General features: G+C 64.0%; 61 protein-coding genes and 2 pseudogenes. 49 read left to right on the top strand and 14 right to left on the bottom strand.

Annotation, left to right across the window (positions count from 1 at the left end; all coding sequences use genetic code 11):
• Both ASG57_RS13065 and ASG57_RS37740 read left to right on the top strand, forming a co-directional pair.
• On the top strand, nt 1-870 hold an 870-nt coding region (locus tag ASG57_RS13065; RefSeq protein WP_244490929.1), incomplete at both ends, for a HoxN/HupN/NixA family nickel/cobalt transporter.
• 1 nt (nt 871) lies between these two features.
• Nucleotides 872-1,155 (top strand): annotated as a pseudogene (locus ASG57_RS37740) (HoxN/HupN/NixA family nickel/cobalt transporter); the annotation flags it as partial.
• A 9-nt stretch (nt 1,156-1,164) separates the two neighbouring features.
• Here ASG57_RS37740 and ASG57_RS13070 read toward each other — a convergent pair.
• The 7 genes and pseudogenes from ASG57_RS13070 to ASG57_RS13095 all read right to left on the bottom strand — a co-directional run bounded on the left by ASG57_RS13070 (nt 1,165) and on the right by ASG57_RS13095 (nt 9,259).
• The gene (locus ASG57_RS13070; RefSeq protein ID WP_057196483.1) at nt 1,165-2,679 is read right to left on the bottom strand and encodes a helicase HerA domain-containing protein; all 1,515 of its coding nucleotides are present in this window, start codon (nt 2,677-2,679) and stop codon (nt 1,165-1,167) included.
• Between the two features lie 104 nt (nt 2,680-2,783).
• Nucleotides 2,784-3,193 (bottom strand): annotated as a pseudogene (locus ASG57_RS39115) (YkgJ family cysteine cluster protein); the annotation flags it as partial.
• A 308-nt stretch (nt 3,194-3,501) separates the two neighbouring features.
• Nucleotides 3,502-4,566 (bottom strand): ketopantoate reductase family protein, encoded by a 1,065-nt coding sequence (locus ASG57_RS13075; RefSeq protein ID WP_024339315.1) that lies wholly within the window; start codon nt 4,564-4,566, stop codon nt 3,502-3,504.
• Nucleotides 4,567-4,911: 345 nt separating this feature from the next.
• The gene (locus ASG57_RS13080) at nt 4,912-5,547 is read right to left on the bottom strand and encodes a MarR family winged helix-turn-helix transcriptional regulator (RefSeq protein ID WP_024339316.1); all 636 of its coding nucleotides are present in this window, start codon (nt 5,545-5,547) and stop codon (nt 4,912-4,914) included.
• An 824-nt stretch (nt 5,548-6,371) separates the two neighbouring features.
• Nucleotides 6,372-7,697, bottom strand: a complete 1,326-nt coding sequence (gene fliI, locus ASG57_RS13085; RefSeq protein WP_024339317.1) for a flagellar protein export ATPase FliI — start codon at nt 7,695-7,697, stop codon at nt 6,372-6,374.
• Nucleotides 7,698-7,738: 41 nt separating this feature from the next.
• A complete protein-coding gene (gene flgF, locus ASG57_RS13090; RefSeq protein WP_024339318.1) occupies nt 7,739-8,467 on the bottom strand; it encodes a flagellar basal-body rod protein FlgF in 729 nt (242 codons plus the stop codon).
• A 3-nt stretch (nt 8,468-8,470) separates the two neighbouring features.
• A complete protein-coding gene (locus ASG57_RS13095; RefSeq protein ID WP_024339319.1) occupies nt 8,471-9,259 on the bottom strand; it encodes a DUF1217 domain-containing protein in 789 nt (262 codons plus the stop codon).
• Nucleotides 9,260-9,400: 141 nt separating this feature from the next.
• Between ASG57_RS13095 and motA the strand changes: the two genes are divergently transcribed.
• From motA to ASG57_RS13280, 38 genes are all read left to right on the top strand, one after another.
• The gene (gene motA, locus ASG57_RS13100) at nt 9,401-10,297 is read left to right on the top strand and encodes a flagellar motor stator protein MotA (protein WP_024339320.1); all 897 of its coding nucleotides are present in this window, start codon (nt 9,401-9,403) and stop codon (nt 10,295-10,297) included.
• A complete protein-coding gene (locus tag ASG57_RS13105) occupies nt 10,294-11,235 on the top strand; it encodes a flagellar motor switch protein FliM (protein WP_057196484.1) in 942 nt (313 codons plus the stop codon). Before motA ends, ASG57_RS13105 begins: the two co-directional genes overlap by 4 nt.
• A complete protein-coding gene (locus tag ASG57_RS13110; protein ID WP_024339322.1) occupies nt 11,216-11,530 on the top strand; it encodes a hypothetical protein in 315 nt (104 codons plus the stop codon). The genes ASG57_RS13105 and ASG57_RS13110 overlap by 20 nt, the downstream gene beginning before the upstream one ends.
• Nucleotides 11,531-11,604: 74 nt before the next feature.
• The gene (gene fliN, locus ASG57_RS13115; RefSeq protein ID WP_024339323.1) at nt 11,605-11,979 is read left to right on the top strand and encodes a flagellar motor switch protein FliN; all 375 of its coding nucleotides are present in this window, start codon (nt 11,605-11,607) and stop codon (nt 11,977-11,979) included.
• Nucleotides 11,980-11,981: 2 nt separating this feature from the next.
• Nucleotides 11,982-13,022 (top strand): flagellar motor switch protein FliG, encoded by a 1,041-nt coding sequence (locus tag ASG57_RS13120; RefSeq protein WP_024339324.1) that lies wholly within the window; start codon nt 11,982-11,984, stop codon nt 13,020-13,022.
• Between the two features lie 13 nt (nt 13,023-13,035).
• On the top strand, nt 13,036-14,121 hold the full coding sequence (gene flhB, locus ASG57_RS13125) for a flagellar biosynthesis protein FlhB (protein ID WP_024339325.1): 1,086 nt from the start codon (nt 13,036-13,038) through the stop codon (nt 14,119-14,121).
• A 62-nt stretch (nt 14,122-14,183) separates the two neighbouring features.
• Nucleotides 14,184-14,585, top strand: coding sequence for a flagellar basal body rod protein FlgB (flgB, locus tag ASG57_RS13130; RefSeq protein ID WP_029674070.1), 402 nt, complete (start codon nt 14,184-14,186; stop codon nt 14,583-14,585).
• 11 nt (nt 14,586-14,596) lie between these two features.
• The gene (flgC, locus tag ASG57_RS13135; protein ID WP_024339327.1) at nt 14,597-15,013 is read left to right on the top strand and encodes a flagellar basal body rod protein FlgC; all 417 of its coding nucleotides are present in this window, start codon (nt 14,597-14,599) and stop codon (nt 15,011-15,013) included.
• 2 nt (nt 15,014-15,015) lie between these two features.
• The gene (fliE, locus tag ASG57_RS13140) at nt 15,016-15,345 is read left to right on the top strand and encodes a flagellar hook-basal body complex protein FliE (protein ID WP_024339328.1); all 330 of its coding nucleotides are present in this window, start codon (nt 15,016-15,018) and stop codon (nt 15,343-15,345) included.
• A gap of 18 nt (nt 15,346-15,363) precedes the next feature.
• Nucleotides 15,364-16,152: a flagellar basal-body rod protein FlgG gene (gene flgG / locus ASG57_RS13145; RefSeq protein WP_024339329.1), complete on the top strand. Its 789-nt coding sequence runs from the start codon at nt 15,364-15,366 to the stop codon at nt 16,150-16,152.
• A 13-nt stretch (nt 16,153-16,165) separates the two neighbouring features.
• Entirely contained in the window at nt 16,166-16,642 is a 477-nt protein-coding gene (gene flgA / locus ASG57_RS13150; protein WP_080654878.1) for a flagellar basal body P-ring formation chaperone FlgA, read from the top strand.
• Nucleotides 16,639-17,769 (top strand): flagellar basal body P-ring protein FlgI, encoded by a 1,131-nt coding sequence (gene flgI / locus ASG57_RS13155; RefSeq protein WP_024339331.1) that lies wholly within the window; start codon nt 16,639-16,641, stop codon nt 17,767-17,769. The genes flgA and flgI overlap by 4 nt, the downstream gene beginning before the upstream one ends.
• Before the next feature lie 67 nt (nt 17,770-17,836).
• On the top strand, nt 17,837-18,601 hold the full coding sequence (locus ASG57_RS13160; protein WP_057196485.1) for a MotE family protein: 765 nt from the start codon (nt 17,837-17,839) through the stop codon (nt 18,599-18,601).
• Nucleotides 18,602-19,309, top strand: coding sequence for a flagellar basal body L-ring protein FlgH (gene flgH / locus ASG57_RS13165; protein WP_057196486.1), 708 nt, complete (start codon nt 18,602-18,604; stop codon nt 19,307-19,309).
• A gap of 42 nt (nt 19,310-19,351) precedes the next feature.
• Complete coding sequence (locus ASG57_RS13170; RefSeq protein ID WP_024339334.1) at nt 19,352-19,798, top strand: flagellar basal body-associated FliL family protein; 447 nt, start codon at nt 19,352-19,354, stop codon at nt 19,796-19,798.
• On the top strand, nt 19,795-20,535 hold the full coding sequence (fliP, locus tag ASG57_RS13175; RefSeq protein WP_024339335.1) for a flagellar type III secretion system pore protein FliP: 741 nt from the start codon (nt 19,795-19,797) through the stop codon (nt 20,533-20,535). The genes ASG57_RS13170 and fliP overlap by 4 nt, the downstream gene beginning before the upstream one ends.
• Before the next feature lie 268 nt (nt 20,536-20,803).
• Complete coding sequence (locus tag ASG57_RS13180) at nt 20,804-21,712, top strand: flagellin N-terminal helical domain-containing protein (protein WP_024339336.1); 909 nt, start codon at nt 20,804-20,806, stop codon at nt 21,710-21,712.
• Nucleotides 21,713-21,985: 273 nt separating this feature from the next.
• Entirely contained in the window at nt 21,986-22,900 is a 915-nt protein-coding gene (locus ASG57_RS13185) for a flagellin N-terminal helical domain-containing protein (RefSeq protein WP_024339337.1), read from the top strand.
• A 51-nt stretch (nt 22,901-22,951) separates the two neighbouring features.
• On the top strand, nt 22,952-23,086 hold the full coding sequence (locus ASG57_RS39640; RefSeq protein WP_283805272.1) for a hypothetical protein: 135 nt from the start codon (nt 22,952-22,954) through the stop codon (nt 23,084-23,086).
• Nucleotides 23,087-23,198: 112 nt separating this feature from the next.
• A complete protein-coding gene (gene fliF, locus ASG57_RS13190; protein ID WP_024339338.1) occupies nt 23,199-24,824 on the top strand; it encodes a flagellar basal-body MS-ring/collar protein FliF in 1,626 nt (541 codons plus the stop codon).
• On the top strand, nt 24,821-25,519 hold the full coding sequence (locus ASG57_RS13195; RefSeq protein WP_057196487.1) for a hypothetical protein: 699 nt from the start codon (nt 24,821-24,823) through the stop codon (nt 25,517-25,519). The genes fliF and ASG57_RS13195 overlap by 4 nt, the downstream gene beginning before the upstream one ends.
• A gap of 6 nt (nt 25,520-25,525) precedes the next feature.
• Nucleotides 25,526-26,839, top strand: a complete 1,314-nt coding sequence (locus tag ASG57_RS13200; protein ID WP_024339340.1) for a MotB family protein — start codon at nt 25,526-25,528, stop codon at nt 26,837-26,839.
• Nucleotides 26,836-28,011, top strand: a complete 1,176-nt coding sequence (locus ASG57_RS13205; RefSeq protein ID WP_024339341.1) for a chemotaxis protein — start codon at nt 26,836-26,838, stop codon at nt 28,009-28,011. The genes ASG57_RS13200 and ASG57_RS13205 overlap by 4 nt, the downstream gene beginning before the upstream one ends.
• A complete protein-coding gene (gene fliK / locus ASG57_RS13210; RefSeq protein ID WP_057196488.1) occupies nt 28,008-29,354 on the top strand; it encodes a flagellar hook-length control protein FliK in 1,347 nt (448 codons plus the stop codon). Before ASG57_RS13205 ends, fliK begins: the two co-directional genes overlap by 4 nt.
• Nucleotides 29,305-29,886 (top strand): transglycosylase SLT domain-containing protein, encoded by a 582-nt coding sequence (locus ASG57_RS13215; protein WP_028145897.1) that lies wholly within the window; start codon nt 29,305-29,307, stop codon nt 29,884-29,886. Before fliK ends, ASG57_RS13215 begins: the two co-directional genes overlap by 50 nt.
• 90 nt (nt 29,887-29,976) lie before the next feature.
• The gene (locus ASG57_RS13220; RefSeq protein ID WP_057196489.1) at nt 29,977-31,209 is read left to right on the top strand and encodes a flagellar hook protein FlgE; all 1,233 of its coding nucleotides are present in this window, start codon (nt 29,977-29,979) and stop codon (nt 31,207-31,209) included.
• A gap of 32 nt (nt 31,210-31,241) precedes the next feature.
• Nucleotides 31,242-32,717 carry a flagellar hook-associated protein FlgK gene (gene flgK / locus ASG57_RS13225; RefSeq protein ID WP_024339345.1) on the top strand — a complete coding sequence of 492 codons (1,476 nt, stop codon included), beginning with the start codon at nt 31,242-31,244 and terminating at the stop codon, nt 32,715-32,717.
• A gap of 3 nt (nt 32,718-32,720) precedes the next feature.
• Nucleotides 32,721-33,767, top strand: coding sequence for a flagellar hook-associated family protein (locus tag ASG57_RS13230; protein ID WP_024339346.1), 1,047 nt, complete (start codon nt 32,721-32,723; stop codon nt 33,765-33,767).
• Between the two features lie 68 nt (nt 33,768-33,835).
• Nucleotides 33,836-34,180 (top strand): flagellar biosynthesis regulator FlaF, encoded by a 345-nt coding sequence (gene flaF, locus ASG57_RS13235; protein WP_024339347.1) that lies wholly within the window; start codon nt 33,836-33,838, stop codon nt 34,178-34,180.
• A complete protein-coding gene (gene flbT / locus ASG57_RS13240) occupies nt 34,180-34,590 on the top strand; it encodes a flagellar biosynthesis repressor FlbT (RefSeq protein ID WP_024339348.1) in 411 nt (136 codons plus the stop codon). Before flaF ends, flbT begins: the two co-directional genes overlap by 1 nt.
• Before the next feature lie 15 nt (nt 34,591-34,605).
• The gene (gene flgD, locus ASG57_RS13245) at nt 34,606-35,019 is read left to right on the top strand and encodes a flagellar hook assembly protein FlgD (RefSeq protein ID WP_024339349.1); all 414 of its coding nucleotides are present in this window, start codon (nt 34,606-34,608) and stop codon (nt 35,017-35,019) included.
• Nucleotides 35,016-35,282 carry a flagellar biosynthesis protein FliQ gene (gene fliQ / locus ASG57_RS13250; protein WP_024339350.1) on the top strand — a complete coding sequence of 89 codons (267 nt, stop codon included), beginning with the start codon at nt 35,016-35,018 and terminating at the stop codon, nt 35,280-35,282. Before flgD ends, fliQ begins: the two co-directional genes overlap by 4 nt.
• Before the next feature lie 77 nt (nt 35,283-35,359).
• Entirely contained in the window at nt 35,360-37,441 is a 2,082-nt protein-coding gene (gene flhA, locus ASG57_RS13255; RefSeq protein WP_024339351.1) for a flagellar biosynthesis protein FlhA, read from the top strand.
• The gene (gene fliR, locus ASG57_RS13260) at nt 37,438-38,190 is read left to right on the top strand and encodes a flagellar biosynthesis protein FliR (protein ID WP_024339352.1); all 753 of its coding nucleotides are present in this window, start codon (nt 37,438-37,440) and stop codon (nt 38,188-38,190) included. The genes flhA and fliR overlap by 4 nt, the downstream gene beginning before the upstream one ends.
• 7 nt (nt 38,191-38,197) lie before the next feature.
• Nucleotides 38,198-38,617 (top strand): hypothetical protein, encoded by a 420-nt coding sequence (locus tag ASG57_RS13265; RefSeq protein WP_024339353.1) that lies wholly within the window; start codon nt 38,198-38,200, stop codon nt 38,615-38,617.
• Nucleotides 38,614-39,096 carry a rod-binding protein gene (locus ASG57_RS13270; protein WP_057196490.1) on the top strand — a complete coding sequence of 161 codons (483 nt, stop codon included), beginning with the start codon at nt 38,614-38,616 and terminating at the stop codon, nt 39,094-39,096. The genes ASG57_RS13265 and ASG57_RS13270 overlap by 4 nt, the downstream gene beginning before the upstream one ends.
• A 39-nt stretch (nt 39,097-39,135) precedes the next feature.
• Entirely contained in the window at nt 39,136-39,648 is a 513-nt protein-coding gene (locus ASG57_RS13275) for a flagellar biosynthesis protein FlgN (RefSeq protein WP_156402665.1), read from the top strand.
• A complete protein-coding gene (locus ASG57_RS13280; protein ID WP_057196491.1) occupies nt 39,645-40,103 on the top strand; it encodes a hypothetical protein in 459 nt (152 codons plus the stop codon). The genes ASG57_RS13275 and ASG57_RS13280 overlap by 4 nt, the downstream gene beginning before the upstream one ends.
• A gap of 201 nt (nt 40,104-40,304) precedes the next feature.
• Here the strand turns inward: ASG57_RS13280 and ASG57_RS13285 are convergent, their stop codons facing one another.
• On the bottom strand, nt 40,305-41,075 hold the full coding sequence (locus tag ASG57_RS13285) for a response regulator transcription factor (RefSeq protein WP_024339357.1): 771 nt from the start codon (nt 41,073-41,075) through the stop codon (nt 40,305-40,307).
• A gap of 806 nt (nt 41,076-41,881) precedes the next feature.
• Between ASG57_RS13285 and ASG57_RS13290 the strand changes: the two genes are divergently transcribed.
• Nucleotides 41,882-42,823 carry a hypothetical protein gene (locus tag ASG57_RS13290; RefSeq protein ID WP_057196492.1) on the top strand — a complete coding sequence of 314 codons (942 nt, stop codon included), beginning with the start codon at nt 41,882-41,884 and terminating at the stop codon, nt 42,821-42,823.
• 14 nt (nt 42,824-42,837) lie between these two features.
• On the opposite strand, the gene ASG57_RS13295 is transcribed toward ASG57_RS13290, so the two are convergent.
• Nucleotides 42,838-43,416, bottom strand: coding sequence for a MarR family winged helix-turn-helix transcriptional regulator (locus tag ASG57_RS13295; RefSeq protein ID WP_057196493.1), 579 nt, complete (start codon nt 43,414-43,416; stop codon nt 42,838-42,840).
• 701 nt (nt 43,417-44,117) lie between these two features.
• Between ASG57_RS13295 and ASG57_RS13300 the strand changes: the two genes are divergently transcribed.
• A complete protein-coding gene (locus ASG57_RS13300) occupies nt 44,118-45,005 on the top strand; it encodes a dienelactone hydrolase family protein (RefSeq protein ID WP_024339360.1) in 888 nt (295 codons plus the stop codon).
• A 158-nt stretch (nt 45,006-45,163) separates the two neighbouring features.
• On the opposite strand, the gene ASG57_RS13305 is transcribed toward ASG57_RS13300, so the two are convergent.
• On the bottom strand, nt 45,164-46,012 hold the full coding sequence (locus ASG57_RS13305) for an SDR family oxidoreductase (protein ID WP_057196494.1): 849 nt from the start codon (nt 46,010-46,012) through the stop codon (nt 45,164-45,166).
• A gap of 169 nt (nt 46,013-46,181) precedes the next feature.
• Between ASG57_RS13305 and ASG57_RS13310 the strand changes: the two genes are divergently transcribed.
• On the top strand, nt 46,182-46,973 hold the full coding sequence (locus tag ASG57_RS13310; RefSeq protein WP_156402693.1) for an HAD family hydrolase: 792 nt from the start codon (nt 46,182-46,184) through the stop codon (nt 46,971-46,973).
• Here ASG57_RS13310 and ASG57_RS13315 read toward each other — a convergent pair.
• The 3 genes from ASG57_RS13315 to ASG57_RS13325 all read right to left on the bottom strand — a co-directional run bounded on the left by ASG57_RS13315 (nt 46,958) and on the right by ASG57_RS13325 (nt 48,613).
• On the bottom strand, nt 46,958-47,365 hold the full coding sequence (locus ASG57_RS13315) for a nuclear transport factor 2 family protein (protein ID WP_057196495.1): 408 nt from the start codon (nt 47,363-47,365) through the stop codon (nt 46,958-46,960). The two genes, ASG57_RS13310 and ASG57_RS13315, sit on opposite strands and share 16 nt — an antisense overlap.
• A 71-nt stretch (nt 47,366-47,436) precedes the next feature.
• Nucleotides 47,437-47,643: a hypothetical protein gene (locus ASG57_RS39120; RefSeq protein WP_230646542.1), complete on the bottom strand. Its 207-nt coding sequence runs from the start codon at nt 47,641-47,643 to the stop codon at nt 47,437-47,439.
• Between the two features lie 31 nt (nt 47,644-47,674).
• The gene (locus ASG57_RS13325) at nt 47,675-48,613 is read right to left on the bottom strand and encodes a LysR family transcriptional regulator (protein WP_057196497.1); all 939 of its coding nucleotides are present in this window, start codon (nt 48,611-48,613) and stop codon (nt 47,675-47,677) included.
• A gap of 210 nt (nt 48,614-48,823) precedes the next feature.
• On the opposite strand from ASG57_RS13325, the gene ASG57_RS13330 reads away from it, so the two are divergent.
• From ASG57_RS13330 to ASG57_RS13355, 6 genes are all read left to right on the top strand, one after another.
• Nucleotides 48,824-49,903 (top strand): ABC transporter ATP-binding protein, encoded by a 1,080-nt coding sequence (locus tag ASG57_RS13330; RefSeq protein ID WP_057196498.1) that lies wholly within the window; start codon nt 48,824-48,826, stop codon nt 49,901-49,903.
• Nucleotides 49,904-49,938: 35 nt separating this feature from the next.
• Nucleotides 49,939-50,655 carry an HAD family hydrolase gene (locus tag ASG57_RS13335; RefSeq protein ID WP_057196499.1) on the top strand — a complete coding sequence of 239 codons (717 nt, stop codon included), beginning with the start codon at nt 49,939-49,941 and terminating at the stop codon, nt 50,653-50,655.
• Nucleotides 50,656-50,671: 16 nt separating this feature from the next.
• Nucleotides 50,672-51,979 (top strand): NAD(P)/FAD-dependent oxidoreductase, encoded by a 1,308-nt coding sequence (locus ASG57_RS13340; protein ID WP_057196500.1) that lies wholly within the window; start codon nt 50,672-50,674, stop codon nt 51,977-51,979.
• Between the two features lie 28 nt (nt 51,980-52,007).
• The gene (locus tag ASG57_RS13345) at nt 52,008-53,066 is read left to right on the top strand and encodes an ABC transporter substrate-binding protein (protein ID WP_057196660.1); all 1,059 of its coding nucleotides are present in this window, start codon (nt 52,008-52,010) and stop codon (nt 53,064-53,066) included.
• Between the two features lie 72 nt (nt 53,067-53,138).
• Nucleotides 53,139-53,951: an ABC transporter permease gene (locus ASG57_RS13350; protein ID WP_035698158.1), complete on the top strand. Its 813-nt coding sequence runs from the start codon at nt 53,139-53,141 to the stop codon at nt 53,949-53,951.
• A complete protein-coding gene (locus ASG57_RS13355) occupies nt 53,948-54,733 on the top strand; it encodes an ABC transporter permease (RefSeq protein WP_024339371.1) in 786 nt (261 codons plus the stop codon). Before ASG57_RS13350 ends, ASG57_RS13355 begins: the two co-directional genes overlap by 4 nt.
• Nucleotides 54,734-54,795: 62 nt before the next feature.
• Here ASG57_RS13355 and ASG57_RS13360 read toward each other — a convergent pair whose 3' ends face one another.
• Entirely contained in the window at nt 54,796-55,485 is a 690-nt protein-coding gene (locus ASG57_RS13360) for an aspartate/glutamate racemase family protein (protein WP_024339372.1), read from the bottom strand.
• Between the last annotated feature and the right edge of the window lie 14 nt (nt 55,486-55,499).

Genomic DNA, 55,499 nt, shown 5'->3' on the forward strand with positions numbered 1-55,499 from the left:
TCGCGGCGTTCGGCGACCGGCCGACCATCATGGCGACCGCGCTGCTGGCCTGGGTGTTCGGCCTTCGCCACGCCGTCGATGCCGATCACATCGCCGCCATCGACAACGTCGTGCGCAAGCTGATGCAGGCRGGTGAGACGCCGCGCAGCGTCGGCCTCTATTTCGCCCTCGGCCATTCCACCGTCGTCGTCGTCGCGACCATGCTGCTGGCATTCGGCGTCGTCAGCCTTGGCGGCGACAGCCTGCTCAAGGAGATCGGSGGCCTGATCGGGACATCGGTGTCGGCGCTGTTCCTGCTCGTAATCGCAGCCATCAATCTCGCCATCTTCGCCGGCCTGTGGCGGACGTTTCGCACGGCGCGCGAGCAGGGCCTTCACGATGCCGCAGGTCTCGACAGGCTGCTCGCCCATCGCGGCCTTCTCGCGCGCTTGCTCGGCCYGATGTTCCGCCTGGTGACCAAGCCTTGGCACATGTATCCGCTCGGCTTCCTGTTCGGCCTCGGCTTCGACACAGCGACCGAGATCGGCCTGCTCAGCATCTCCGCCAGCGAAGCTGCGCGCGGTGCTTCGCTTGCCGATATCCTCGTCTTCCCGGCGCTGTTCGCATCAGGCATGGCGCTGGTCGACACTGCCGATTCCGCGTTGATGGTCAGCGCCTATCGCTGGGCCTTCGTCGATCCGATGCGCAAGCTCTGGTACAACCTCACGATCACCGGGGCCTCCGTCGCAGTGGCGCTGTTCATCGGCGGGGTCGAGGCGTTTGGGCTGATCAGCGACCGCCTCGGCCTCTCCGGCGGCATGTGGATGCTGTTCTTGCTGGCCTCCGCGGTCGTGTCATTGGACTTGGCCAAGGCAGCGCAACCGACCGACANCGATCACCGGGGCCTCCGTCGCAGTGGCGCTGTTCATCGGCGGGGTCGAGGCGTTTGGGCTGATCAGCGACCGCCTCGGCCTCTCCGGCGGCATGTGGACGCTGGTCGAGAGCCTCAACGAGTCGCTTGCCGATGTCGGCTTCGTGGTCATCGCGCTGTTCGCGGCCGCCTGGCTCGTCTCGGTCGTGCTCCATCGCCGCATGTTCGCGGATGACCGGCGCGCTTCGCCCGAAGCTGGAGCAGGCTTTGATGCGACCGAGGCGGTTGTGATGAGGCGTACCTGACGCCGCAGCTCAGAGCGAAGCCGCGCTCTGTACCTCTTCCACCGGCAGATCGTCGCCGTTGGGATCGCCCGGTGCCGTCGCCCAGGCCAGTTCCACCAGCGTCACGATCCGGCGTCCGCCCCCGTCGAGCTGGACGACGATCAGGCCCTGCTCCTCCATGTAGCCGAGCAGCCGCTGCGCGCGACGTAGCGAATGCGAGCCGTAGGCACGGGCGATCGCCGCGTCGCCGGGACAGGGCCAGCCTTCCTTCGCCGCACGCGCGATCATCATGAACACGCCCTGCATGTCGTCAGGCAGGATCGAGGCGCGCAGCGACACATCCTGCCAGGCGTCGTCCTCGGCAAGCTCGGTGCCGAGCCCGGCGCGCGCATGCGTCAGCATGCGGCGAAACTCGTTGAGATCGGGCACCGCCGCGCCGAGGCCCTCGATACGGCAGCGGACCACGAATTCCTGATAGAGCACGCCGATGGCGCGGAACCCGGCGTCAGGCTCGGCCAGCACGGCACGCAGAGTCCGATCCACGCGCTCGCGCCGCTGCGCGAACTCCTCGGCGCTGACCGGCACCTCGACCACCTCGGGCCTGATCTCCGCTGTCGCGGCCGTCCTTGCGGCACGCAGCTGCTCGAGCAGATCGGGAGCGGGCCTGCGCTGCGGGCGGCTGGCATCGGGCGGCGGCGCGGCGAGGATCACGGCGCGCGCATCCTCCAACGTTGCTTCCGGCAGCGGCATCAGCCGCGGCGTGGAATTGCGCGGGCTGGTCTCGGTCGGGCCGATGTTCAGACGCAGCGGCCGGCGCGACAGCGCAGGTCCCAGCGCCATGAACTGTCCACGCTCGAGATCGCGAAAGGCTTCGGCCTGCCGTCGTTCCATGCCGAGCAGGTCGGCCGCGCGCGCCATGTCAATGTCGAGGAAGGTCCGACCCATCAGGAAGTTGGAGGCTTCCGCGGCAACGTTCTTGGCGAGCTTGGCCAGCCGCTGGGTCGCGATGATACCGGCAAGCCCGCGCTTGCGGCCGCGGCACATCAGATTGGTCATCGCGCCAAGCGACAGCTTCCGCGCCTCGTCCGAGACTTCGCCGGCGACCGCAGGGGCGAACAGCTGCGCCTCGTCGACGACGACGAGCATCGGATACCAATGGTCACGGTCGACGTCGAACAGGCCGCCGAGGAACGCCGCGGCACGGCGCATCTGGTTCTCGGCATCCAGCCCTTCGAGGTTGAGCACGGTGGAGACGCGATGCAGCCGCGCGCGCTCGCCGGCGACCTGAAGGCCGCGCTCGGTGTGATCCTCGGCCTCGATCACGAGATGGCCGAAGCGCTCCGCCAGCGTGACGAAGTCTCCCTCGGGATCGATGATGGCCTGCTGCACCCACGGCGCGCTCTGCTCCAGGAGCCGCCGCAGCAGGTGCGATTTGCCCGAGCCCGAATTACCTTGCACCAGGAGGCGGGTCGCCAGCAGTTCCTCGAGGTCCATGGCGGCCGCGGCGCCTGCCGTGGTCTGCCCCATCTCGATTGCAACTGTCATAACGTCGACTCAAGTCCTGTCATCTGCGGACAGCGGCTTACCAACCGCGCCGGGGCGCGTCGAGCGTTACGGCGCTAATCAGGCCGCGTTGCCCACGGCGGAGTTCAGGCGCGATGCAACAACCGTAAGAGTGCGGGCCGATACGGCGCTTGGGGATCGTCATCCTGGTTCTCTGGGATCGCAGGAGCCGAATTCCTGCCTGATCCGTTCGATCTCGGCGATGCGCTCGTGCAGCTGCCGCAGGTGTTCTGGCGATGTCGCCCGCCGGAACCGGAAAGTATCGGCAGTCAGCGGCAGGAACGCTGTTCCGAACGGCGTAGGCTCGATAATGATGGTGCTTCCAAGCAGCAGGAAACGGTCTGCGCTGAAACGACAAGAGTTGCATAGGGACACTCGTCGTCAACAGTGACATCGACAGCGTCCTGGCTGAAATGCACGACGAGGCCGGCCTTCTCGGGAACCAGCCGTCTTCGAGATGGCCTTGCAGTCAGGCGCAGGTGAACGAGCGGCAGATGACGGCAAGACACAGGACGTAGACGTAGATTTGTCACGGCGATGCGGAGCACGGCCGCCGCAATCGGGATCTCGCTGACGCGGGACCGATCGCCAGCCGCAACACCAGTCGCGAGCAGATAACCGCAAGCTCCGCCGCAAGCAGAAGCAAGGAGCGCGCCATGCTCTGGCGCGACCGGGGCGCCCGCTGCCTCAGGCGTCCGGACCTAGTCACGCCCAACCGCGCGGTCAGGCTCGTCGCCGTGACAGGCCTGATCTGGCTTCAATCATTCCTGATCGCCTGATCGCCCGCATCCGGAAGCCACCCTATTACTGCGCGCCGGATCCGCCCTGCACGATCTTCTCATTCAGCTTCTGGTCTACCGTCTCGACCGTGCGGTCGATCTCGGCGTTGGGCATGCCGAGCTGATGCGAGATCAGCTTCACGAGGAGGTCGACGCGCTCAATGAAGGGTGCGCCGCTCGCGACTGCGCGCGCGGCCGACGACGGCTTGAGCAGGCTCTCGGCCGCCTTGGCATATTTCGCGAACGGCACCTGATCCTGCGGATCGGCGCCGAGCCGACGGGCAATCGCGTCGACGTGATCGTAAATCGTCTGCGAACGCTTGAGATCGCCGTGCACGGCATCGCGGATCGACTGCGGCTCGTTCGGTGTGATGCAGCGGTAATTGCCGGTGAGCAGCATCGACCATTTTGCCAGCGGTACGAATAGCGAGTCGAACACCTTTAGCTTCACGGGCACGTCATGGCCGTCGAGCGTCACCGCGTCGATATCGGCCTCCAATTCGCGCAGCAGCTTGTTGTGCTTCTCGTCGGCAAAGATCGATGCCTTGAAGTTGGTGGGTAGCCCGACATGAAGCACGTTCGCGGCTTCTTCCGGCGGACGGAATGCCTGGGGGTCGGGCGAGCACAACGTTACCAGGCCCGGCTCGAACCGCTCCCACACCTGCGCATTGGTGTAGGCCTCTTCGAGATCCATGCCGGCGAGCGCCGGAATTCGCTTCAGATAGGGCAGCGGCGGCATGTTCATGATCGACAGGCACGGCAGTTTGGCCGCCGCAATCTTGACCATGAGAACGCGCACCGTGTGGTTGGTGTATTGCGGCTCCTGCATCGCAAGGGCCACCAGGTCGTAACGTGACAGATCGACATTGGCCGGCGTGACCGCATCAAGCTTGCCGGGCAAATCCCGTGAGAGGATCGCACGGTGCACCGCCTCGTCCCGCAGCTTGATGCGCACCTCGGTACCGTCGCGATTGATCAGCTCCGCTGTCTTGGCGCGGCAGACAAGGGTCACGTTGTGCCCGGCCATGAGCAGCTTCGTGCCCAGCAGGGAGCCGTAAGAAGCTCCCAGAATCAATATGTTGCGCGCCATGCTCCGTCCCTTTGACGATTTGTGCGGTTCTTGAGCCCGGGCTGTCATCCGCGGGCGAGTTGCCGGCATGTAAAGCGAAGTCCGCGGCGATGGCAACTGGGATAATGCATACAAGGCCGCGCTGGGCCGCCGGGGACAGAACACGGACAGGGTATTCCCGAGAGATCGCAACCGCGCGCCGATGAATGGCGCCGAAAGGCGCGTCTCGTTCATTCCGCGACGCGTGGGTATCTGTGCCGAACTTGCGAGCCGCGCGTGGGCAAGGCCGTGGTCCGGGCCGCCTTCGCTAAACGTGATCGCTGGCCAAGGCCAAGGCCTGTTGCTCCACCGTTGCGAGCGCCCGCCTCAGCCTTGGCCCGCCACGCGCGCGCGGTCGAGATGCTGCTCGATCTTGGGGCGGTCGCGCGTGCGCTCGAAACTCGTGCAGAGCAGTTCAGTCTCCTCGAGCGAGATCGGAGCACGATAGAGCCGACACATGAACTCGGCGGTCGTTCGTCCCTTGCCGGTGCTTGGGCTGCGCTCGGCGAGAAACATGCAGTCCCGGCAGATGCTGGCGTCGAGACGCTGATGGGCCGCATCGAGGTGATTGAGGATTTCGCGCAGCGAGTCGCGCAGCCTGATACATTCGTCGGTCCCGAGTGCCGCGACGGCATTCACCACATGATTGATCGGGTCGTGCTGGCTCAGGCATTTCTCGCCCTGGGAGGTGACGTGCAGGACGACGGAACGCTTGTCCTCATGCGACGGCTTCCGCACCAGAAAGGACTTGCTCTCCAGAGTCTTCACGATCTGCGATGCAGTCGCCCGGGTGGCGCCGATGAAGCCGGCAAGCGCGGACGGTGTGCGCGAAAACCTGTTGGCGCGGCCAAGAAAGCGCAGCGCCATCCACTCCCGGTCGCGCAATCCATGCTGATTGCCTTCGAAATACCAAGCCCTCGCCGCCTGAACCAGCAGCTCGACGGCTTCTCGCGCCAATGGCATGAAATCTACCCCGCCCCCGGAACTTCGTCCACGGCGTGCCGAAGCCGCTTTGTGCCCTGCGTGTTCGACGAGCCTGTCGTGTCGTGCTCTTGTTCGAAGGCATGGACCGCGCCGCGGCCGATCTCGGCTGATAGGCGTCGCCTCGCTGGGAGCGCGAGGCCGTGTTGCCGATAGTATGCCGACGGCGTGTTCGTCGCGCGGGAGCCGAGATTGCCGTCGCCGGCAGACGGTGGATCGGAGTAGTTCAACCGAAGCCCCCAAAGCTCAAGTCATAAGCAGACGTTTCTTGTATTCCGTCGAAACGATGAATGAGCTTCTCAACAAAATCAAGTCGAGACACTCGCGCAGACTGGATGTCACCGCAGGCGAATGTAACGTTCAAGACAATCTCGCTCTTCCGGACACATGATAGTGAACGCAATCGCTGCGCATCCAGTAACGTGCGCTCAACGCTACGACCGTTTGACTACACGGCATGTTGCTGTCTTTCATCGACGCAAACTGATTGAAGCTTGTGCATGACGACGATGTGCGTCCGTACTTCATCCACAACTTGTGCGCTTCTGCCGGAAAATCGACGGGGAATTCGGAGGAATTGCACGTATCGGTTGTTGTTGCCCGGTCTCACAGAATCGTCCACCGAGTGCGTGCGCCCGGTCACGCGTTGATCTGATCCGAATGGTGGGTGCGCTCATGACGGAAATTTGTGATGAATGCCCGCGCGCATGCGCCGGGGGCGTAGCGACATGCGCAATCTCCTGTCGAAAACTCGTGCAAGACGGACGGCAGGCGGCTCCTGGGCGTGGCCCCGTCCTCCTTACCTGCTACTCGCCCTTGAGGGTATCCCGCAGCTCGCGGAACGGATCGGCGCTCGGCGGAGCCGACGCGCCCTGCCGCATCGCGTCGTAGATTCGCGGGACCATGTCGACGGCCTGGTCGAGGCCCGAATCGCGCCCCGATTGATATCCACCCATCAGGCGAAGGTCGCGCGTGTCCTCGTATTTCGCGATCATGGCGCGCAGCTTGCTCACGAGCTCCCGCTCCTCGGGATCCCAGACGTTATGAGCGAGGCGCGACACCGAGGCCAGAACGTCGACGGCCGGATAGCGCGCCTGATCGGCGATGTGCCTGGAGAGCACGATGTGCCCATCGAGTGTGCTGCGGATGGTGTCCGCGATCGGCTCGTTGTGATCGTCGCCATCGACCAGCACGGAGAAGATCCCGGTGATGGTGCCGGCTCCCTCCTCGCCGGGGCCGGCGCGTTCAAGCAGGCGCGGCAGATCGGTGAACACCGTCGGCGCGTAGCCGCGTGCGACCGCAGGCTCCCCGGCTGCCAGCGCGACCTCGCGGGCGGCATGGGCGAAACGGGTGATCGAATCGACCATGAGCAGGACCGATTCGCCCCGGTCGCGGAAGTATTCGGCGACTGCCATCGCAGTCTTCGGCGCCAGCCGCCGCATCATCGGGCTTTCGTCGCCTGTCGACACGATGGTGACGGCACGGTGGCGGTCGGGGCCCAGCACGTCCTCGATGAACTCGCGCACCTCGCGGCCGCGCTCGCCGACCAGTGCCAGCACGACGGTGTCGAAGCCCTGGCTGCGGGCGAGCATCGCGAGCAACGTCGATTTACCGACGCCCGATCCGGCAAAGATGCCGACGCGCTGGCCGGCGCAGATTGGTGCGAACAGATCGATCACGCGCACGCCGGTGCGCAGCGGTTTGTGCACGCGTGCGCGCTTCATCGCTGAGGGCGCCTCCGCCTCTGCCGAGACCGCCTGCGATCCCTGGGTGAGGGGTCCCAATCCGTCCAGCGGTGCGCCGACGGCGTTGATCACGCGGCCTTTCCAACTCGGATCGGGCGCGAACGACAGGGGGGGCATCCGGTAAGCGACCGAGCCGAGTCCGCCGCCAAACTGCCGGTCGAATGGCTTGGCAACGATGCCGTCATTGTCGATCCGTACCACCTCGCCGATCTGGCGCTTGCCGGCGGAGTTGACGCCGATGAGCTCGCCGAGCTTGACGAAGCGCGAGAGGCCGGAGACGCGGAAATGCGTCGGCGCGATCTCGGAGATTGCGCCGCTGACGCTTGCCAGCGGAGTGCTCTGCTGCAGCTCGAGCAGCGCCCATTCGAGTTGCCGAAGAGCGTTCAAGGAAACCGTCCACTTCAATCTCAATGCGCACGAGGCGCGATCTATTTGCCGGGTTCGCCGAGCGCCCGGATGGCGTTCTGGAGCGAGCTCTCGGTGCCCTCGATCATCGAATTGGTGCCGTCGAAGGCGCGCGAGGCCGCGATCAGCCGCGTCAGTTCGAGCATCGGATTGGCCCCGGAGCCCTCGACATAGCCTTGCTTGAAGCCGTCCCGGGAGAAATCTGCAATGGCCGTCGCGGGCCGGTCGGGCGTCACGCCGGAATTGCCGTAGCGCTCGAGGTTGGCGTCGGCCGGAATGTTGAACAGGCCGATGGTGCCGATCTCGTTGTTGTCCTGGGTGATGGCGCCGCTGCGCGCGATCGAGATCGGTCCGCCGTTCGGGTCGAGCGTGATCTGCGCGCCGCCGGAATCGACGACCGGAAAGCCGCTCACGGTCTGGAGATCGCCGTTGGGGGCGATCTGGAGACGGCCGTCACGCGTGTAGACCGTGCCGTTCGGACCGGCGAAGGCGATCCAGCCCTGTCCGACCACGGCGACATCGAGCGGGTTTCCGCTTTCGGTGATGTTGCCCATCTCGCGCGAGATGACGTTGTCGCCCGGCGAAGAGAACGCCACCGCAGTAGGGCCTGCCTTGGACAGCACGGTTTCGAACTTCACCACGTCGGTGCGGAACGCCGCCGTGTTGACGTTGGCGACGTTGTTGGCGATCGTCTGGAGCCGCTTCTCGAGTGCAACTTGCGCCGACAGACCCACGTAGAGAGCCGATTGCATCGCTTACCTGTTGAATTTGATGTTCTGAAGGGTCGTCAGCACGTTGGTGTCCATGCTGATCGACGTCGCGGCGCCGGCGATCAGGACCAGGGCGGGGTTGGTTGAGCTGTCGTTCCGGGCCTGGGTCGCATCCCACATCGCCGCAAAGCGCTGCACGAATTTGGTGATCTTGGCCGGATCCTGGAAGTCGGTGAGCTCGATCTTGCTCGCGATCATCTTGGCCTGGGCGTCGATGTCGGCCGAACTGATCGTCGCCGGCAGGCCGAGTGCGGTCTGAACGACCTGCGTCAGCGCCTTGTCCGCGAGGATCTGATAGGCGGTCGTGATCGTGGAAGCCTTGCGGGTGAAGTACAGCGCCAATCGCAGGCCTTCGTTCTGATCGCCGGCCTTCTCCTCCATGGTCTGCGTGACGTACTGGGTCGCCGTTCCGGTCGTGGCCGCGGCGGTCTGGGTCGCCTTGTCGCCGAGGGCGGCGAAATTGAAGGCGGTGGCGAATTGCCGGTAGCGGGTGTCGGTCAGCTTGTTGGCGAAGGCGTCCTTGCTCGTTACCCCCTCGGTCAGCACCTTGCGCATGAACGCCTTGGCATAGGTCATGTCGCTGAGGCCATAAGCCTTCATCGCATAGGAATACAGACGATAGTCCTTCAGGAAATCGTCAATACTCTTCACGTTGCCGATATGGCTGAGGAAATAGTCGGTCTCGCGGCTGACATCCGGCTGCTTCGCCACCTGCGTCAGCGACTTGCCCATGTCCTTGGTCAGCCTGGTGTAGTCCGCGATGGTGGATAGCATGACACGAGTCCTCTGGCCGCTGCTGCGGCATCGTCTCAAGCTGCCCCGAATTGCTTGCGCGGGGCTGGCGATACCGAAGCCAGCTTCGCGCAAGCGTCGCCAACTAGATATTCCCGGTGGGATCGGCGATGGAGCGGCGCGTTGGGCAGTTTCGTGGGGATTTTCATCACGGTAGCGGCGCTGCTCGGCGGCTTTGCCGCCATGGGCGGGCATCTGGCCGTGCTGATGCAGCCGTGGGAGTTCGTAATCATCATAGGCACCGCCGTCGGCACCTTCATCCTTGCCAATCCGTGGAAAACGGTCGTCGACAGCGGGGTTGCCTGCATTCAGGCCATCACCAATGCGGTGCCGGGGCAGCGCTATTACCTCGATCTGCTGGGAGCACTGCATGCGCTGATGCGCGAGCTGCGAGGCAAGGGCCGTAACGAGGTGGAGGCTCATATCGACGATCCCTCCTCGTCCGAGATCTTCAAGGCATTCCCCAGCGTGCTCGGCGACCCGTCACTGCTTCAGTTCATCTGCGACTATGTTCGCCTCATCATCATGGGCAATGCGCGCACGCACGAGATCGAAGCGCTGATGGACGAGGAGATCCACACCATCGTAAAGGGCAAGCTCGCACCTTATCATGCATTGGTGACGGTCTCGGAGGCGTTGCCTGCGCTCGGCATCGTCGCCGCGGTGCTGGGCGTCATCAAGGCAATGGGCGCGCTGGATCAGTCGCCGAAGCTGTTGGGCGGCTTTATCGGTGCCGCCCTGGTCGGCACCTTTGCCGGCATCTTCCTGTCTTACGGCATCATCTCGCCCTTCGCGGTGAAGATCAAGATGATGCGCGAGAAGAAGTGTCGGCCCTACATCATCGTCAAGCAGACGCTGCTGGCATTCATGAACGGTGCCATGCCGCAGATCGCCGTCGAGCACGGACGGAAGATGATCGCGAGCAGCGAGCGGCCCTCGATCGACGTTGTCGAGAATGAGACCATCGCAGGTCCCAAGCCGGTCGCGACCGATGCCGAACCCAAGGCTGCGCGCGCATGATGATGGAAGACGCCGAAGTCGATCAGCGCAAGCAGCTGCCGAACTACCTACTGGACGCTGCCGGCATATCGATCGATCGTATGCCGATGCTCAATGTGATCTTCGATCGCATGGCGGCATCGTGCACCGACAGCCTGCAGCCGATGGCCGGCACGCCTTGCTATTTCTCGGTCAACGGCATCACCAACGATCGTGTCGGCGATATCATCAAGGACTACGAGGCCAATGCCGTCGCGGCGGTGCTCTATGCCGAGCAGTGGGACTCCCGAATCATCATCATGCTCGATCGTGATTTCGTGTTCACGATGGTCGAGGCGATGTTCGGTTCCGACGGCGCCGAACCGCCGCTCGATGTCGAGCGTTCCTTCTCGAATATTGAGCTTCGGCTCGTACAAACGTTGTTTGAAAAGTTCGCCAAGGCGCTGCAATCCGCCTTCGCCGGCACCTCGAACGTCACCTTTCGCGTGGAGCGGGTCGAGACGGCCATGGCTTCGCTGGCGATCGGGCGGAGCGGAAACATGTCGATCTGCGCGAACATCATGCTGCAGGCGCTCTACCGTGGCGGCCAGATGTTCCTCATCATTCCGCACTCCGCGCTCAATCCGCTCCGCCAGAAGCTCGCTCACGTCGTCGTCAGCGACGGTCGAGCGGCCGACCCACGCTGGCGCGAGCAGATGGAAAGCGAGGTCCAGCGGACAGTGGTGACGCTCAGCGCCGTGCTCGACGAGAAAATGGTGACGCTCGAGGATGTTGTGAAGTTCAAGGTCGGGCAGGTGCTCGAGCTGGAGGCCACGCCACGCACGCTGGCTCGTCTCGAAAGCAACAACCAGGTGCTGTTCTGGTGTCAGATCGGCCAGCTCGATGGCTATTACGCCATGCAGGTGGCGGATCCCATCGATCAGAAGCGGGAGTTCGTTGATGATATCCTATCTCGTTGATGTGGTGCTGCTGATTGCGCTCGCCTTCACCAGCATGCGGGTGACCAGGATGCACCGCGAGCTGGCGCGGTTGCGCAGCTATCAGGGCGAATTCTCCACCATCGTGCATGAGACGGCGGGTGCCTTCGATACAGTGATCACCGCGGCGCAAGATTCCACGGCAAATCTCGGACGGCTCGCCAACGTGCTGAGTACGAAGATCGATCAGGCCCACGATGTCATCGCGGCGCTCGATGCGCGGAGCGGGCCCGCCTCCGCCGCGCCCGCAGGCGGGGCCGACTTGGACAAGCATTGAGCCCCAGCCGGCGAACGAACACGATCGGAACGCCAGGGCGTTCCGGGAGCAGAACGACCAAGAGGCGATACCAGATGGCGCAATCCTTCGACTATGAGTCTGCACCTGCATCGGCAGAGTCCGAGACGTCTCCGCTGGAGCGGCTGGCGGAGATCGCCCAGCGCACGGCCGAGGAGACCGGCAAGTTCGCCAATGTCGATGCCATCCTGCGCATTCCCGTCACCATGCAGGTGGTGCTCGGCTCCGCGACCATTCCCGTGGCAAACCTGATGAAGCTCGGACGCGGCGCGGTGGTTCCGCTCGATCATCGGGTCGGAGAGCCCGTCGACGTCGTCGTCAACGGCCGCATCGTGGCCCGCGGCGAAGTGGTCGTCGTCGAGGAAGACAATTCCCGCTTCGGCGTCTCGCTCACGGAGATCGTCGGACCGCTGGGGCAGGGTGATACCTGACCATGGCGGCACCGGTCGGCATCGCTCCCGTCAAGCAGCGAGGCGTTACCACGCTGGGCGGCACGGAAAAGGTCGCCGCGCTCCTGCTGGCGATGGGCCGGCAGGCGGCGGCGAGCGTGCTGCAGCAGTTCGAGCCGCAGGAGATCCGCATCGTCACCAAGGCCGCGGCGGAGCTGCGGCCGATCACCGCGCAGGAACTCGAGGGAATCGTCGAGGAGTTCGCCCAGCAGTTCTCGATGGGCGCCAATATTCTCGGCACCCTTGGCGGCCTGGAGGCCGTGCTTGGCGACGTCCTTCCGGCCGACCAGGTTTCGCAGATCATGTCGGATCTGCTCGGCAATTCGAGCCGGTCGGTGTGGGACCGCGTCTCGTCGGTGTCCGAGAACTCGCTGGCGAGCTACCTGTCCAAGGAGCATCCCCAGACCGCGGCGCTGATCCTGTCGAAAGTCAAGCCGGCCTGTGCCGCCAAGGTCATGAGCCAGCTGCCCGCGAGCCTGCGCAACGAATTGATGCGGCGCGTTCTGAGCCTCAAGCCGATCGTCGACGATGCCATGCGCATCATCGAGAAGACGCTGCACGAGGATCTGACGCTGAACTTCGCCCGCAACCTCGGCGCCGACACCTACGCCCGCGTCGCCGATATCATCAACAAGATGGAACGCGGCCACATCGAGGACATGCTGAAGAGCCTGTCGGAGAAGCGGCCAAAATCGGCCGAGGTGCTCAAGGAGCTGCTGTTCACTTTCGACGACGTGATCAACCTGACGCCGAAGGCGCGCACCATGATCTTCGATCAGGTGCCGACCGACCGCATTGTCGTTGCGCTGAAGGGCACCGACAAGCATTTCCGCGAACTGATCCTGTCCTCGGTCGCCTCGCGCGTCCGCCGCGTCGTCGAGCACGAGCTTGCCATCGGCGAGCCGTCGAACCAGCGCGACGTGCTGGAGGCCCGACGCGTGATCACCGATCTTGCACTCGACCTGGCGGAGAAAGGTGAGATCGAGCTCAATCCGGAGCAGGAGGATGAGCTGGTCTTCCGCTGACCGCTGAACGGGCATGGCAGAAAAATCCGATCAGGAGAGCAAGACAGAAGAGCCGACCGAGAAGAAAGTCCGTGATGCGCTCGAGCAGGGCAAGATTCCGGTCTCTCGGGAGGCGTCCATTTTCGCCTCGATGGCCGCGCTGATGGTGATCCAGGCATTCCTGATCGGCCAGGGCGTGCAGCGATTGACGCCGACGCTGAAGAGCCTTCTCGACGATCCCGAGGGCTTTCCCCTCTCTACCGGGGCGGATGCGCAGAACCTGCTTACCGTGGTCGGTCTCCAGGCGCTGCGTTTCCTGGTGCCGCTGGTCGTCATCCTGGCGGTGTTCGGGCTCGCGGCGTCGTTGCTGCAGAACACGCCCCGTCTGGTGCTCGATCGCATCAAGCCGGATTTGGCCCGAATCTCTCCGGTCAGCGGCTGGGGCCGATTGTTCGGAACGCAGGGCATGATCGAGTTCGCCAAGTCGCTGTTCAAGCTCGCCGCGGTTACGGCCGTCGTCGCCTTCGTGCTACGCTCGTCGGAAGCGAAGGCGTTCGAGGCGATGTACACCGATCCGGTCGCGCTGCCGGAGATGATCCTCAGTATCGCGATGCGAATCGTCTCAGCGATCTGCATTGCGACGATCGTGCTGGTGGCGATCGATCTCGCTTGGGCGCGCTTCCACTGGCGGCGCGAGCTGCGCATGACCAAGCAGGAGATCAAGGACGAGCACAAGCAGGCGGAGGGCGATCCGCTGATCAAGGCGCGCCTGCGCTCGCTGGCGCGTGACCGCTCGCGCCAGCGCATGATCGCCTCGGCCTCGCGTGCGACGCTGGTCATTGCAAATCCGACACACTTCGCGATTGCGCTGCGTTACAAGCGCGAGGAGAACGCAGCGCCGCTCGTCGTCGCCAAGGGCATGGACGTGATCGCGCTGAAGATCCGTGAAGTTGCCGAGCAAAACCGTATCCCCGTCATCGAAAACAAGGCGCTGGCGCGCGCGCTCTACGAGGCGGTTCAGGTCGACCAGGCGATCCCGACGGAATTCTTCCGGCCCGTGGCCGAGATCATCTACTTCCTGCAGTCGAAGCAGGCGCCGCGGACCGAGAAGGTCCAGTAGGTCTTCTGATGGCGGTCCGGCCATCAGCTTGACGAAAGCTTAACGGCCTAGGCTGCTCCCGAATGAATCAGAATGGGGCTGTCGTGGGACCGCTTTATCTCTTCGAACTCGCATCGTCGCAGGCGCGCTACCTCGAGCTCCGCCAGTCGACCATTGCCACCAACGTCGCCAACGCAAACACGCCTGGCTTTCGGGCTCGCGACGTCGAGCCCTTCAACAAGGTGCTCGACGGCATGCCGGTGAGGCTTGCGACGACATCGCCGTCGCACATGCAGCTATCCGCAACCGAGACCGACACGCGGAAGACTGCGAAGAGGGACAGCTGGGAAGTGGTTCACTCCGGCAACTCCGTCAGCCTCGAGCAGGAGATGATCAAGGGCAGCGACGTCAGCCGCGACTATTCGATGAACTCGGCGATCGTGCGGTCGTTTCACCGCATGGTCCTGTCGAGTGCAAAAGCCTGAGGTGAACTGACATGCTGGACTCCCTGCAAGCGTCATTGACGGTCGCATCCTCAGGGCTCGAAGCGCAGTCGACGCGCATGCGCATCGTCTCGGAGAATCTTGCGAACGCCACCTCGACGGGGCGCACCGCCGGTGCTGATCCGTATCAGCGCAAGACCATCACCTTCGACGCCGCCATGGACCGAGCTTCGGGCGCGCAGCTCGCGAAGGTCAAGGAGATCGGGGTCGATACCACGCCGTACCGCGTGGAGTACGATCCAGGACATCCTGCTGCCGACAAGGCCGGCTATGTCAAGCTGCCGAACGTGAACATGATGATCGAGATGGCTGACATGCGGGAAGTCAACCGATCCTATGAGGCCAATCTCCAGGTCGTGAAACAGGTGCGATCCATGCTCGGCATGACCATCGACCTCCTGAGGAGCTGACAATGCTTGAGGCGATCTCATCCACTGCGATTTCCGCCGGGCAGGCGGCGTCCCGCGCCACCGAGACGCAGGTCGCCGCGCCCGCGGCGACCACTGCAATCCAGACCGGTGACGAGGTTGGCTTCGAATCTGTGATGAAGCAGGTGACGAACGACGCGATCGGGACGCTGAAGGCGGGCGAAGCAGCCTCGATCTCGGCGATGCAGGGCAAGGAATCGACGCGTCGCGTCGTGGAAGCGCTGATGTCGGCCGAGCAAGCGCTGCAGACGGCGGTCGCGGTTCGCGACAAGGTGGTGCAGGCCTATCAAGAAGTGGTTCGGATGTCGATCTGACCTGAAGGAATGAATTAAGTGAAATCGCTCGCCATTGCGGCCACGGGCATGAACGCCCAGCAGACCAACATCGAAGTCATCGCGAACAATATCGCCAACATCAACTCGACCTCATACAAGCGGGCGCGGGCGGAGTTCACCGATCTGTTCTACCAGATGGACCGCATGCAGGGCGTCGCGAACGTCAACGGCTCTTCGCCGATCCCGGAAGGATCCAATCTCGGTCTCGGCGTCAAGTCCGCGGCGATCCGCAAGCTGCACATCCAGGGCGCGCTGACGCAAACCGGCAACCCCTACGACCTTGCGATCAACGGTCGCGGCTGGTTTCAGGTGCTCGGCCCCAACAACGAGGTGCAATACACCCGCGCCGGCTCGTTCAACACCAATGCCAACGCCCAGCTCGTCACGATCGACGGCTATCTCCTCGATCCCACGATCACGGTGCCGCAGGGAACGGTGGAAGTCACGGTCAACGCCACCGGCCAAGTGTTTGCCAAGCTGGACACGGAAATCAACCCGCGGCAGATCGGCCAGCTCAACCTCGCCAATTTCGCCAACGAGGCCGGCCTGGAGCCGCTGGGCGGAAATCTCTATCGCGAGACCACGGCGTCCGGCACACCGGTCGTCGGGCTGCCCGGCGATGCCGGCTACGGCAAGATCAATCAGAAATACCTCGAAGCGTCGAACGTCGACCCAGTCAAGGAGATCACCGAACTGATCTCGGCACAGCGTGCCTACGAAATGAATGCCAAGGTCATCCAGGCCTCGGATGAAATGGCCCAGACGGTCTCGAAGGGCATGCGCTAGTCCCGGTGTTTTGATGTTGAACAGGGTGGGCCTGATCATGCGCGGGTTGGCCGCCGTGCTGCTGGTTCTCGGCGCGACGCGGGCCGCTGCGGCCGAGGAGAAGCGGCTTCCCGTGCCCGCCGTCTCGATCCGCGCCGGCGAACTGATCCGGGAGGAGATGATCACCGAGCGCGCCTTCGCGCCGACCCTGCTCGGGGTCGCCATGTTCATCGAGGGGCGTCAGGTCCTGATCGGCCGCATGGCGCGACGCGCGCTGTTGCCGGGCCAACCGATCCCGACCAATGCGGTGGAGGATCCCTGGACAGTCGCCCGCGGCGCCACGGTCAAGGTCGTGGTCGAAGACAGCGGATTGTCCATCGTCACTTATGGCTCGGCGATGCAGTCAGGTGCCGCCGGTGCGCTCATTCCGGTACGCAATACCGACACCGGCGTGATCATCAGGGGCGTCGTCCAGCCGGACGGCACCGTCAAGGTCGTGGACGGCTCATGACCCGGCTCCTGCTTGCGCTCGTCCTGCTCGTGTCGGCCGCCAGCGCCCAAGCTGCGGTCCGCATCAAAGACATCGCGGACATCAAAGGCCTGCGCGAAAACCAGATCGTCGGCTATGGCCTGGTCATCGGCCTGAACGGCACGGGCGACACGCTTCGCAATGCTCCCTTCACGGAACAGTCCCTGCAATCGATGCTCGAGAACATGGGCATCAATGTCAGGAACGAGGCCACGAGCACCAATGCCCCCCTGCGTCCGACCACGCTGCGCACGCGCAATGTCGCTGCGGTCATGGTGACGGCGGACTTGCCGCCCTCGATTGGGCCTGGAGAGCGCATGGACGTTACCGTCTCGTCGCTCGGCGATGCGACTTCGCTGCTCGGCGGCACGCTGGTCATGACATCGCTGCGCGCGGCGGATGGCGCCGTCTACGCGGTGGCGCAGGGCGCGATCACGGTCGCCGGCTACAGCGTCGGGGGGCAGGCGCAGAACGTCAGCCAGGGCACGCCGACCGCGGGCCGTATCCCGAACGGTGCGCTGGTCGAACGCGAGGTGCCGGGAAGCCTCCACGAGATGGAGTTCCTGGTGTTGCAGCTGAAGAACCCCGATTTCGTCACCGCAACGCGCATCCTCGACGCCATCAACCGCTACGCCGGCGGACGCTACCGTGCGCAGATCGCGTTCGAGCGCGACTACCGCACCATCGTGCTCTCGAAGCCGCGTCACATCGGCCCCGTCCGCTTCCTCGCTGAGATCGGCGAGCTGGCGGTGGAGCCGGACACGCCGGCGCGGGTCGTGATCAATGAACGCACCGGCACGGTCGTGATCGGGCGCGACGTGCGGATCTCGACCGTTGCCGTGACTCACGGCAATCTGACGGTTCGCGTCACGGAGATGCCTGTCGTGTCGCAGCCGGCGCCATTCTCGCGCGGGCAGACGGTGGTCGTCCCGCAGACCATGGTCGAGGCAAACGAGGCCGGAGCGCAAGTGGCGATCCTGAGTGGGGTCGATCTCCAGCGCCTCGTGCGCGGTCTGAACCAGATCGGCCTGAAGCCGTCGGGGATCATCGCGATCCTCCAGGCTATCAAGACCGCAGGCGCACTCCAGGCCGACGTCATCGTGCAATGATGCACAAGCGTCGTGCAAGCTTGGTCGCTCAATGCTCGGGTCTGAAGCGAGAATCGCACGCGCCCCGATGCTGAAGCTGGATCACAAAGCCAAACTCCTCCTGATGGCCGCGGCCTCAGTTCTCGCGAGCGCATCGCCCGTGCTGGCGCTGGAGGAGGCAAAGCCGACCAAGCCGCTCAACCTGCTCTCTTTCGCGCGTGCCCGCGTGGTCCGATCGCAGAAGCCGCAGCTGCCGGCCAGCACGATCACAAGCGACAATGCGTCTGTCCGGGCGACGGCGTGGGCAGCCGAAGAGTTAGGACCCGCGGTCACCGGTGCGGTGCCGGAGACGCCGGCAGCCGCGCCTGCTCCCGCACCGGTGCGTCCGGCGAAGCCCGGCAGCGTCACGGCGCCGCCGAAGCCGGCGGCGGCGCAGGCCGCGCCGGCCCCTGACAACGACATTGCCCTGTTCTGCAGCAACGTCGCCGATCCCGCCGTCGATGCAAGGCTGGCCTGGCAGCTCAAGGAGCTGGAGAAGGCCGAGAACCTGCTCCGCGAACGGATCGCCGAAGTCGAGGCCAAGCGGGCCGAATACGAGAAGTGGATGGCGCTGCGCGACGACTTCCTGAAGAAGGCCGAAGCGAGTGTGATCGAGATCTATTCGCGCATGAAGCCCGAGGCTGCGGCGACGCAGATCGCGGGCATGAGCGACGAGACCGCCGCCGCCGTGCTGGCCAAGCTCAGCCCGCGGAACTCAAGCGCGATCTTCAACGAGATGGACACGGCGCGCGCGGCGCACCTCGCCGACCTGCTGGGCGGGATGCGTCGGGTAGATGACGGAAAGCCCAAATAGATGAACAAGCCGGTCCTCATCCTCTTGCACCTGCTGGCGTCCGTCGTCTTGGCCGGATGCTTCCATGATCCAGCCGAAGTCCTGATCGGCCCGCAAATGTCGCCTGTCGGCAGCGGCCTGAGGACGCCGGCGGATCCGATCCCGGTGACGCCGCGCATGCGCACGCCCGTCAGCTATCGCTCGACCTGGGACGACGGCACCGATCTCTTCCGGGATCCCCGCGCCCGGCGCACCGGCGACGTGGTGACGGTGATCATCTCCATGCAGGACAAGGCCAAGCTCGACAACAAGACCGGCCGCTCCCGCGATTCCCAGGTCAAGTTCGGGCTCGACTGGCTGATGGACGTCGCCGGATGGAACGACACGGGTTCAGCCAATGCCAATCTCAGCACCAACACCCAGATCAAGGGCAATGGCCAAATCGACCGCACCGAGGACATCAAGTTGTCGATCGCGGCGATCGTTACTGACGTGCTGCCGAACGGCAACATGATGATCAGCGGCTCGCAGGAATTTCGCGTCAACACGGAAATGCGCGTGCTCAACGTCGGCGGTATCGTGCGCCCGCGCGATATCTCGCGGGCAAACACGATCACGTATGATAAGATCGCCGAGGCGCGCGTGTCCTATGGCGGGCGCGGAAATCTGTCGGACGTACAGCAGCCTGGATGGGGACATCGGATCTATGACGCCGTGGCACCATTCTGAGGCTCGGCCCGGTCGGTTCGCGACGCGACGGCAGGAGACACCATGCGCCTGATCGCCTCCATCCTCGTGCTGACACTGATCGCGATCGGCGCAGGCGCCGTTGCCGGCCTGCATCTGATCGCGACCGCCGAGCGCGTCGCCGCTGACGCGAAGAAGAGCGCTGCGCCCCCGCCGATCGCGTCGAGCTACGCCGGCAGCGCGCGGCTGAGGAAATTGTCACCGATCGTGACCAATCTCGCCGCGCCGGCAAACAACTGGGCGCGAATTGAAGCCTCCATGGTGACCGACAGCATGAGCGACGAGGACGCGGGCATTCTGGCCGCCCACATCAGTGAGGACATCGTGACCTATCTGCGGTCGACGACGGTTGCGCAGTTCGAGGGATCGCGCGGACTCCAGCATCTGCGCGATGATCTGACCGAGCGCGCCAACATCCGCTCGGCCGGCAAGGTGCGCGAATTGATCATCGAGACGCTGGTGATTCAGTGAGAGTGAAAATCCTGCTGCTGGCGTTGATACTGGTGGTGCTGCCCGAAGCGGCGTCGGCACAGATTCCGGACCTGAATTCCTTGTTGCCTCCGGGAAACGGCTCGACCAGCGGTCGGATCATCCAGCTGATGGCGCTCATCACCGTGCTGTCGGTGGCGCCGGGACTGCTCATCATGGTGACGAGCTTCACGCGATTTGCGGTGGCGTTGTCCTTCCTGCGTGCAGGTCTCGGCCTCCAGACCACGCCTGCCAACCTGGTGCTGATCAGCCTCGCGCTGTTCATGACTTTCTACGTGATGGCGCCGACCTTCGACAAAGCGTGGGAGTCCGGCGTCCAGCCACTGATGAAGAACGAGATATCCGAAGAGCAAGCCTATCTGAAGATCACCGATCCGTTCCGCGAGTTCATGCTGGCCCATGTTCGGGACAAGGATCTTCAGACCTTCGAAGCACTCGCCGCGGAGAGCTTCCGCAAGAAGTTCGACGACAAGCGGGTCGATCTGCGCGTGATCATTCCGGCGTTCATGATTTCCGAGCTCAGGCGCTCGTTCGAGATAGGCTTTCTCATCATCCTGCCGTTCCTGGTGATCGACATGATCGTGGCGACGCTGACCATGTCGATGGGCATGATGATGATGCCGCCGACGATCCTGGCGCTGCCGTTCAAGATGCTGTTCTTCGTGCTGATCGACGGCTGGAACCTGCTGGCCTCCGGACTGGTGCGTTCATTCAATTGAGAGCCGCGATGGCGGTCCGACCGGCTGGATATGGTTAAGCGAGACGAGCCGGCTATGGTTAGCGGTTGGTAATCTTAACCATATGATATCATTGCGAAATTCGCGCAGATCTTAATCCGGGAGCAAGATTCGGCGTGCTAGCGATGCAGCACGGCGGGTTGGACCCCACCCACATCAGTCCAAAGGCATGATGCCGCCCTTCCGTACCGGTGAAAGCCCGGTATGTCCCCTCGTGAAAATGTAACGCGTACATAAAGGGACATTCGCAATGTCAAGCCTGCTTACGAACTCGACTGCCATGACCGCACTCCAGACCCTGCGGTCTGTGAGTTCGCAACTCTCCACCACGCAGAACCGGATTTCGACCGGCCAGCGCGTGGCCACCGCTTCGGACAATGCCGCCTACTGGTCGATCGCGACGTCGATGCGCGCAGACAACGCCGCGCTGTCGGCAGTCTCGGACTCGCTCGGCCTATCGGCCGCGACCGTCGACACCGAATACACCGCTCTGACCTCGGTGATCGGCGACAAGGACTCGGGTCTGACCAAGCTCCAGGCGCTGCTGGTCCAATCCAAGACTGCAGGTATCGACCGCACCAAGATCCAGGCGGACATCACTCAGATCCAGCAGGACATGAAGCTGAAGGCCGACTCCGCCACCTTCAACGGCATCAACTGGCTGAGCACGACGACCGGCACCACGCCGACGAGCTTCAGCCTTGTCTCGTCGTACTCACGTGTCGGCGGCACGCCCACGATCGGTTCCATCACCGTGACGACCGCCAACTACACGCTCTATTCGACCACGCAGACCGGCATTCTGGACACGGTGAGCGGCAGTGCTTCCGTCGACACGATCAACATCTCCGCACTGACCGACTCGGCCGCCGACCAGGCCACGCTCGATGGCTACATCGCGCAGGTCACTACTGCGATCAACTCGGTGAGCTCCGCCGCCGCCAATCTTGGTGCCGTCAAGAACCGTATCTCGACCAACACCAACTTCGTGAAGTCGCTGATGGACTCGGTCGACCGCGGTGTCGGTCAGCTCGTCGACGCGGACATGAATGCGGAATCCACCCGCCTCGCCGCCCTTCAGGTCCAGCAGCAGCTCGGCGTTCAGGCGCTCTCGATCGCCAATAACAGCAGCCAGAGCATCCTGTCGCTGTTCCGATAAGACCTCGTTCATGGAGGGAGGGCCGCGCTTCTCGCGAAGCGCGGCCTTTCATTTGACGTGACGCCGCGCGCGCCCAGATTTCGGCTGCCTGTTGCAGTTCGAGCACGGAGCCACAAGCCTCGCACAAGCCTCGCCCGCTAACCTCTCCGCTACGGCAGGTTGGGCCGCGAACCCGCGTTTGCGGGAGCCCAAAGGCATGACGCCGCTCTGCCGTACCGGTGCAAGCCCGGTATGTCCCCCAAAACTCAATTCAATCTCCAAAGGGACATCAAAATGGGTTCTAGTCTTCTCACCAATTCCTCCGCCATGACCGCGCTCCAGACCCTGCGGTCTGTCAGCGCGCAACTCGCCACCACGCAGAACCGCATCTCAACCGGTCAGCGCGTGGCCACCGCCTCGGACAATGCCGCCTACTGGTCGATCGCGACGTCGATGCGCTCCGACAACGCCGCGCTCTCCGCGGTCTCCGATTCGCTCGGCCTGTCGGCCGCGACCGTCGATACCGAATACACCGCTCTGACCTCGGTGATCGGCGACAAGGAATCAGGCTTGACCAAGCTCCAGGCGCTCCTGGTGGAAGCCAAGACCGCGGGTATCGACCGTACCAAGATCCAGGCGGACATCACGCAGATCCAGCAGGACATGAAGCTGAAGGCCAGTTCGGCCACCTTCAACGGCATCAACTGGCTGAGCACGACGACCGGCACCACGCCGACGAGCTTCAACCTGGTGTCGTCGTATTCGCGGGTTGGCGGCACGCCCACCATCGGCTCCATCACGGTGACGACCGCCAACTACACGCTGTACTCGACCACGCAGACCGGCATTCTGGACACCGTGAGCGGCAGTGCGTCGGTCGACACGATCAATATCTCCGCCCTGACCGACTCGGCCGCTGACCAGACCACGCTCGATGCCTATATCGCGCAGGTCACCGCCGCGATCAACTCGGTAAGCTCGGCCGCTGCCGATCTCGGCGCGGTCAAGAACCGCATCTCGACCAACTCGGAATTCGTCAAGACCCTGATGGATTCCGTGGACCGCGGTGTCGGTCAGCTCGTCGACGCCGACATGAACGCGGAATCGACCCGCCTCCAGGCCCTGCAGACCCAGCAGCAGCTCGGCGTTCAGGCGCTCTCGATCGCTAACCAGAACAGCCAGAGCATCCTGTCGCTGTTCCGCGGCTAAGCAGCGCTTTCGACGACGGCCGTGCTCCCTCGGAGGGAGCACGGTCCCGCCATGATCGGCGGACGCAGCACGGGACGAGCCAGCAATCAGCCTCCGCTGCGCGAATTCATGCACTACACCGCGGCCGAGCGCGTCATGCGCCCGAGCGCCGCTTTTGGCTGCGAGACCTATTGCGTCGCGCAATAGTCTTGTAAAATTGCAACGCCTCGCGAGCGAACTGACACATTCCCGGCCCGCGCAACCTTCAGACAAGGTTGGCAGCTGAGTGTCCTCACCATTAGCATTGGTACGAGGTCATATGCTCAGTCGTGCGCAGGTACAGCAACTGCTCAACAATCTGCTGGAGCTTGGGCCGCGCCGCCTGATGGCCTTGGGGTTGATCGGCTTTGCGGTTCTCGTCACCGTAGTTGGCGGAACCTACTATCTCAGCCGCCCCGAATTCGAAACGCTCTACACAGGCCTCACCCGAGAAGACGTGACGCGCATCGGCGCAGCGCTGCGCGAGCAGAACATCGCCTTCGATGTCAACGCCGCCGGCGATGCGGTTTCGGTCCGCCCGAGCCAGACCATGCAGGCGCGAATGCTGCTCGCCGAGAAGGGGCTGCCGACCAGCGCCAATTCCGGCTACGAGCTGTTCGACAAGATCGGCTCGCTCGGCCTGACCTCGTTCATGCAGGAGGTCACCAAGCTCAGGGCACTGGAAGGCGAGATCGCCCGCACGGTGCAATTAATGAAAGGCGTGAAGGCGGCGCGCGTACATATCGTGCTGCCGGTGCGCGGCTCGTTTCGCGCAACGCAGCAGCCGCCGTCGGCGTCCGTCGTGCTCCGCACGGACAGTGCGATCGAGGCGCGCACGGCTCAGTCGATCCGTCATCTCGTCGCCGCTGCCGTCCCCGGCATGAGCCGCGACAAGGTGACTGTGCTGGACGCTGACGGATCCATGTTGCTCGCAGAAGAGGATGAGGCGAGCGCCGCGCCGAGCAAGATGGCGAGCCTGCAGAAGACTGTCAGCGGAATGGTGCAGGAGAACATCCGCAAGGCGCTGACGCCGTATCTCGGCCTCGACAATTTCGAGGTGAGCGTCGCTCCGCAGTTGTCCACCGACAAGCGGCAGATCAACGAGACCGTCTATGATCCCGAGAACCGCGCCGAGCGCTCGGTACGGGCCGTGCGCGAGAAGGAATCCTCGCAGAACGCGGACCGATCGACGCCGACCACGGTGCAGCAAAATCTTCCCGACCAGCAGGTGAATGCCGGCGGCGGCAAGAACTCCAGCGAGGACAAGACCCGCCGCGAGGACGTCACCAATTTCGAGGTCTCGTCCAAGACGACGACGACGGTGAGCGACGGCTATTCCGTCAAGAAGCTGTTCATTGCCGTCCTTGTCAACCGAGCGCGGCTGGTCGCGGATCTCGGCGACAAGAGCAACCAGGCGATTGTCGACAGCAAGCTCGCAGAGATAAGCCAGCTCGCGGCGACGGCGGGCGGGCTGGACAAGACGCGCGGCGACCAGATCCAGGTGACGGCCGTCGACTTTATCGAGGGTTCGCGTGAGCTGGCCCCAGTGCCGCCGATCAGCTTCGTCGAGATGATCAACAAGCAGCTCGGCAGCGTCATCAACGCGGTGACGATTCTGGCCGTCGCTTCGATGCTGGTGTGGTTCGGGCTGCGGCCGGCGGTCAACGGGATACTGACCCATCGCGCGGAGCAGGAGCAGGTCGAGGCGGCTGAGGTCGCCCAACTCGAGGCTGCGGCAGCGAGTGCTTTACCCGAGGGCGAGGAGACGGAGCTCAACCTCGTCGAAGACCTCGAAGGCAAGATGCAGCGTACGCCGCAGAAGCGGCTCGAGCAGATCGTCCGACTCGACCAGATGCAGGCGGCAGCGATCCTAAAGGACTGGATGCGGCGTGAGGAGGCGGCATGAACGCGGCAATCGGAAAACTCCTGACGCAGTTCGATGCGAATGGCCGCGTCAAGTCGCCGCCGCCTCCGCCGCCGAAAATCCAGGACGTGCTGACCAGGCAGAAGGAAGCCCGGCGCGAGCCGCCGCCTCGATCGCATGCTCAGGCTGAGCCGCAGCCACAACCGCAGGCGTCCCCAGCGCCGCCCGCGACGGAGGCTCCGTCGGTCAATCTCCTGGACGATGCCTATCGGCGCGGCCATGCGGCCGGCGTCGCAGAGAGCGACGCCAAGCTGGCCGAGGAACGCGTGCGCAGCGCAATCCGACTGGGCGAGGAGCGGGCGAAATGGTCCGACCAGCAGGCTGTCGCAATCGTCAGCGGATTCGAGGCAGCCTGCCGTGAGATCGAGACCAACATCGCAAGCTCCGTTGCGCGGATATTGCTGCCGTTCCTCACGGACGCGGTGCGCGACAAGGCGATCGGATCGCTGGTCGAGCAAATCGCGGCGCTAACCGGCAACTCTTCGGTGCCGGCCTTCAAGGTCACGGGCCGAAGCGATCTGCTCGATCTCGTCAAGACGCAACTCGAGGCGTCCAGACGAACCGGCATTGTGTATGAGGCGGCCGAGACTCTCGAGGTCCGCGTCGTCGCTGACCAAACCGTGATCGAGACGCAGATCTCCGCATGGAGTGAACGCCTTAAGGAGGCGCGCCGGTAGTCCGCCATGGAAGAGGTCAAGCATGAGATCGTGATCGTCCGCCGGCGCAGCGCCTTCGCCGAGGAGGCACATCACGGCGGCGTCTGGAAGATCGCCTATGCGGACTTCATGACCGCGATGATGGCTTTCTTCCTGGTCATGTGGCTGCTCAATGCGCTCAACCAGGACCAGAAGCAGGTGGTCGCGAGCTATTTCAACCCGATCAAGCTCGCGGAGAACGCACCCGCCCCAAAGGGGCTCAAGGACCTCTCAAAGAAGGAGCCGTCATCGTTCGAAGGCCAGGATGGCAAGCGCCAGCCGGCCGGACCGAATGAAGAACGCCGCGGCGACTCCCCAACTGCCGAGAAGCCGGCCTCCTACGAGGAAAAGGTTCTGTTCCGCGATCCCTATGCGACTCTTGCCGAAATCGCCAGCAGCGCGAACCAGTCTTCGGGCCAGCGGCGTGCCGGCGCTCTGACATCTGCCGAAGAGGAGGGCCTCAAAGGTGGCGATGCCTACCGTGATCCCTTCGATCCCGGCTATTGGAGGCTGGCGCCGCAAGCGTCCAAGGATGCGGATCGCTTCATCGAGAGCGAGCCCAGGCCGAATGCTTCCGCGCGCGATGTCTCCGTAGCCGCTCAGAGTGAGCCGCCGGCGCATCGTGCCAAGGTGGACGAGACCGGCGGAAGCATGGCGCCAAACGCGGATATCCCGTCCGCGAGCCTGTCGCCTCTGCTGCCGCCGGGGCCTGCGCCGACGCAATCCTCACGGGAGGGCAGCGCTGCTCAAGCTGGCGTCCAGGCCAATACCGCCGCGCAGGCGCGATCCAACGACACCGCGAAAGAGTCCGAACCGCATGATGCAGCGCAAGCGCAGCAGCCGACCCTCAAGCACCTTCAGTCCGCAATCGCGGACGCGCTGTCGGATATCAAGGCGGGCGCGGGGCCAGCGGCCGAGGTGCGTCAGGTTGAGGAGGGTCTGCTGATCAGCCTGACCGACGATGCGAGCTTCGGCATGTTCGCGGTCGGCTCGGCCGAGCCGCGGCCCGAACTGATCCGCGTGATCGACAAGATCGGCCCGCTGCTGACGAAGCGGCAGGGCATGGTCATCGTGCGCGGCCATACCGACAATCGGCCGTATCGCTCGGAAACCTATGACAATTGGCGGCTGTCGACCGCTCGTGCGCAGATGGCCTATTACATGCTGGTTCGTTCCGGGGTGGACGCGCGGAGGATCGAGCATATCGAAGGTTATGCCGACCGGCGGCCGAAGCTTCCGAATGATCCGGCGGCTGCACAGAACCGGCGGATCGAAATCCTGATCCGGGAGAAACGCCCTTGATCAGGCTGCTGCGCCACGCCGCCCTGCTGCTGCTCTTTACGGCGGCGAATGCGTTTGCTCAATCTGTGCCCCGGCTCGATGAACCCTATGAGCTCGTGCGCGCGCTACAGGCGGTACAGGACGGTATCTCCAACGGTGACACCGCCGCACATAACAGCCACATCGCGCTGATTCGGCAGATCGGCGACAAATTTCTCGCTGCCGATCCCGGCGTATGGAGCAATCCACAGAACGGACAGGCCGTCGTCATCTACCTGCTCAGCGGCGGAGCGCCGCAATTGGTTCGCAAGCTGCCGCGCGACAAGATGAAGGTCGACGAGCGGCTGCTCAATGGTGCGCTTGCCTATGTCGAGGGACGTCAGGAGGAAGCGCGGGAGCTGCTCAAGGACATCAAGCCGAGAACGATTCCCTCGGGCCTCGGCGGACAGGTCGCGCTGGTCCAGGGCGCACTGTTCGCGCGTGCAGAGGCATCGTTCGCGATCGAGCGTCTGGACGAGGCGCGCCTGCTGTTGCCCGGCACGTTGGTCGAGGAGGCGGCGCTGCGGCGCGAGATCCTGTTGGTGGGGCAAGCGGAGGATTTCGAGAAGTTTGAGTTCCTGACGCTGGCTTACATCCGCCATTACCGCAACTCGATCTATGCAGGCGATTTCTGGCAGCGCTTCTCCACCGGGCTGACGCAATCGAACCTGGCGCTGGACGAGCGCCGATTTGCGCGGATCGCCGCGCTGCTGGAGCAGATCGATCGCGCAAGCCGCCTCACGCTGTATCTGGTGATCGCGCGCGCGGCCATGGTGCGTGGTCGGCTGCCCGTGACCCGGCTTGCCGGCGAGCGGGCCCTCACGCTCAGCGCCGACGCATCAGTGGAACGCGAGCGCGCCCATTTCTTCCGCGGCGCTTCGCGAGTGCTCACAGACGAATATGACGGCGGTCTCGCCGAGCTGAAGGCGCTCGACCGCGCGAAGCTGCCCGAGCGCGACGTTCCTCTCCTGAATGCCACGGTGCAGCTCGCGCTCGACGTGCGGAAGCCGTTCGCAAGCGGATCCGCCGCGGCGGCCGACAAACCTCCGGCAACGCCGGCGCGACTCGATCTGGCCTCGTCGACCGGGATGCTCGCGCGCGCGCAGAAGCAGCTGGGCGAGCTCGAACTCCTCACCAGGGACCGCCGTCCATGACCAAACTCAGTGGAACCTCCGGACAGCTCTTCTCGGCGCTTGCCGAGAGCCTCAATGTGCGCGAGACGTCGCGTTCGGCAAAAGGCTCCGGGGTCAAGTCGCAGGCAAGTTCGTCGTTCAACGATCTGCTCCACACCGTCTCGAATCTCGCCAAACAAGCCCTGGGCGATGATGGCGGCGATACCACCGCGAGCGCCGGAGCGCTGCGCACGCATCTGGCCCATCCGGCCGAGCAGGCGAAGAAGGCTACGGCGCTGCACGAACGCATCGCAGCGTCCGAGCGGCCAGAGTCTCCAGAGGATTCCTCCGAGAAGAAGGCCGACGGGTCGTCCGAGAGGCCACTTCCGGTGGATCATGCCACCGGGACAGATATCCAGGGTCAGTCGAGCACCGTTGCGGTGCTCGGGCAGGAGGTCGCCGCCGCGCCCGCTGTGAAAACGCAGATGGCGTTGCAGTCCACCGACAAGGATGCCCCCGCGCGCGACGAGCGCTCCGGGGCGGCTAAGCGCGACCCGCTCACCACGGGTGCGGCGAAGACGGCGCCGTCCGATAGCACTCCGCCCAGCACCGCAGCAACCGCCGCGCGCTCGCAGGCTGCCGTCTCGCAAACGATGGCGCCGCAGCCCGCGTCGACACAAGGTGGGGAGTCTTCGAGCACAATGCCGGCTTCACCCGGCTTCGAGGCGGTTACGGCAAACGTTGAGCGGGCCGCCAAAACCTCGGCGCGCGCCGCGCTCCCTGAGACGACCAAGCTCACCGTGGTCCAGCAGGAGACCCATCTGCCTCCGGCCCAGTTCAACGCTCCGCAACAGGTCGCCAATGCGGCCGTCACCGAGCTGAAAGAGTCCTCGGGACCGACCATGGCCGCGGCGCCTGATCTCGCAGCATCCCAGACCAATGCGCCGGATCAGCCGCTCAAGATACTGACCGTCAATCTCGAGCCACCCGCGCTCGGCAATGTCACCTTGCGCCTGCGCCTCGTCGGCACTGAAGTGTCCGTCCAGCTTGCGGCCGAGCGCAAGGACACGAGCCAGCTGCTCGACCGGCAACGCGATCAGATCCGCGACCTCATGCAGTCGGCGGGCTATGTCGCTGATGTTGCGCCGGTCCAGCACGGCTCGCTGGACGCCTTCCAAAGCGGCTCCGGCCAGTCGCAGCCGCAGCTCGCGGGTCAGCATCAATCGTCACCGCAGTCGCAAGGCACGTTTGGCGGCACCGGAACGTCGTCGGGGCAATCGGACGGCGGCGCCAAGCAGGCTCGCCAGGAGCGCCAGTTCAGTCAGGAGACGCGTCATGATCAGGACGTGGCGCCGCATCTTCGTCGCGGCCCTGTTTATCTCTAATGCAGGCGCCGCCCAGGCGGCCGCCGAAACTGCGCGCCCCTGCGAGCGCGAGATGGCACGCGCGGCGCGTCAGCACGGCATTCCGCTCGGCATTCTCTATGCGGTCGGCCTGACCGAGACCGGCCGGCGCGGCGCACTCCATCCTTACGCTCTCGGTGCCGCCGGCCAGACGGTGTTCGCCAAGGACGTGGATGACGCAATCGCGAATTTCGACGCGATGCGCAGCAAAGGCATCAAGCTGATCGATCTCGGCTGTATGCAAATCAACCACTATTATCACGGCGACAAGTTCGCTTCGGTTCGGGCCATGTTCGATCCCGCGAGGAACGTCGAGTACGCCGCGCGCTTCCTCAAGGAGCTGAAGCAGCGCGAAGGCAGCTGGACCATGGCCGTCGCCCGCTACAATGCAGGCCCCAACAACCAGCCGGCCCAGAAGCGCTACGTCTGTCACATCGTCGCTCATCTCGTCTCGAGCGGCTTCGGTGCGTGGACCGACAAGGCGCGCTCGTTATGTCAGCCGAGAACGACCTGACAACAGGAAGTTGTGCATCGCGCCCAATCATCAGCCCCGCGCAAGCAAGACGCCCCATTGTAGCCGCAACCTACCAAAGGAGCCCAATTCATGAGCCTGTATGGCGTTATGCGCACCGGCGTTTCCGGAATGAACGCGCAGTCCAACAAGCTGTCGACGGTCTCGGATAACATCGCCAACGTCAACACAACCGGCTACAAGCGGGCCTCCACGGAGTTCTCCTCGCTAATCCTGAAGAGCGGCTCGGGCAATTACGATTCTGGCGCCGTCGAGACCACGATCCGCTACGCCATCTCGGATCCCGGACATACGCAGTTCACCACGTCGAGCACGGACCTCGCCGTCCAGGGCAACGGCTTCTTCGTGGTGTCGAACGCCAACAACACGCAGCAGTTTCTAACGCGCGCCGGCTCCTTCGTGCCGGACAGTCAGGGCAATCTGGTCAATGCGGCGGGCTACTATCTTCTTGGGCAGCCTGGTCTGGTGACCAACTTCTCGCAGAACAGCCTGGCCGGCATGCAAATCGTCAACATTGCCCAGATTCCGCAAGTGCCTGTGCCGTCAACGACGGCAACGCTCACGACCGGCAATCTGGATCCGGAAGCAGCCATCATCGCAGGTCCGCCCAGCCCGGCATCGTATTCATCGAAAAGCTCGATCGTGGCCTACAACAATATCGGCCAGGCCGTTACGCTTGACGTTTATATGTCCCACACCGCGACCGCTGCCGGCTCGGATACCTGGCAGATAGAGGTCTATGACTCCGCGACGGGCACCTCGCTGGGGGCCGCCACCACTTTCACCTTCGACACCACGGCGGCCGGCAGGGGCGCGCTGGCCGCGGCAAGCCCGACCGGTCTCACAGTGACTGTCCCCGGCGGTGCGGCACTGACCATGGACCTGTCGAACATGACGCAGGTCGGGACCGACTTCAGCTTCAAGGCCACCGTCAATGGCAGCGTTCCCGCGGCCATCGATAAGGTCGACGTCGACGATGCGGGCCACGTGACGGCGATCCTCAAGAATGGGCAGCAACTGACGCTCTACACGATCATGCTCGCCGACGTCGCGAGCCCCGACAATCTGACGCCCGAGCCGGGCAACGTCTATTCGACCAACCTCAATTCCGGCAACGCGCAGGCCGGAAATGCCGGCACCGGCGGACTCGGCACGATCCAGTCCGGTGCCTTGGAGGCCTCCAACGTCGACCTCGCGGACGAGCTCACTGGGATGATCGAGGCCCAACGCGGCTTCACCGCGAACTCGAAATCGTTCCAGACCGGCGCCGATCTGCTGGATGTCGTCGTCAACCTGAAGCGCTGAATTCTTCAACGCTCGTTTCGGGCAAGAGCACCATGTCCCTTACCGCCGCTCTCAACTCGGCCCGCTCCTCGCTCATGGCGTCGAGCATCCAGTCGTCGGTCATCTCGCGCAACATCGCCGGTGCCAGCGCCACCGGCTACTCGCGCAAGCTGACCGAGCTGGACAATCTTCCCGGCGCCGGCGTCTATGTCGCGGCGATCCAGCGCGCCGCCAGCTCCGGGCTCTACGACAACGTCCTGGTCGCGACCTCGTCATCGGCCAAGCAAAGCGCGATCTATGATGGCCTCCAGAGAATCGCCGCCGCGACTGTGGACGATCCAGAGCTCGAGCAATCGCCGACCGCACAGCTCAATGCGCTGAAGCAGGCGCTCCAGAAGTATGCCAACGCCCCCGACAACACCACGCTGGCGCAGGCGGCCGTCGCATCGGCCAAGGACATGGCGAGCGCTCTCAACCAGGCGACCAAGACCGTGCAGTCGGTCCGCGAGAGCGCTGATGCCGACATGAGGACGTCCGTTCAGAACATCAACCAGCTGCTCTCCCAGTTCGATGCCGTGAACACTGCGATCGTGAAGGGCACGATCTCCGGCGACGACATCACCGACTACCTCGACCAGCGCGACAACATCGTCTCGCAGCTGTCGCAGGAGGTCGGCGTCACCATGTCGATCCGGCCCAATGGCGACGCTGCGCTCTATGCGGATAGCGGCGTCGTTCTGTTCGACAAGACGGCGCGGACGGTCAGCTTTGCGCCGACGAATGCCTACACCGCCGCGACCACGGGCAATGCCGTCTACATCGACGGCGTCCCCGTGACCGGCGCCAATTCGGTGATGCCACTGAAGTCGGGCAAGCTCGCGGGTCTCGCTCAGCTCCGCGACCAGGACGCCGTCACCTACCAGAGTCAGCTCGACGAAATCGCGCGCGGCCTGATCAATACGTTCAGAGAAAGCGATCAAACGGCCGCAGCGCTGCCCGACGTTCCCGGTCTCTTCACCTATCCCGGTGCGCCGGCGATGCCCGCGAGCGCCACCGTCTCGGTAGGACTCGCCGGTACGATTTCGGTTGCAGCCTCCGTCGATCCGGCCTTGGGTGGCAACCCGAACCTGCTGCGCGACGGCGCCATCAGCGGCAATCCTGCCTACCAATACAACACCGCCGGCGACGGTGGCTATTCGGCCCGGCTGCAGCAGCTCATCGGCGACATGGATGCGTCGCAGCCGTTCGATGCGACCACGCAAGGCAAGCCGAGCGGCAGCCTGATCGACTTTGCATCGTCGTCGGCGAGCTGGATCGAAAACCAGCGCAAGACCGCCAACGACAACTCCGAGTACCAGAGCACATTGCTCAACCGCAGCATCACCGCATTGTCGAACGTCAACGGCGTCAACATGGACGACGAGATGGCGTTGATGCTCCAGGTCGAGCGCACTTATTCGGCGTCGTCAAAGATCATCTCGACCGTAGATGAGATGCTGCAAAGCCTGCTGGCTGCCGTGGGGAATTGAGTCATGATGAGCGCGAACTACGTTTCCACCCTGATGTTGTCCTCGTCGTTGAGGTATTCGATCACAGGCAATCAGGCGGCACTCAGCAGGGCCTCGATGGAGGCGACCACCGGGCGCTTCTACGACGTCGGCCTCGAGCTCGGTGCGACGACGGGGAGCGACCTCACGCTGCGGGCGGACTGGAGCTTCGCCGATCAGCTCGTCGATACCAACGGGCTGGTCGCGGGGCGCTTGGACGTGACGCAGAACCGGATCACCCAGCTCAGCGAGACCGCCACGGACTTCCTCAAGGATTTGATCGCGGCACGCAGTACCGACGGCGGCGGCCGGGTCATCCTGCCGCCTGCAGCCTCCAATCTCCAGGATCTGATCGGTGCGCTGAACGTCTCATATAACGGCTCGTATCTGTTCTCCGGCATCAACACGCAGAACGCGCCCATCACGCCCTACACCGCGGGCTCGGCCAGCAAGAACCAGGTCGACGCCGACTTTCTCGCGGCCTTCGGCTTCTCGCAATCCTCGCCCGGCGTGGGTACCATTACCCCCGCCCAGATGCAGACCTTCCTCGACACGACCTTCGATGCCGAGTTCGCGAGCCCCGCCTGGAATACCAACTGGTCATCGGCCACCGACCAGACCATGCAAAGCCGCATCTCCACGACGGAGATCACCGATACCTCGGTCAGCGCCAATCAGATCGGCTTTCGCAGGCTCGCCGAGGCGTACACGATGATGGCCGACCTGGGGAACGTAAGCCTGAGCCAGGAGACATTTCAGGTCGTCGTGGACAAGGCGATCGGCCTCGTCGGTAACGCCATCAACGATCTTGCTGCGCTCGGAGGTGCCGTCGGCACGGTGCAGCAGCGGATCACCACCGCAACCGCCAAGCTGAAGACGCAGCAGGACATTCTGAACAATCAGATCGTCGGAATGGAGAAGGTGGACCCGACCGAGGCTTCGGTCCGGGTCAACACGCTGCAGACCCAGATCCAGACGGCACTGGCGCTCACCTCGCAGCTCCAGAAGATCAGTCTCATCAATTATCTCTGAGCCAAGGCGGCCCTGTCAGGCTCGTAACCTTTGTCTAGTTGTTCGGTCTCTTGCGCAGAGTGGTCCCGATGACGTTTGAAGCCTATGAAGCAGTCGTTGACGACAGTGCCTATGAGGCGCGCAGCCGCGAGCGGCAGGCACTCAGCCTCGGCATCGGCCGGCTCGAGCGGATCCAGAAGGATCGCTTCAGTGTCGAGGATCTGGTCGAAAGCCTGCTCTATGTGCGGCGACTGTGGACGATCTTCATCGAGGATCTGGCGCACCCGGAGAACGCACTTCCCGAAAAGCTGCGTGCCGACATCATCTCGATCGGCCTGTGGGTCGTCAAGGAAGCCGATCGGCTCCGGGAACAACGGTCGAACGACGTGGAGCAGCTCATCGAAATCAACCGCCTGATCCGAGACGCGCTCTAATGAAGATCTCCTTGCGCGCCGGCGAACGAATCTACGTCAACGGCGCGGTGCTCCGCGTGGACCGCAAGGTCTCGGTCGAGCTCGTCAACGACGTGATGTTCCTGCTCGAAGGGCAGGTCATGCAGGCTTCCGACGCCACCACGGCACTGCGGCAGCTCTATTTCATCGTCCAGCTCATGCTGATGAACCCGACTGACGTCCGGGACGCGGCTACGCTCTACGCTCAGCATCTCGCCGCCCTGTTTGCCGTGTGCGAGAACCGCGAGATGCTGGATGGACTAGGCGCAGTCGATGAGCTGGTTACGGCCACCCGCTACTTCGAGGCGCTCAAGCGGATTCGCGCCCTGTTTCCGGTGGAGCAGGCCATCCTGGCCGGCTCTGCCACCGTTTCCCCATTCGAGGCTGCCTGACAGCGGAGAGGCCAGATGAACGTCACCAGCGCGACCGAGAAGTCGTCCAGTTCGAACGGCACGACGTCGGCGACGTCGAGCAACAGCGTGGACTACAATACGTTTCTTCAGCTGCTCATTGCACAGATGAAGAATCAGGATCCGACCAACCCGATGGATACCGCGCAGTATATGAGCCAGTTCGCCCAGCTCTCGACGGTGGAGCAGGCAATGCAGACGAATGCAAAGCTGGACGCACTGCTGTCGTCGCAATCCTTGTCGCAAGCCAACGGGCTGATCGGGAAGACGGTCAGCTTCACGGACTCGACCGGTGCGAGTTTCAGCGGCAAAGTCGTTTCCGTCTCGATCAACAGCGACGGCTCCATCGCAACTCTCGCCGATGGCACGAAGGTTGCGGTCGGCCCCGGGCTCACGATCAGCCAGTCATGAACGAGCGGGACGCCCTCGACATCGTCCAGGCGGCGATCTGGACCATCATCGTCGCCTCCGGACCCGCGGTCGGCGCCGCGATGCTGGTCGGCACCGTCATCGCGCTGATCCAGGCCCTGACCCAGATCCAGGAGGTGACGCTGACCTTCGTTCCGAAGATCATCGTCATCCTCCTGGTCGTCGCCATCTCCGGCTCCTTCATCGGCGCGCATCTGTCGACCTTCACCGAGCTGGTCTATTCGCGGATCGAGCGCGGCTTCTGACCGGGCGGCGACCTGCCACCACCCTCGCGTAAGCTTTGCGCGGCAGATTGCGAGCCGGACCTCTCTGCCGGTGACTCATGGCCGATACCTTAGCTGCCAGCCTGCCCAGCCCGCGCCGCCTCGGAGCGGACGCCTTCTTCGCGGGCGGCATCGTGGCCATGCTCACGATCCTGTTCCTGCCGATTCCGCCGATCTTGATCGATCTCGGCCTCGCGTTCTCGATCGCGCTGTCGGCGCTGATCCTGATGGTCGCGTTGTGGATCCAGCGGCCGCTCGACTTCTCGGCCTTTCCGACCGTGCTGCTGATCGCGACGATCCTGCGCCTGGCGCTGAACATCGCGACCACGCGGCTGATCCTCTCGCGGGGCGGGGAGGGCGAACACGCGGCCGGCCACGTCGTCGCCGGCTTCTCGAAATTCGTCATGGGCGGCGACTTCGTCATCGGTCTGATCATCTTCGCTATCCTCGTCACCGTGAACTTCGTCGTGATTACCAAGGGCGCGACGCGTATCGCCGAAGTCGGGGCCCGCTTCACGCTCGACGCCATTCCCGGCAAGCAGATGGCGATCGACGCCGACCTGTCCGCAGGCCTGATCGACGACAAGGAAGCCCAGCGCCGGCGCCGTGAACTGGAAGAGGAGAGCGCGTTCTTCGGCGCCATGGACGGTGCCTCGAAGTTCGTCCGCGGTGACGCCATCGCCGGCCTGCTCATCACCGCGATCAACATCTTCGGCGGCATCGTCATCGGCGTGACCCATCACGGGTTGACCCTCTCCCGCGCTGCCGACGTCTACACCAAGCTTTCCGTCGGCGACGGCCTGGTGTCGCAGATGCCGGCGCTGATCGTGTCGCTGTCGGCAGGCCTTCTGGTCTCCAAGGGCGGCACCAGGGGCTCTGCGGAGCAGGCGGTGCTGCGGCAGCTCGGCGGATATCCGCGCGCTGTGTCGGCTGCCGCGCTGATGATGTTCGTGCTCGCCTTGATGCCGGGTCTGCCGATGGCGCCGTTCGTTTTGCTCGGAGGCGTTATGGCCTTCGTCGGCTATTCGCTGCCGAAGCGGCAGGCCGCGCTGAAACAGAAGGAGGATGCGCGCAAGGCCGACGAGCGCGCCCAGGCGGAGGCCAAGGAATCCGTCAAGGAGCAGCTCAAGACCGCCGAGATCGAGCTGGCGCTCGGCGGCCACCTCTCGGTCCATCTGCTGGGCTCGCGCACCGAGCTCGCCCACCGCGTCGCCAAGATTCGCAAGAAGTTCGCCAAGCAATACGGCTTCGTCATTCCCGAGATCAAGCTCACCGACAATCTGTCGATCGACCCCAAGTGTTACCAGATCCGGATCCACGACACGCGCGTCGCCCATGGCGAACTCAGGCTCGGCGAGGTGCTGGTGCTGGTCGACAAGGATGGCAAGCCCGACGTACCCGGCGACGAGGTCATCGAGCCTGCTTTCGGCATGAAGGCGCTGTGGGTGACGGAAGCCTTCACCGACGAGGTCAAGCGGCAGGGCTGCAAGCCGGTCGACAATCTGTCGGTGCTGCTCACCCATCTGAGCGAGGTGATCAGGGCGAACCTCGCCCAGCTCCTCTCCTACAAGGACATGCGGGCCCTGCTCGACCGGCTCGATCCCGAGTACAAGCGCCTGGTCGAGGATCTCTGCCCCTCGCAGATCTCCTATTCGGGTCTGCTGGCGATCCTGAAGATCCTGCTCGCCGAGCGAGTCTCAATTCGCAACCTTCACCTCATCCTCGAGGCAATCGCCGAAATCGCGCCCCATGTGCGCCGCTCCGAGCAGGTCGCGGAGCACGTGCGCACGCGGCTTGCGCAGCAGATCTGCGGCGACCTCTCCGACAATGGCGTGCTCAACGTGCTCCGTCTTGGCAACCGGTGGGACCTCGCGTTCCACCAGAGCCTGAAGCGCGACGCCAAGGGCGACGTCATCGAGTTCGACGCCGACCCGCGCCTGATCGAGCAATTCGCGACCGAAGCCAGCACCGCGATCCGCAAGTTCACCGAGATCGGCACCAGCGTGGTCTTGGCGGTGACTCCCGAAGCCCGACCGTATGTTCGGATGATCCTGGAGCGGGTGTTTCCGACCTTGCCCATCCTGTCGCATGTCGAAGTTGCGCGCAGCGCCGAGATCAGGGCGCTCGGGGCCATATCGTGATCAGCGGCCTCGCCGACAGCGTGCTGGTGACGTTCATCGTGTTCTGCCGCATCGGCGCCTGCCTGATGCTGGTGCCCGGCTATTCCAGCGTCAACGTTCCGCCCCAGGTGCGCCTGTTCGTCGCGCTCGTCACGACCTTTGCGCTGACGCCCGTCCTGGTCGCGGTCCTGAAACCGCTCACGGACAATGCGGCGCCGTTGACGCTGGCGCTCCTGATCTGCTCCGAACTCGTGGTCGGCAGCGTCATCGGGCTCGGCGGGCGGGTGTTCTTCCTGGCGCTCCAGACCATGGCGACCATGATGGCGAGCGCGATCGGGCTCAGCAACATCCCGGGCACGCCCATCGGAGATACCGACCCGGCGCCGGCGCTGGTGCCGTTGATCATGGCATCCGTCACCACGCTGTTCTTCATGACCGACCAGCATTGGCAGGTGCTGCGCGGGCTTATGAACTCCTACGACGTCTGGCATCCCGGCAGCAGGCTCGGCGGCAGCATGGCGCTCGACCTGCTCGTCGGGCGTCTCTCGGAAGCGTTCGTGCTGACGCTGCGGATCACCAGCCCTTTCATCGTCTACTCCGTGATCGTCAACCTGGCGGTCGGACTGATCAACAAGTTGACGCCGGCGATTCCGGTCTATTTCATCTCGGTGCCCTTCGTGCTGTTCGGCGGCTTTCTGCTGCTCTATCTCACGAGCGACGAGTTGCTGACGCAGTTCATGCTCGGTGTCTCGTTGACGCTGGCGGAGTGATCAGGGCATGACATCGCGCGCGGACAAGCTCGGCCGGATGGTCTCTCTCGTGAAGCTCCAGCTTCGGCTGTCCGAATGGCAGCTCGCGCAATTGCGAGAGCAGGAGCGCAGCCTGCAGGACGAGCAGGAATGGCTGGTCGGAGCCCTGAACGATGGCACCCCGCCCACGGGATCGTCGAGCGATTCGATCGCGCGGCGTTTGAACAGGACCAGCGTCGGCGCACGCAGCGTGCGGGCGCAGGCCTCGCAGCAGCTCGACCAGGTTCGCGCGGAAAGCCGCCGCGTGAAACAACTCGAGGAGGTCGCGAAGGCGGCGCTTGCGGACAAGCTGCGTGAAGCGGAGAAGCGCTCGCTCGAGGATATGGCAGGCGCAAACCTGGTCTTGAGCCATTGGACGCCGGCGATCGCCAAGGGAAACAAGACATGATCGTGACAGCGACAACCGACCTCGTTCTCGATGTGCTCGAAGCCGCCGACCCCGTGGCGCAGCGCGCGGCCACCGCAAAGCTCGATGCACTGAGATCCTCCGATGCCGATTTCACGGTCGCGATGGAGGCGGAGGTCGGCAGGGCCAGGGCGGCAGCTGCCGATCAATCCGCAACGAAGGCTGCGGAAGTAAGGTCTGACGCGGTAAACGGCGCGCCGGTGCAGGTCATCAAGGCGCCGGCCTCCGGCGAGGTTTACCGGAAGTTCGAGGCCTTCATCCTCCAGACCTTCGTCGAGACAATGTTGCCGAAACAGTCGGAGGAGATCTTTGGCAAGGGCACGGCTGGTGGCGTCTGGAAGTCGATGCTTGCAGAGCAGCTTGGCAACCAGCTGGCGAAGGGCAAGGGCTTTGGCATCGCCAAGCAGCTCGCCGCCGCACGTCCGGATGGGCCGCGCGCTGCGGAGAAGGCCGGATCATGATCCGCAGAAGGGTGACAGAACTTGAGGGGTGAACTTCCGATGCAGCTACAAGAAGGCGCGGCGGCCATGACGATGGAGCAGACGCTCGCGGATACCGAAATGACGACGACGGAAGGAGCAGCAAATGATGCGCTGCTCCCCGTGCTGTTGCCGGCCGCGGGCGGCGAGATGATGGTTGACGCTGCGGATGCGGTGAGATCGGACGAGGTGCGCGGCCTGCTGGCCGCAATCCGTCGGCTCGCGAGCATCGTCGAGGAGGAGACGGTCGCGCTCGCGACGGGGCAGAAAATCAATTTCGACGATTTCAGCGCGCGCAAGAGCCGGAGCATGCTCGAGTTCGTCCGCCTGATGCGGGCGCGGATGCATCTTGGTGGCGAAGTCGAGATCACCGAGGAGATCCAGCGGTTGCGCGAGAGACTCGAGCGGAATCGTTCGATTCTGGAAATGCACTACGACGCGGTGCGCGAGGTCGCCGCCATCATCGTGAAGGCGATCAAGGAAGCCGAGTCGGACGGCACCTATACCGGCCGCGCGGCGCAGGACGGACAATGATCAGACTTGTGCTGGCGGGGCTCTGGGTGTGCATCCTCACCGTGGGCACGAGCTATGCGGTGGCCTACTGGAAGGAGAATGGCAGCCTGCTGCCGGCGAAGGACGAATATCTCGACGGGCTGCAATATCAGAAGACGCGAGTCCTGAGCGTGCCAATGGTCGAGAACGGCAACGTGCAGGGCTACATCGTCGCACGTTTCGTCTATACCGTGGAGGGGCGGACGATGCACCAGCTGACGGTGCCGCCGGAGCCCTTTGTTGTCGACGAGGCCTTCCGCAGGATCTATGCCGACGATCGCCTCGATTTCAGGAAGCTCGCCCGTTACGATCTCTCCATCCTGACGACAGCCATCAAGCAGCGTGTCAATGAGCGTATGCAGGCTGAAATCGTCCAGGACGTTCTGGTCGAGGACTTCAACTACGTGTCCAAGGAAGAATTCCAGCAGAAGCCGTAGCGCGTGACGGCTGGCGTGGAGGCGCGTATCGGCCGATAGGGCGACACCTCTCCGTTGCTCCCACCGTGTCGAGGGCAACCGCAATTGACCATTCAGCAGAGCTCGCCATGCCCGGCTTGTCCCGGGCATCTACGTCTTTTTGTGCCACAAAGAAGGCGTGGACGGCCGGACAAGCCCGGCCAAGACGCTGGAGATGCCGTGTCAGTTGCCCGCCGGATATGCCGCCGGCACGGCATGCGCCCTGTTCAAGAGGATGCCGACATCGTCGAGCTCCTGCACCTGCTCGTCGAGGGTCTCGCCGGCCGGGATGTTGAGGCGGTAACCGACATAACGCCGGGCCACGATCGCGTCGAAGCCGAGGCGGTCGCGGAGCTTCTTGCGCAGCTTGCTGACATGGCTCTCGATCACGCTCTCGTCGAAGGTGGACTCGAAGATGCCGTAGACGGCGTTGAATATCTGCGTCTTGGTGATCCACTTCCCGTGGTTGGCGACCATATATTCGAGAATGCGCAGTTCGCGGCGGGGCAGGGTGAGCGCGTGGCCCGCGATCTCCGGGTCTCGGCCGTTGAAGAAGACTTGGATCCTGCTCTCGCAGGGCCTCGGCAGCTCGCCGACCCGGCGGCGCGCGATCGCGGCCGTCCGGGCGAGGATCTCGCGCAGGTGGATCGGGACGTGCACGACGTCGTCGACGCCCGATTCGAACAGCTCCAGCGTGTTCTTGAGCATCTTCTGGCCGCTCACGGCGATGATGGGAGCAGAGGAGCGCTTGCGCATCGCCCGCGGCAGGCTTCCACGGGCATCGCAATCCCCGAGCAGGAAGGCGTCCACCGCCGCCAGATCTGCTTCACTCGCGGACTGCAGCCAGTCCCAGAATTCTCCTGAGGAGAAGCCGATGGACGATACGCCTTCGCGAACGAGCCCTCCGACGTAGCTGCTTGCGACGCTCTCGCGATCATCAACGATAATAAACATCAGTCTTTCGCCCCTGTTTCGCACTTGCTGCGGCCGGCTGGTTGTCGTGATGCTCCGGCTCGGCAACGATGCTGTTTGACGACATTCCTTCCCGCGAACCGTTGTTATGGTGTCGATATTCACGGGCAGCCCTACGCATTCAGTGCCCGCTGCTCGCAGGCCTGCTACTCCGACTCGATACTGAAACGCTTACTGTGAGGCTCGGCGGGTGTCGTACGGATCACCTCGCGGAGCGGATCGAGAAACGACTAGAACAGTTGCGCCAAGTAGCTCATTGCGTCCGAACGCCACTGAACTGTGTCGGTCTCGTCGCCAACCGGCGAGAATCACTTGAGTAGGACCGTAACAATTGCCGATTTCCGATCAAGCGTGCGTAGCAAACCGTTTGCTATGTCTGCTTGATGCTGTTGATTCGCTTCAGGTTGTTTCTTGATGCATCCAAACGTAGCAGTTGATTTTGATGTTTAACTAGTTCTGCATCATGGAGGTTGTAAAGTTCCGCAACCGCTGGAATTACAGCTGTTTCCGAGCGCTGCCGTGATTCATGCCCTGTGAGGGATTTGAACCCCGGATTGACACGGGCTGTCTCTCTTCTTCGTGCGACAATTCGACTCACGCTCGGAGGCGCGCCTCCAGCTTGGCGAAGTCTTGGCGCGTGTGTGTCTTTCGAGTCGCACTATCGCCGCGTGTATGGCGCGATTGCATCAAGTGGCCTCACGCGATGAAAGTGCGATGCGTACGTTTCGGGCAAGCTTCGGCAAATAACGTCACCGTTCGACAGTTCGAACAGAGCGGAGCATTTTCACATGTCGTCCGATGGACAAGCTCGTCCCAATGCGACCGCGGATGCCTCCGCGGCGACGAAGCCGGTTGCGGAGGCAGGCGATAATTCGACGCGAGCGACCAAGCCGGCTGCGGACGCAAGGCGTGTTTCTGCCGTGGCGAGCGACGAAGTTCTCGCGAAAGAGGCGCTCGAGGGATTGAAACGGATTCGTGCCAAGGCACGCCTCGACAAGATGGCGATTCCGAAACCTGCGGCGGCCGTGATCAAGCCGGCCGTCATCGTGGCGAAGCCGCCGCCAGCCAGTCCGCCGTGGGTCGCGCCGCTCGCAACCCTGGCGGTCGCTGCCATGTTGGTGGTCTGCGCCTGCACCGGCGTGATCGCATATCTCACCACCCAACCCGCTCAGAACAATGTCACGGCAAATGCGGAGATCAGACATCTGCGTGAGACCGTCGCGCAGCTGCGCAGGCAGGTATCGGGAATGTCCGAGAATCTCGACGGCTTGCGCACCGCCGTCGATCAATCGAGCAAGGCGACGAATGATCGCTTCGGCAGGTTTGCCGAGAACCTGGACCGTATCGAGCGGGTGAGCTCGTCTTCGACGGCGAAGCTCGATAAGATCGCTCAGGTGCAGGCCCAGACTCCGGCGCCGGCAATTGTGCAAGCGCAGCCGGCGCCGCAGCAAGGGCCGATGATGGCCTCGGTTGCAGCGCCCGAATTCACGGGCTCGGTGCCTGCGGCCGAGCGTGCGTCGGCGCCACGCAAGACGATCAAGGGCTGGTCGGTTCGTCAGGCCTATGAGGGCATCGCGATCCTGCAAGGCCCGAACGGCGTCGTCGAGGCCGTGCTGGGGCAACAGGTGCCGGGGCTTGGCCGCATCGAAGAGATCAGGAGCGAGAATGGGCGCCTGGTGGTGGAGTCCAGCGGCGGCGTCGTCTATTCGTCACGCAAGGCGACGCCCTGATCGAGCGCCGCCTTCTATTGGCGGTGATGCTCGAAGCTGGTGCATAGCAGATCAACCTCTGCCTCCGCGATCGGGGCGCGGAACAGGCGGCAGCTGAACTCGACGGTCGTCTTGTTGTCCGTCGTGATGCGATCTTCCCGCAGGAAGATGCATCGCTTGCAAACATCGGTGTGGTGCCGCTGCTCGGCGGCGTCCGACTGGTCCAGAACGTGGCGGAACGTGTCACGGAAGCGGATCTTGACGTCGTCGTCGAGTACGGCGATCGCCTCGACGAGAACGTTGACGGGATCGCGCACCAGGAATTTCTTGCCTTGCTGCGTCACGCTCAGCGTCACCGACCGCTTGTCCGTGGCGGAGCGCTTTCGCTCGAGATAGCCGAGCCGCTCGAGCTCGCCGATGATGAACGAAGCGGTGCCGCGCGTGGTGCCGACGTAGCTCGCGAGCGCAGAGGGCGTCCGCGAGAAGCGATTGGCGCGAGAGAGGAATCGCAGCGCCATCCATTCGCGGTCGCGCAACCCGTGCTTGGTGCCTTCGAACCACAGGATACGCGCGGCCTGCTCCAACAGTTCGATCGATTCGCGAGCCAAATTCATTTCAGTTCCAAGTCGGATAAACGTTTATTCAATTGAGCTCTGGGCGGCGCAATCTGAGTGGACCAGCATCAACCCGCAGGCGCTCCTTCATCCGTCGCCGGACTTCGGACCACGTGGGGAAAGTTGCCCCTCTGTGTCGGAGAGATGGAACTTCGGGCGTGGAACTAGGGCGTCACAAAGAAAGTTCGAGTAAACCGCGCGGCCCAAGTCCTTCGAAAATTTCACTCAAATGACGACGGCTTGCATGGGAGTCGGCGGAAATGGGCGGCGCGCCGGCAACATTATGTGTCATTGGCGCCTTTACCGGGCCTGTTTGTTGCGCCTATGAGCGCCGAGAGCGCGAACGTGTGCAACATCGCCAACGTCTGACGACCCGGCTGGCCGGAAGACAACCGCTATTTTCGGTTAATGGATGTTGCGATGCAATGAAGCTGGACGGTTAAGTCCGGCACTGCGCGAAAGCCGCGCCAATGTCAGAGTGTCGTTGGAATTGAGCGAGCATGTCGTTCAACGTGAACCCCTCAACTCATTCAGTCGCTGCTTGCGCACGCGCCGTCCTTTCGCGATGGGCCAATACCTGGACGGAGCCGAAGGATGACGCGTGGAGCCGCGCCCTGCTCGCAGGCTGGTGATTTGCGTATCGCCCGCAAGTATTGGCGAATGCGACGCCCCGGGCGCAATCAGCAGGAAGGAATAGACCAATGAGCTTCGAGACCACCATGACATCCGACGTTGTCGGGCTGACCAAGAGCGCCCCGGTCTCGCGGCGCGGATTCATGAGTGCCAGCGCGGCCGTGGCCGCCGGCTACACGCTTGCGGCAGGTCCGGTACGTGCCCAGGTGATCACGACCGACGCCAACGGCCTCCAGACCGGCGACGCCAAGATCAAGGTCGGCTCCGAAGAGATGCCTGCATACTTCGCCCGGCCGGCCGGCAACACCAAGGCGCCGGTGATCATCGTGGCGATGGAGATTTTCGGCCTTCACGAATACATCCGGGACGTAACGCGGCGCCTCGCCAAGCTCGGCGCGTTTGCTGTTGCGCCGGACTATTATTTCCGCAAGGGCGTCGACCTCACCAAGGTTTCGGAGATCAAGGATCTGCTGCCGGTGGTGAACGCCAAGCCCGACGCGGAGCTGCTGTCGGATCTCGATGCGACCGTGGCGTGGGCGCAATCGCAAGGCGGTGATGCCGCCAGGCTCGGCATCATCGGTTTCTGCCGGGGCGGCCGCACAGTCTGGGAGTACGCGGCCCACAGCGGCACCCTCAAGGCAGGCGTTGCCTTCTATGGTACGCTGATCGATCCCGCCAATCCGCTGTGGCCGAAGAGCCCGATGCAGCTCGCGCCCGAAATGAAGGCGCCGGTGCTCGGCCTCTACGGCGGCGCCGATTCCGGCATTCCGGTCGCCCAGGTCGAGCAGATGAAGGCCGCGCTCGAGCAGAACAAGAAGGCGGCCGAATTCAGGATCTATCCCGAAGCGCCGCACGGTTTCCACGCCGACTACCGCGGCAGTTACCGCAAGGACGCCGCGGAAGATGCCTGGAAGCAGGCGCAGGCCTGGTTCAGGAAGTATGGAGTCTTGAGCTGATGTTGGATGGAAGAGGGTGGCCCGAGCGGCCGCCCTCGCACTTTCCGGGCGTGCCGATCGCCGTCGGCGCTGACTTCAGCAGCGGTGCACGTGCGCTGCATTGCGCGTGACGGGCGGCAGCCGCCGCGATCATGACGATCGATGTGGAAGCGACGGGACTATCGTCCTTCACCCGCGCGCCAGAGCGCATCGAGGCCCTGCCGGTAGGTCGGGTGGGCCAGCGCGACGCCAAGCTCGTGCTTCAACTTCGCGTTGGAGACGCGGGCGCTGCTGGCATAGAAACTGCGGGCCATCGCTGACATTTCGGCAGTGGCGAACGCCTCTTCGGGCGGCGGTGTAACGCCCATCAGTTTCGCTGCATAAGTGATCACGTCCTGCGGCGGCGCGGGCTCGTCATCGCAGATGTTCCAGATGCCGCCGCCCTGGTGATGAACAGCGGCCATGATTGCGCTCGCGATGTCGTCGACGTGGATGCGGTTGAAGACCTGTCCGGGCTTGATGATGCGCCTCGCCGTTCCCGCGCGCAGCGTCGCCAGCGCGTTGCGGCCGGGGCCGTAGATGCCCGCAAGCCGCAGGATCGCGGCATCGCCGTGCGTCGTGTCCGTCCAGGCCTGCTCCGCTGCGATCCGCATTTGCGTTCGCTCCAGTGTGGCCTGCGGCGGTGTGCTCTCGTCGACCCAGCCGCCGCCGTGATCGCCGTACACGCCGATGGTGGAGAGATAGACGACCCTGCGGCGCCCCGCCTGGAGCACGTCGCCGAACGCCGCGATCGCGGGATCGCCGGAGCTTCCGGGCGGGATCGACACCAATAGCACATCGGCCTCGCGAACCTGTTGAACGGTCGCGGGGGTGGAAGCGCCGTCGGAAAAGGCATGCACCTCCAGGCCGCCGAGGTCGTCCCGCTGCGCGGGATCGCGCACGGTGCCGGCGACGTGCGAGAAGCTGCCGCCGTGTTGGCGGACGAAGTGCCGGGCACTGTAGCCGAGGCCAAGGATGAAGAGCCGCATGCGTTTCCCGTGCAGGTCCGAGTTCCCGCGCGAGCTGCGCGTCCTTCGCTCATAAGAGATTTTTGGGTCCGGCAAAAGATATTGCGATTTGTCCCGTCCGCCGCTTCGAGGGATGCTCGCCCATCACAGGCAGATCGGAAGGGAGGCGTCGTTGGCGACCGGGGCGATGATGCAGGCACCGCCTGCGGCCGCGCGATGCCATGCCGACGAACTGATCCGGCGCGCGGCGGCGCTGATCTTCGACGTCGACGGCACCTTGGCCGAAACCGAGGAACTGCATCGGCAGGCCTTCAACCTTGCCTTTGCCCGCCAGGGTCTCGACTGGCATTGGGATCGCGCCGTCTACAAGGACCTGCTGCGGGTGACCGGCGGCAAGGAGCGCATGCGCGCCTACCATGCATCGCTGCGGACCGCGGCGCCACTGGTCGACGAGGACGTCGCCGAGCTTCACCGCATCAAGACCGCGCACTTTGCCGAACTCGTCAACACCGGCTGCTGCCCGTTGCGGCCGGGCGTGGCGGGACTGCTCGCAGCAGCAAGGGCGCGCGGCCAGCGGCTTGCGATCGCGACCACCACCTCGCACGGCAACATCGATGCGCTGCTCTCGCAGGCTTTGGGAACGCGCTGGGCGGCGGAGTTCGACGCGGTGGTCGCCGGCGACGATGTCAGGCACAAGAAACCGGCGCCGGACGTCTACCTCGAAGTGCTGGCGCGGCTGAAGCTGGATGCGCCCGACTGCGTCGCGGTCGAAGATTCCAGCAACGGCCTGATCGCGGCCTCCCGCGCTGGCGTCCCGGTTCTGATTACGCGCAGCATGTTCTTCGGAGAGGACGACTTCACCGCGGCGCGAGTCGTGCTGGACGATCTGTCGGAGCTCGGCGCCGCGACACAAAAACCGAAAAACAACCCCATGCACAGTAGATCACGCAGGCGTGATCGCTGCGCTCAGTGGATGCGGTGACTCGCTCCATCGTCCTCGGCCTGCTCGACAATCTGCGCGATAGGGCTCGACTGGTGATGCACAAGGCGCCAGTCGTCGCCGACGCGGCGGAAATGGTTCGCAGCCGCCAAAGCGGTGCCGTCGACGATCTCGATGCACAGCACGCGCGCGCTGTCGCCGTCGACGATGGCCTGCGGCTCGGCGCAGACGATTTGCGGCCGCTCCGGGTTCTGGAGGATGTCACGCCAGCTTCCGATCACCGTGGCGCGCCCGATGATGGCCGGCCAACCGGGATGGATGCAGGAAATGGCGTCGTCATCCGCCCACATCCGCTTCATTTCGTCGAAGTCGCCGGTCGAAAAGGCGGCGTAGAAGGCCGCGTTGGCGGCGATGACCTTGCTGTCCTTTGCCATTGCTCTCGGGTGCGGCAATGGCAGGCAAAAATCAAGCGCGACTTCCGTCGACTTTGGCCGCAGTGCAGCATTCAAGATGCAATCCAGCCGAGACGAGCGTCTCCGCCGCCGGCGGAGAGCCGCAGGCGCGGCTTGGCACCGAGCGGCAGCGACAGCCCGAACTGCTCGGCGACGGGCGCGACAGGTGCGAGAAGCTCATCGAGATGATGCTGCCGCAAGATCGCCGCCGTGATGTCGCGATAGGTCTCCAGCCGGTCGCGGAATTGCGGGATCGTCACCTCTCCCCGCATGCGGGGAGGGAGAAGAACATCAATAACACGCCGCCATCGCGCCGAGTTTCGGATAAAGACGGTCGATCGCGACGATCTCGCTTTTCATCTGCGCGATGATCCAGTCGCGGATCTCGGCGGCGATCGGGCGCATCGGCCGGTTGCGCGGCGGCAGGAATTCGCAGATGCGGCGCGTGGTGGTAAGCGTGCCGGAGGCGGGCACCAGCGCGCCGGTCAGGAGCCAATGCGAAGCCACCGTCAGCCAGCCGAGCGCAATCCCCTGGCCGAGCAGCGCGGCCTGCACCACGACCGCATAGTCGGTGAAGCTCAGCGCTTTCGCCGCCCCGCGGCGTCCGGTGAGGAGCGATGCGTAATCCGCGGACCAGTCTCCCGGCGTCTCTGCGAGGCGGATGATGGTGTTGCCTTCGGTGGGATCGCTCTCGCCGAGATAGCCGGGGCTGCACATCGGCAGCATGACCTCCTTCATCACCAGCGTGGCGCCGGAGGACGGCTCGTCACGGTCGCGAAAGCGCATGCCCAGATCGACATTCTCCACCGGTCCGCGTAGTGCACCGGAGATGAGCTGGAAGCGCAGATCGACCTCCGGAAACCGCTTCTGCAGCTTGTCGATGCGCGGCATCAACCAATGCGTGGTGAAGGCTGATGAGACCGATAGCGTCACTGTCTCGGTGCCCTTGCGGCGCCGCTCGATCTCGACGAGGCCGGTCTCGATACTGCGAAAGCCTTCGAGCACGCGGCGATAGAGCAATTCGCCTTCCTCGGTAAGTACCGCGCGTCCCGCTGTGCGGTCGAACAGGCGAACGCCGAGATGCTCCTCAAACTGACCGAGCATCCGGCTTACTGCCGGCTGCGTGACGTTCAGCTCTGCGGCTGCGGCTGTAAAACTGCCATTGCGCGCCGCTGCGTCGAAGACGAACAGGGCGTTACTGGAAGGCAGCATCCGGCGCAGCTCGGGCATAACGTCATGTTATGAGCGCGGTGAGAATTTGGCAATTGCCGAGTTTTGCCAAGTCTGTTGTCATTGGCATGACGGCCTACAGACAGGGGATCGGAGAGAAGATCGGTTGCAGCGCACGCTGAAGCCGCGAGTGCTCCAGATGCCTGTCTATAAAGCAGGCTTATGGCGCGCAGTGAGGCACGCCATTGCAGGGATGGGTGAGGTCGATCGTTGGACAAACGAGCGGAGAGCGTCGAGATCAGGTCGGCCAGCAAGACGTATGGCGCCGTCCGCGCCCTCGACGACGTTTCTCTCAACGTCGGTGCCGGCGAGTTCGTCTCGCTGCTCGGTCCCTCCGGCTCGGGCAAGACCACTCTGCTCGGCATTTTGGGCGGCTTCATCCTGCCATCGAGCGGATCGATTTTCTTCGGTGGCCGCGACGTCACCTACATGCCGCCGCACAAGCGCGACATCGGCGTCGTGTTCCAGAATTACGCGCTGTTTCCGCACATGAGCGTTGGCGAGAACGTCGCTTTTCCGTTGCGCGCGCGTCGCCTGCCGAAGGCGAGCTGGCCCGACAAGGTGCGCGCGGCCCTCGGCATGGTCGGGCTCGCCGGCTACGAGGAGCGCGGCATCGCCCAGCTCTCGGGCGGCCAGCGTCAGCGCGTGGCGCTGGCGCGCGCCGTGATCTTCGAGCCGCGCCTGATCCTGATGGACGAGCCACTCTCCGCGCTCGACAAGCAGTTGCGCGAATCCATGCAGATCGAGCTGCGCGCGCTGCACCGGCGCATCGGCGCCACCATCATCTACGTCACCCATGACCAGCGCGAGGCGCTGACCATGAGCGACCGGGTCGCCGTGATGAAGGACGGCCGGCTGATCCAGATCGACGAACCCGAGCGCCTGCACGACCATCCGGCAGATTCCTTCGTCGCGAGCTTCATCGGGGAGGCGACGATGCTGCCCGTTCGCCGTGTCGATGCGGCCTGCGTCGCGCTGGGCAATGCGCTGCTGCGCAGCGCCCGTGCCATTCCCGATGGCGATGCACTGATGCTCGCAGTGCACGGCGAAAAGCTCCTGATCGACGATGGGGCGCAGGATGCCGCCTGCAACCGGCTGACCGGCACGGTCACCGACATCGTCTACCAGGGCGAGAGCCTGCGCATCTTCCTGGCGCTCGCTGACGGCATCGCGCTCAGCCTGCGCCAGCCGAGCTATCACCAGGCCTACAGCCGTATTCCGCCGCTCGGCGGCAGCCTCACGGTCACCCTTCACCCCGAGGACACCATCGTCGTGCCCCGGGCGGACTGAAGCCAGCCTTGTTCAACCTGAGAGAAGAAACTGACATGTCGACCCAAGCCGCGTTCAGCAATTTCAAGGTTCTCACCTTCGACGTCGTCGGTACCTTGATCGATTTCGAGACTGGCGTCCTCGACGCAGTGCGCAAGATTTCCGGCAAGACGTCGGCCGAGCTCAGCGACGACCAGATTTTCGAGCCGTACAAGCGCGGCCGCGACAAGCATTATGGCCGCTCGAGCGAGGCGATGTTCCACGTCTATCGCCATCTCGCCAAAGAGCTCGGGCTGCCGGCTGACGATGCATCCTGCGATGTGTTCCAGCTCTCGGTGTTGCACTGGGGGCCGTTCGCGGATTCGGTCGAGGCGCTGAAGCGCCTGCGCACGAAGTTCCGCCTGGTGGCGATGACCAATGCCGACCGCGTCGCGCTGTCCTGCTATGCCCACGCGCTCGGCGATCCCTTCGACGATACGGTGTGCGCCGACGATACCGGTGTCGCCAAGCCGAATCCGGAATTCTTCGCCTACAACAGGGGGCGCCAGTCCGCTTTCGGCTACAAGCAGTCCGACATCTTGCACGTCGCGCAGAGCCAGTATCACGACATCGGGATCGCGCGGAAGCTCGGCTACCGGGTGTGCTGGATCGAGCGCCGCCAGGGCATTGCAGGCTTCGGCGGCACGCCGGCAGTGGAGACGCTGACCAAACCGGACTTTCATTACCCGACGTTGAAGGCGCTGGCGGACGCGGCCGTCGGGCCAGCGGCCTAACGTTGTGAGCGCGGGCATGACACGGGACTGGAGCGAGCTGCCATCGGTCAACTCGCTGTGGGAAGCCACGGCCGAGCCGGCGCGTGCGTTTCCCGTGCTGTCAGGCGAGCAGCAGGCCGACGTGGTGATCATCGGGGCGGGCTATACGGGACTCTCCGCCGCGCACCACATTGCCAAAGACGGCCTGTCGCCCATCGTGCTGGAGGCCAATCGACCCGGCTGGGGTGCGAGCGGGCGCAATGGCGGCGTGATCACCGCAAAGTTTCGCCTCTCGTTCCGTGAGGTCGACGCCGCACATGGCCGCGCCATGGCCAAGCGCATGTACGAGATCGCGCATGAATCGACCGACATGGTCGAGGAACTTGTCTCCGAGTTCGGCATCACGAGTGCGAACCTCACGCGCACCGGCCAGGTCAAGGCGGCGCACAACGAGACGACGCTGAAGACCGCGATCAGCGAGGCCGATTGGATGACGCGCGAAATGGGCTCGGCCGAGGTCCGCATCCTCGACAAGCACGGTGTGCGGGACGAGACCGGCTCCGACATGTTCGTCGGCGGGGTGCTCAATCCCGGCTCGGGCGGCATCCATCCGTTGAATTATCTGCGTGGTCTGGCAAATGGCGTTGCGAGCCGCGGCGTCCCGATCTTCCAGGAATCACCCGTGGTGCGGCTGCGGAAGGAGAGCGGCGGTATCGTTGCCGAGACGCCGCAAGGTGCAGTGCGAGCCAAGCAGGCAATCATCGCCACCAACAGCTATTCCGACCTGACCGGCGCGACTGCGCAGATGCAGCGCACGCTGATCCCGTTCCGCAGTGCCATCATCGCCACCGAGCAGTTGCCGCGCAATCTGGCTGGACGGCTGATGCCCACGGGGCGCACCTATACCGAGACCAAGCGCATGATGCGCTGGTTCCGCATGGTGGACAATCGGGTGATCTTTGGTGGCCGCGGCGCCTTCGGCAAGCAGGACTCGCAAGCCGCCTTCGACGCCCTGCGTAAGGCAATGGTCGGCATCTTCGGCGATCTCGCCGATGTCCCGCTCGAATACAAATGGTCGGGCCTCGTGGCGATGACGATGGACTCGGTGCCGCATATCGGCCGGCTCGACGATCGCACGCTGGTCTCGATGGGCTACAACGGCGCCGGCGTTGCGATGTCGAGCCTGATGGGCCGCTATCTTGCCGCCTTCGTGCGCGGCGAGACGCCGGAGGTCGGCCTGCTCGATGTCAGGCGCATGAAGCCCATTCCACTCTATCCGCTGCGCGAGCCCGCCGTCCGCATGGTCGCAGGCTGGTACCAGTTTCTCGATGCGATCGGTCAGTGAGATTTCTTTGGCGATGGAGGATACGAGGATGACGACGAAACGGAATTCCGGATTTGGTTACGCCTTGTTGGGCGCTTCGATCAGTGCAGTCGCGCTCGGCACTGCAGCCGACGCCGCCGAGCAGATCACCTTCGTCTCGCAAGGCGGCGCCTATCAGCAGGCGCAGACGGTGGCGATCCTCGATCCTTCCGCCAAGAAGCTCGGCATCACCATCAACCAGGATTCCATCCCCGACGCCTGGCCCGCGATCAAGACGCAGGTCGGCAGCGGCAAGCCAATCTGGGACGTCGTGGATACCCCGACCGGCTATTGCCTGCGCGGCGGCGAGCAGGGCCTGATCGAGAAGCTCGACTTCTCGAAGATTCCGAACGCCGCAGCGATGCCGGAGGCGTATCGCAGCCCATATTCGGTGTCCTACGAATTCTATTCCAGCGTGCTCGCCTACAGCCAGAAGACATTCCCGAAGGACGCGCCGAACAGTTGGGTCGATTTTTGGGACGTGAAGAAATTCCCCGGTCGCCGCGCGCTGCGCAATCATCCGATCGCAACCCTCGAAGCCGCGTTGATGGCCGACGGTGTCGCACCCGACAAGCTCTACCCATTGGACGTCGACCGCGCGTTCAAGAAGCTGGAGGAGATCAAGCCGCACATCACGGTGTGGTGGACCTCGGGCGCGCAGTCGGCACAGCTGCTCAATGACGGCGAGGTCGATATGGAGATGGCCTGGAACGGCCGCGTCAGCGCCGTCGCCAAGGAGGGCGCGAAGGTCTCCTTCACCTACAATCAGGGCATCTTGCAGAGCACCTCGCTCTGCATCCTCAAGGGCGCACCCAATCTCGGCACGGCGGTCAAGTTCATCAACGAGGCGGTTGATCCCGTGCACCAGGCCAACCTGCCGCTCCACATCGACTACGGCCCGGGCAATCCGAAGGCGTTCGAGACGGGCGTGATTAAGCCCGAGCGCGCCACGCAATTGCCGAGCGAGCCGGCGAATGCGGCCAAGCAGGCGCTGATGTCCTATGCCTGGTGGTCCTCGCCCGCCGGCGAAGCCGCCGAGAAGCGCTGGGCATCGTTCATGCAGAAGTGAGCAAGCGAGGCAGCGTTGGCGACATCCGTGTCCGATCCCTCCCAAAAGCACCAGCGCCGTGAGCACGGCCTGATGCTGGCGTTGGTGTCGCCGGCGCTGCTGGTAGTCCTGGCTCTGATCGTACTGCCGGTCGGCTGGCTGGCTTGGCAGTCGATCTACCATGACGGCTTCACGCTGGAGAACTATCGCCGCGTCTTCACCGAAGACATCTACTGGCGCAGCTTCGCGCTGACCTTCCAGATCAGCCTCGCGGTCACACTGATCGCCCTACTGCTCGGCTACCCCTTGGCCTATCTCGCCAATTCGTTGCCGAAAGGATGGGGCATTTTCATCCTGTCCCTGGTCATGCTGCCGTTCTGGACCAGCGTGCTGGTCCGCGCCTATGCCTGGCTGGTGCTGCTTCAGCGCAGTGGCGTGATCAACCAGTTCCTGCGCCATCTCGAATTGGTCTCCGAGCCGCTCGCGCTGGTCCACAACACCTTCGGCACGGTGGTCGCCACCGTGCACATCCTGTTGCCCTTCATGGTTCTGCCGCTCTATGCCACCATGCAGAAGATCCCGAACGATCTGATGCAGGCCGGCGCCAGCCTGGGCGCGAGCCCGTCGCTGACGTTCCTCCGGGTCTTCTTGCCGCTGTCGCTGCCGGGCGTGCTCGCCGGCTGCACCATGGTATTCGTGCTCTGCCTCGGTTTCTACATCACGCCGGAGTTGCTCGGCGGCGGCCGCACCGTGATGGTGTCGATGCTGGTGAGCCGCAATGTCGAGCTCTACAATCAGTTCGGGGCCGCGAGCGCGGTCGCAGTGGTGCTGCTCCTGAGCGTGCTCGTGATCTTCTTCGCGGTCAGCCGCTTCATCTCGCTCGATCGCGTGCTGGGACACAAATGATGCGCGCCTCGTCCGCCCGAATTGTCTTGTACGTGATCAGCGTGCTGGTGTTAGTCTATCTGATTGTTCCCGTGCTGATCATCGTGCCGATCTCGTTCTCCAGCGCGCGTTTCCTGACGTTCCCGCCGCCGTCCTTCTCGCTGCGCTGGTATGAGCAATATTTCTCAAGTCCCGCCTGGATGCAGGCGACGCGGGTGACGCTGACGGTCGCATTCCTGACCGTCCTGATCGCGACGCCCTGCGGCGTTGCCGCCGCCTATGCCGTCAGCCAATCCAGGCTGCGTATCATGCGCGTTATCCATATGGCGCTGCTTCTGCCACTGGTGGTGCCGATCATCATCACCGCGGTCGGCATCTTCTTCGTCTATACCCGGGTCGGCCTGGTCGCGACCCTGCCCGGCCTCGTGCTGGCGAATGTGATGCTGGGACTGCCTTACGTTGTCATCTCCGTGCTCGCGGGCCTGCAGAGCTTCGATCCGGCGCAGGAGATGGTGGCGCGCAGCCTCGGCATGAACCGCCTGCGCAGCTTCTTCGCGGTGACGCTGCCGCAGATCAAGTCCAGTGTCGTCGCCGGCGGCATCTTCGCCTTCATCTCGGCGATGGACGAGACGATCGTCGCGCTGTTCATCTCCGGCGGCCAGTACCAGCCGCTGACCAAGCGCATGTTCACCGCGCTGCGCGACGAGATCGACCCGACCATCGCCGCGATCTCCACCTTGATGACGGCCGCCTCATTCATGCTGGTGCTGCTGGCGAGCGCACGACAGAAGCGGAGTGGGTGAGGACAGTCCACGTCTCCAGGCACCTCGATCTCGGCACGGGGGCTGAAGTTGAGGAGATCAAATCATCCGATCGCGAAATCGGCGGCCGTCTCGGCGTGAATGGCGGTGGTGTCGAACGTCTCGACCGAGGTGTCGTCCGGGCCGACCAGCATGGTGATCTCGGTGCAGCCGAGGATGATGCACTCCGCGCCCGCGCCGACGAGCGCCGCCATCACCTCCTGATAGCGGCGGCGCGCGGGCGCCGTCACGTTCCCGAGGCACAGCTCGTCGTAGATGACGCGGTTCACTTCGGCGCGCTCGTCCGCGGGAGGAATCAGGACGTCGAGATCGTGCGCGCGCAGCCGGTCGATGTAGAAGTCTTCCTCCATCGTGAACTTCGTGCCGAGCAGCCCGACCCGCCGATATCCCCTGGCCCGGATCCGCTGCGCCGTGGCATCGCCGATGTGAATGAACGGAACGGTCACGCTGGATATGATCTCCGGCGCCAGTTTATGCATCGTGTTCGTGCACAACACGATCGCACGCGCGCCGGCGTCTTCGAGGCGTCGTGCGACCTCCGCAAGGCTGGCCGCCGCCTCCTGCCAGCGGCCGCCGTACTGCATCTGTTTGATCTCCTCGAAATCGTAGGAATACATCAAGAGTGGAGCGGAATGCAGCTTTCCCATGCGGTCGCGAACCCGCTCATTGATGAGCTTGTAGTAGAGCGCGGTGCTCTCCCAGCTCATGCCCCCGATCAGGCCGATGGTTTGCATTCAGGCGCTCCCAA

Source organism: Bradyrhizobium sp. Leaf396 (assembly GCF_001424605.1).
Lineage (GTDB): Bacteria > Pseudomonadota > Alphaproteobacteria > Rhizobiales > Xanthobacteraceae > Bradyrhizobium > Bradyrhizobium japonicum_C.

Coding starts and splice junctions, on each gene's coding strand:
- ASG57_RS13355 (WP_024339371.1), top strand. CDS start 53,948: ATGATGCGCGCCTCGTCCGCCCGAATTGTCTTGTACGTGATCAGCGTG.
- ASG57_RS13080 (WP_024339316.1), bottom strand. CDS start 5,547: ATGCCATTGGCGCGAGAAGCCGTCGAGCTGCTGGTTCAGGCGGCGAGG.
- ASG57_RS13070 (WP_057196483.1), bottom strand. CDS start 2,679: ATGACAGTTGCAATCGAGATGGGGCAGACCACGGCAGGCGCCGCGGCC.
- ASG57_RS13290 (WP_057196492.1), top strand. CDS start 41,882: ATGTCGTCCGATGGACAAGCTCGTCCCAATGCGACCGCGGATGCCTCC.
- ASG57_RS13335 (WP_057196499.1), top strand. CDS start 49,939: ATGTCGACCCAAGCCGCGTTCAGCAATTTCAAGGTTCTCACCTTCGAC.
- flhB (WP_024339325.1), top strand. CDS start 13,036: ATGGCAGAAAAATCCGATCAGGAGAGCAAGACAGAAGAGCCGACCGAG.
- ASG57_RS13345 (WP_057196660.1), top strand. CDS start 52,008: ATGACGACGAAACGGAATTCCGGATTTGGTTACGCCTTGTTGGGCGCT.
- flhA (WP_024339351.1), top strand. CDS start 35,360: ATGGCCGATACCTTAGCTGCCAGCCTGCCCAGCCCGCGCCGCCTCGGA.
- ASG57_RS39640 (WP_283805272.1), top strand. CDS start 22,952: ATGATCGGCGGACGCAGCACGGGACGAGCCAGCAATCAGCCTCCGCTG.
- ASG57_RS13160 (WP_057196485.1), top strand. CDS start 17,837: ATGCTGAAGCTGGATCACAAAGCCAAACTCCTCCTGATGGCCGCGGCC.
- ASG57_RS13350 (WP_035698158.1), top strand. CDS start 53,139: ATGCTGGCGTTGGTGTCGCCGGCGCTGCTGGTAGTCCTGGCTCTGATC.
- ASG57_RS13360 (WP_024339372.1), bottom strand. CDS start 55,485: ATGCAAACCATCGGCCTGATCGGGGGCATGAGCTGGGAGAGCACCGCG.
- flgC (WP_024339327.1), top strand. CDS start 14,597: ATGCTGGACTCCCTGCAAGCGTCATTGACGGTCGCATCCTCAGGGCTC.
- fliE (WP_024339328.1), top strand. CDS start 15,016: ATGCTTGAGGCGATCTCATCCACTGCGATTTCCGCCGGGCAGGCGGCG.
- flaF (WP_024339347.1), top strand. CDS start 33,836: ATGACGTTTGAAGCCTATGAAGCAGTCGTTGACGACAGTGCCTATGAG.
- ASG57_RS13265 (WP_024339353.1), top strand. CDS start 38,198: ATGACATCGCGCGCGGACAAGCTCGGCCGGATGGTCTCTCTCGTGAAG.
- ASG57_RS13195 (WP_057196487.1), top strand. CDS start 24,821: ATGAACGCGGCAATCGGAAAACTCCTGACGCAGTTCGATGCGAATGGC.
- fliQ (WP_024339350.1), top strand. CDS start 35,016: ATGAACGAGCGGGACGCCCTCGACATCGTCCAGGCGGCGATCTGGACC.
- ASG57_RS13285 (WP_024339357.1), bottom strand. CDS start 41,075: ATGTTTATTATCGTTGATGATCGCGAGAGCGTCGCAAGCAGCTACGTC.
- ASG57_RS13200 (WP_024339340.1), top strand. CDS start 25,526: ATGGAAGAGGTCAAGCATGAGATCGTGATCGTCCGCCGGCGCAGCGCC.
- ASG57_RS13295 (WP_057196493.1), bottom strand. CDS start 43,416: ATGAATTTGGCTCGCGAATCGATCGAACTGTTGGAGCAGGCCGCGCGT.
- ASG57_RS13215 (WP_028145897.1), top strand. CDS start 29,305: ATGATCAGGACGTGGCGCCGCATCTTCGTCGCGGCCCTGTTTATCTCT.
- flgB (WP_029674070.1), top strand. CDS start 14,184: ATGAATCAGAATGGGGCTGTCGTGGGACCGCTTTATCTCTTCGAACTC.
- ASG57_RS13280 (WP_057196491.1), top strand. CDS start 39,645: ATGATCAGACTTGTGCTGGCGGGGCTCTGGGTGTGCATCCTCACCGTG.
- ASG57_RS13310 (WP_156402693.1), top strand. CDS start 46,182: ATGCAGGCACCGCCTGCGGCCGCGCGATGCCATGCCGACGAACTGATC.
- flgD (WP_024339349.1), top strand. CDS start 34,606: ATGAACGTCACCAGCGCGACCGAGAAGTCGTCCAGTTCGAACGGCACG.
- ASG57_RS13220 (WP_057196489.1), top strand. CDS start 29,977: ATGAGCCTGTATGGCGTTATGCGCACCGGCGTTTCCGGAATGAACGCG.
- ASG57_RS13305 (WP_057196494.1), bottom strand. CDS start 46,012: ATGCGGCTCTTCATCCTTGGCCTCGGCTACAGTGCCCGGCACTTCGTC.
- ASG57_RS13170 (WP_024339334.1), top strand. CDS start 19,352: ATGCGCCTGATCGCCTCCATCCTCGTGCTGACACTGATCGCGATCGGC.
- ASG57_RS13230 (WP_024339346.1), top strand. CDS start 32,721: ATGATGAGCGCGAACTACGTTTCCACCCTGATGTTGTCCTCGTCGTTG.
- ASG57_RS13275 (WP_156402665.1), top strand. CDS start 39,136: ATGCAGCTACAAGAAGGCGCGGCGGCCATGACGATGGAGCAGACGCTC.
- ASG57_RS13120 (WP_024339324.1), top strand. CDS start 11,982: ATGGCGGCACCGGTCGGCATCGCTCCCGTCAAGCAGCGAGGCGTTACC.
- fliK (WP_057196488.1), top strand. CDS start 28,008: ATGACCAAACTCAGTGGAACCTCCGGACAGCTCTTCTCGGCGCTTGCC.
- flbT (WP_024339348.1), top strand. CDS start 34,180: ATGAAGATCTCCTTGCGCGCCGGCGAACGAATCTACGTCAACGGCGCG.
- ASG57_RS13110 (WP_024339322.1), top strand. CDS start 11,216: ATGATATCCTATCTCGTTGATGTGGTGCTGCTGATTGCGCTCGCCTTC.
- ASG57_RS13315 (WP_057196495.1), bottom strand. CDS start 47,365: ATGGCAAAGGACAGCAAGGTCATCGCCGCCAACGCGGCCTTCTACGCC.
- ASG57_RS13105 (WP_057196484.1), top strand. CDS start 10,294: ATGATGATGGAAGACGCCGAAGTCGATCAGCGCAAGCAGCTGCCGAAC.
- flgF (WP_024339318.1), bottom strand. CDS start 8,467: ATGCAATCGGCTCTCTACGTGGGTCTGTCGGCGCAAGTTGCACTCGAG.
- ASG57_RS13340 (WP_057196500.1), top strand. CDS start 50,672: ATGACACGGGACTGGAGCGAGCTGCCATCGGTCAACTCGCTGTGGGAA.
- flgK (WP_024339345.1), top strand. CDS start 31,242: ATGTCCCTTACCGCCGCTCTCAACTCGGCCCGCTCCTCGCTCATGGCG.
- flgA (WP_080654878.1), top strand. CDS start 16,166: ATGTTGAACAGGGTGGGCCTGATCATGCGCGGGTTGGCCGCCGTGCTG.
- fliN (WP_024339323.1), top strand. CDS start 11,605: ATGGCGCAATCCTTCGACTATGAGTCTGCACCTGCATCGGCAGAGTCC.
- flgH (WP_057196486.1), top strand. CDS start 18,602: ATGAACAAGCCGGTCCTCATCCTCTTGCACCTGCTGGCGTCCGTCGTC.
- ASG57_RS13325 (WP_057196497.1), bottom strand. CDS start 48,613: ATGCCCGAGCTGCGCCGGATGCTGCCTTCCAGTAACGCCCTGTTCGTC.
- fliF (WP_024339338.1), top strand. CDS start 23,199: ATGCTCAGTCGTGCGCAGGTACAGCAACTGCTCAACAATCTGCTGGAG.
- ASG57_RS13095 (WP_024339319.1), bottom strand. CDS start 9,259: ATGCTATCCACCATCGCGGACTACACCAGGCTGACCAAGGACATGGGC.
- ASG57_RS13075 (WP_024339315.1), bottom strand. CDS start 4,566: ATGGCGCGCAACATATTGATTCTGGGAGCTTCTTACGGCTCCCTGCTG.
- ASG57_RS13300 (WP_024339360.1), top strand. CDS start 44,118: ATGAGCTTCGAGACCACCATGACATCCGACGTTGTCGGGCTGACCAAG.
- ASG57_RS13270 (WP_057196490.1), top strand. CDS start 38,614: ATGATCGTGACAGCGACAACCGACCTCGTTCTCGATGTGCTCGAAGCC.
- ASG57_RS13185 (WP_024339337.1), top strand. CDS start 21,986: ATGGGTTCTAGTCTTCTCACCAATTCCTCCGCCATGACCGCGCTCCAG.
- ASG57_RS13180 (WP_024339336.1), top strand. CDS start 20,804: ATGTCAAGCCTGCTTACGAACTCGACTGCCATGACCGCACTCCAGACC.
- flgI (WP_024339331.1), top strand. CDS start 16,639: ATGACCCGGCTCCTGCTTGCGCTCGTCCTGCTCGTGTCGGCCGCCAGC.